The sequence below is a fragment of the Streptomyces sp. NPDC001315 genome (genome assembly GCF_042896175.1).
Taxonomy (GTDB): Bacteria; Actinomycetota; Actinomycetes; order Streptomycetales; family Streptomycetaceae; genus Streptomyces.
In genome coordinates this window covers 1-52719 of sequence record NZ_JBIAWZ010000034.1, presented here as the reverse complement: position 1 = coordinate 52719, position 52719 = coordinate 1, and the positions used below count along the sequence as shown (strand labels likewise).

General features: G+C 69.1%; 44 protein-coding genes and 4 pseudogenes. 21 read left to right on the top strand and 27 right to left on the bottom strand.

Annotated features, from left to right (window positions below; all coding sequences use genetic code 11):
* Positions 1 to 128: 128 nt before the first annotated feature.
* Positions 129 to 341 (bottom strand): DUF4287 domain-containing protein, encoded by a 213-nt coding sequence (locus tag ACFY16_RS41320; RefSeq protein WP_390652385.1) that lies wholly within the window; start codon positions 339 to 341, stop codon positions 129 to 131.
* A gap of 70 nt (positions 342 to 411) precedes the next feature.
* Complete coding sequence (locus tag ACFY16_RS41315) at positions 412 to 1083, bottom strand: DUF998 domain-containing protein (RefSeq protein ID WP_390652384.1); 672 nt, start codon at positions 1081 to 1083, stop codon at positions 412 to 414.
* 122 nt (positions 1084 to 1205) lie between these two features.
* Between ACFY16_RS41315 and ACFY16_RS41310 the strand changes: the two genes are divergently transcribed.
* A complete protein-coding gene (locus ACFY16_RS41310) occupies positions 1206 to 1829 on the top strand; it encodes a TetR/AcrR family transcriptional regulator (RefSeq protein ID WP_390652383.1) in 624 nt (207 codons plus the stop codon).
* 172 nt (positions 1830 to 2001) lie between these two features.
* Positions 2002 to 2331, top strand: a complete 330-nt coding sequence (locus ACFY16_RS41305) for a Tn3 family transposase (protein ID WP_390652382.1) — start codon at positions 2002 to 2004, stop codon at positions 2329 to 2331.
* On the opposite strand, the gene ACFY16_RS41300 is transcribed toward ACFY16_RS41305, so the two are convergent.
* Complete coding sequence (locus tag ACFY16_RS41300) at positions 2326 to 2937, bottom strand: GNAT family N-acetyltransferase (RefSeq protein ID WP_390652381.1); 612 nt, start codon at positions 2935 to 2937, stop codon at positions 2326 to 2328. The two genes, ACFY16_RS41305 and ACFY16_RS41300, sit on opposite strands and share 6 nt — an antisense overlap.
* Before the next feature lie 257 nt (positions 2938 to 3194).
* Between ACFY16_RS41300 and ACFY16_RS41295 the strand changes: the two genes are divergently transcribed.
* On the top strand, positions 3195 to 3674 hold the full coding sequence (locus tag ACFY16_RS41295; protein WP_390652380.1) for a recombinase family protein: 480 nt from the start codon (positions 3195 to 3197) through the stop codon (positions 3672 to 3674).
* Positions 3675 to 3683: 9 nt separating this feature from the next.
* The gene (locus ACFY16_RS41290) at positions 3684 to 4247 is read left to right on the top strand and encodes a DinB family protein (protein WP_390652379.1); all 564 of its coding nucleotides are present in this window, start codon (positions 3684 to 3686) and stop codon (positions 4245 to 4247) included.
* Between the two features lie 967 nt (positions 4248 to 5214).
* Here ACFY16_RS41290 and ACFY16_RS41285 read toward each other — a convergent pair.
* The 4 genes from ACFY16_RS41285 to ACFY16_RS41270 form a co-directional block, all read right to left on the bottom strand.
* Positions 5215 to 5538 (bottom strand): DUF6228 family protein, encoded by a 324-nt coding sequence (locus ACFY16_RS41285; RefSeq protein ID WP_390652386.1) that lies wholly within the window; start codon positions 5536 to 5538, stop codon positions 5215 to 5217.
* A 39-nt stretch (positions 5539 to 5577) separates the two neighbouring features.
* Complete coding sequence (locus ACFY16_RS41280) at positions 5578 to 6345, bottom strand: transposase (protein WP_390652378.1); 768 nt, start codon at positions 6343 to 6345, stop codon at positions 5578 to 5580.
* A gap of 75 nt (positions 6346 to 6420) precedes the next feature.
* Entirely contained in the window at positions 6421 to 6837 is a 417-nt protein-coding gene (locus tag ACFY16_RS41275; protein ID WP_390652377.1) for a hypothetical protein, read from the bottom strand.
* Positions 6838 to 7073: 236 nt separating this feature from the next.
* Positions 7074 to 7469, bottom strand: a complete 396-nt coding sequence (locus ACFY16_RS41270) for a VOC family protein (protein ID WP_390652376.1) — start codon at positions 7467 to 7469, stop codon at positions 7074 to 7076.
* Between the two features lie 181 nt (positions 7470 to 7650).
* Here ACFY16_RS41270 and ACFY16_RS41265 point away from each other — a divergent pair, with 181 nt between their 5' ends.
* Entirely contained in the window at positions 7651 to 7956 is a 306-nt protein-coding gene (locus ACFY16_RS41265; protein WP_390652375.1) for a hypothetical protein, read from the top strand.
* Positions 7957 to 8486: 530 nt separating this feature from the next.
* On the opposite strand, the gene ACFY16_RS41260 is transcribed toward ACFY16_RS41265, so the two are convergent.
* Together ACFY16_RS41260 and ACFY16_RS41255 are read right to left on the bottom strand one after the other, a co-directional pair.
* Entirely contained in the window at positions 8487 to 8687 is a 201-nt protein-coding gene (locus ACFY16_RS41260) for a hypothetical protein (RefSeq protein WP_390652374.1), read from the bottom strand.
* A 224-nt stretch (positions 8688 to 8911) separates the two neighbouring features.
* Positions 8912 to 9439: a hypothetical protein gene (locus tag ACFY16_RS41255; RefSeq protein ID WP_390652373.1), complete on the bottom strand. Its 528-nt coding sequence runs from the start codon at positions 9437 to 9439 to the stop codon at positions 8912 to 8914.
* 360 nt (positions 9440 to 9799) lie between these two features.
* On the opposite strand from ACFY16_RS41255, the gene fxsT reads away from it, so the two are divergent.
* Positions 9800 to 12280: an FxSxx-COOH system tetratricopeptide repeat protein gene (gene fxsT / locus ACFY16_RS41250; protein WP_390652372.1), complete on the top strand. Its 2481-nt coding sequence runs from the start codon at positions 9800 to 9802 to the stop codon at positions 12278 to 12280.
* A gap of 537 nt (positions 12281 to 12817) precedes the next feature.
* Here fxsT and ACFY16_RS41245 read toward each other — a convergent pair.
* The 10 genes from ACFY16_RS41245 to ACFY16_RS41200 form a co-directional block, all read right to left on the bottom strand.
* Positions 12818 to 14125 (bottom strand): NtaA/DmoA family FMN-dependent monooxygenase, encoded by a 1308-nt coding sequence (locus ACFY16_RS41245; protein ID WP_390652371.1) that lies wholly within the window; start codon positions 14123 to 14125, stop codon positions 12818 to 12820.
* Entirely contained in the window at positions 14125 to 14526 is a 402-nt protein-coding gene (locus tag ACFY16_RS41240; protein ID WP_390652370.1) for a rhodanese-like domain-containing protein, read from the bottom strand. The genes ACFY16_RS41245 and ACFY16_RS41240 overlap by 1 nt, the downstream gene beginning before the upstream one ends.
* 219 nt (positions 14527 to 14745) lie before the next feature.
* Positions 14746 to 15720: an aldo/keto reductase gene (locus ACFY16_RS41235; protein WP_390652369.1), complete on the bottom strand. Its 975-nt coding sequence runs from the start codon at positions 15718 to 15720 to the stop codon at positions 14746 to 14748.
* 81 nt (positions 15721 to 15801) lie between these two features.
* Complete coding sequence (locus ACFY16_RS41230) at positions 15802 to 16653, bottom strand: sulfurtransferase (protein ID WP_390652368.1); 852 nt, start codon at positions 16651 to 16653, stop codon at positions 15802 to 15804.
* Entirely contained in the window at positions 16650 to 18653 is a 2004-nt protein-coding gene (locus tag ACFY16_RS41225) for an FAD/NAD(P)-binding protein (RefSeq protein WP_390652367.1), read from the bottom strand. The genes ACFY16_RS41230 and ACFY16_RS41225 overlap by 4 nt, the downstream gene beginning before the upstream one ends.
* The gene (locus tag ACFY16_RS41220; protein ID WP_390652366.1) at positions 18646 to 19989 is read right to left on the bottom strand and encodes an NtaA/DmoA family FMN-dependent monooxygenase; all 1344 of its coding nucleotides are present in this window, start codon (positions 19987 to 19989) and stop codon (positions 18646 to 18648) included. The genes ACFY16_RS41225 and ACFY16_RS41220 overlap by 8 nt, the downstream gene beginning before the upstream one ends.
* Before the next feature lie 22 nt (positions 19990 to 20011).
* Positions 20012 to 21427 (bottom strand): aminotransferase class I/II-fold pyridoxal phosphate-dependent enzyme, encoded by a 1416-nt coding sequence (locus tag ACFY16_RS41215; RefSeq protein WP_390652365.1) that lies wholly within the window; start codon positions 21425 to 21427, stop codon positions 20012 to 20014.
* Positions 21428 to 21591: 164 nt separating this feature from the next.
* The gene (locus tag ACFY16_RS41210; RefSeq protein WP_390652364.1) at positions 21592 to 22671 is read right to left on the bottom strand and encodes an ABC transporter substrate-binding protein; all 1080 of its coding nucleotides are present in this window, start codon (positions 22669 to 22671) and stop codon (positions 21592 to 21594) included.
* A 40-nt stretch (positions 22672 to 22711) separates the two neighbouring features.
* Positions 22712 to 23503, bottom strand: coding sequence for an ABC transporter ATP-binding protein (locus tag ACFY16_RS41205; RefSeq protein WP_390652363.1), 792 nt, complete (start codon positions 23501 to 23503; stop codon positions 22712 to 22714).
* Entirely contained in the window at positions 23500 to 24579 is a 1080-nt protein-coding gene (locus ACFY16_RS41200; protein ID WP_390652362.1) for a FecCD family ABC transporter permease, read from the bottom strand. Before ACFY16_RS41200 ends, ACFY16_RS41205 begins: the two co-directional genes overlap by 4 nt.
* A gap of 192 nt (positions 24580 to 24771) precedes the next feature.
* Here ACFY16_RS41200 and ACFY16_RS41195 point away from each other — a divergent pair, with 192 nt between their 5' ends.
* Positions 24772 to 24894, top strand: coding sequence for a hypothetical protein (locus tag ACFY16_RS41195; RefSeq protein ID WP_390652361.1), 123 nt, complete (start codon positions 24772 to 24774; stop codon positions 24892 to 24894).
* Positions 24895 to 25272: 378 nt separating this feature from the next.
* Here ACFY16_RS41195 and ACFY16_RS41190 read toward each other — a convergent pair.
* From ACFY16_RS41190 to ACFY16_RS41165, 6 genes and pseudogenes are all read right to left on the bottom strand, one after another.
* Positions 25273 to 25455 (bottom strand): annotated as a pseudogene (locus ACFY16_RS41190) (transposase); the annotation flags it as partial.
* A gap of 109 nt (positions 25456 to 25564) precedes the next feature.
* A complete protein-coding gene (locus tag ACFY16_RS41185; protein ID WP_390652360.1) occupies positions 25565 to 28411 on the bottom strand; it encodes a family 78 glycoside hydrolase catalytic domain in 2847 nt (948 codons plus the stop codon).
* A gap of 72 nt (positions 28412 to 28483) precedes the next feature.
* The gene (locus tag ACFY16_RS41180; protein WP_390652359.1) at positions 28484 to 30361 is read right to left on the bottom strand and encodes a TolB family protein; all 1878 of its coding nucleotides are present in this window, start codon (positions 30359 to 30361) and stop codon (positions 28484 to 28486) included.
* Between the two features lie 52 nt (positions 30362 to 30413).
* Positions 30414 to 31214, bottom strand: a complete 801-nt coding sequence (locus ACFY16_RS41175) for a carbohydrate ABC transporter permease (protein WP_390652358.1) — start codon at positions 31212 to 31214, stop codon at positions 30414 to 30416.
* Between the two features lie 98 nt (positions 31215 to 31312).
* Entirely contained in the window at positions 31313 to 32218 is a 906-nt protein-coding gene (locus ACFY16_RS41170) for a carbohydrate ABC transporter permease (RefSeq protein WP_390652357.1), read from the bottom strand.
* Positions 32218 to 33555, bottom strand: coding sequence for an ABC transporter substrate-binding protein (locus ACFY16_RS41165; RefSeq protein WP_390652356.1), 1338 nt, complete (start codon positions 33553 to 33555; stop codon positions 32218 to 32220). Before ACFY16_RS41165 ends, ACFY16_RS41170 begins: the two co-directional genes overlap by 1 nt.
* A gap of 296 nt (positions 33556 to 33851) precedes the next feature.
* On the opposite strand from ACFY16_RS41165, the gene ACFY16_RS41160 reads away from it, so the two are divergent.
* From ACFY16_RS41160 to ACFY16_RS41130, 7 genes and pseudogenes are all read left to right on the top strand, one after another.
* A complete protein-coding gene (locus ACFY16_RS41160; protein ID WP_390652355.1) occupies positions 33852 to 34880 on the top strand; it encodes a LacI family DNA-binding transcriptional regulator in 1029 nt (342 codons plus the stop codon).
* Between the two features lie 308 nt (positions 34881 to 35188).
* Complete coding sequence (locus ACFY16_RS41155) at positions 35189 to 36604, top strand: glycoside hydrolase family 5 protein (RefSeq protein ID WP_390652354.1); 1416 nt, start codon at positions 35189 to 35191, stop codon at positions 36602 to 36604.
* A gap of 87 nt (positions 36605 to 36691) precedes the next feature.
* Positions 36692 to 38758 carry a beta-galactosidase gene (locus ACFY16_RS41150; protein WP_390652353.1) on the top strand — a complete coding sequence of 689 codons (2067 nt, stop codon included), beginning with the start codon at positions 36692 to 36694 and terminating at the stop codon, positions 38756 to 38758.
* Between the two features lie 66 nt (positions 38759 to 38824).
* Positions 38825 to 40597, top strand: coding sequence for a family 43 glycosylhydrolase (locus ACFY16_RS41145; RefSeq protein WP_390652352.1), 1773 nt, complete (start codon positions 38825 to 38827; stop codon positions 40595 to 40597).
* Positions 40598 to 40617: 20 nt separating this feature from the next.
* Positions 40618 to 41337, top strand: a pseudogene (locus ACFY16_RS41140) (enoyl-CoA hydratase-related protein).
* Between the two features lie 562 nt (positions 41338 to 41899).
* Positions 41900 to 41950 (top strand): annotated as a pseudogene (locus ACFY16_RS41135) (hypothetical protein); the annotation flags it as partial.
* A 233-nt stretch (positions 41951 to 42183) separates the two neighbouring features.
* Positions 42184 to 42579: pseudogene (locus ACFY16_RS41130) on the top strand (LysR family substrate-binding domain-containing protein); the annotation flags it as partial.
* A 152-nt stretch (positions 42580 to 42731) separates the two neighbouring features.
* Here the strand turns inward: ACFY16_RS41130 and ACFY16_RS41125 are convergent.
* Positions 42732 to 43388 carry a TetR/AcrR family transcriptional regulator gene (locus ACFY16_RS41125; protein WP_390652351.1) on the bottom strand — a complete coding sequence of 219 codons (657 nt, stop codon included), beginning with the start codon at positions 43386 to 43388 and terminating at the stop codon, positions 42732 to 42734.
* A 102-nt stretch (positions 43389 to 43490) separates the two neighbouring features.
* Here ACFY16_RS41125 and ACFY16_RS41120 point away from each other — a divergent pair, with 102 nt between their 5' ends.
* The 3 genes from ACFY16_RS41120 to ACFY16_RS41110 are packed head-to-tail and all read left to right on the top strand — an operon-like array spanning position 43491 to position 47127.
* The gene (locus tag ACFY16_RS41120) at positions 43491 to 45158 is read left to right on the top strand and encodes a bifunctional 3-(3-hydroxy-phenyl)propionate/3-hydroxycinnamic acid hydroxylase (RefSeq protein WP_390652350.1); all 1668 of its coding nucleotides are present in this window, start codon (positions 43491 to 43493) and stop codon (positions 45156 to 45158) included.
* An 11-nt stretch (positions 45159 to 45169) separates the two neighbouring features.
* Positions 45170 to 46225: a maleylacetate reductase gene (locus ACFY16_RS41115; RefSeq protein ID WP_390652349.1), complete on the top strand. Its 1056-nt coding sequence runs from the start codon at positions 45170 to 45172 to the stop codon at positions 46223 to 46225.
* On the top strand, positions 46222 to 47127 hold the full coding sequence (locus tag ACFY16_RS41110; protein WP_390652348.1) for a dioxygenase: 906 nt from the start codon (positions 46222 to 46224) through the stop codon (positions 47125 to 47127). The genes ACFY16_RS41115 and ACFY16_RS41110 overlap by 4 nt, the downstream gene beginning before the upstream one ends.
* A 283-nt stretch (positions 47128 to 47410) precedes the next feature.
* Here ACFY16_RS41110 and ACFY16_RS41105 read toward each other — a convergent pair whose 3' ends face one another.
* Positions 47411 to 48112 (bottom strand): NAD(P)-dependent oxidoreductase, encoded by a 702-nt coding sequence (locus tag ACFY16_RS41105; protein WP_390652347.1) that lies wholly within the window; start codon positions 48110 to 48112, stop codon positions 47411 to 47413.
* 108 nt (positions 48113 to 48220) lie between these two features.
* On the opposite strand from ACFY16_RS41105, the gene ACFY16_RS41100 reads away from it, so the two are divergent.
* From ACFY16_RS41100 to ACFY16_RS41085, 4 genes are all read left to right on the top strand, one after another.
* A complete protein-coding gene (locus tag ACFY16_RS41100; RefSeq protein ID WP_390652346.1) occupies positions 48221 to 48931 on the top strand; it encodes a TetR/AcrR family transcriptional regulator in 711 nt (236 codons plus the stop codon).
* A 201-nt stretch (positions 48932 to 49132) separates the two neighbouring features.
* The gene (locus ACFY16_RS41095; protein WP_390652345.1) at positions 49133 to 49768 is read left to right on the top strand and encodes an NAD(P)H-dependent oxidoreductase subunit E; all 636 of its coding nucleotides are present in this window, start codon (positions 49133 to 49135) and stop codon (positions 49766 to 49768) included.
* A 275-nt stretch (positions 49769 to 50043) separates the two neighbouring features.
* Complete coding sequence (locus ACFY16_RS41090) at positions 50044 to 50352, top strand: trypco2 family protein (RefSeq protein WP_390652344.1); 309 nt, start codon at positions 50044 to 50046, stop codon at positions 50350 to 50352.
* A 7-nt stretch (positions 50353 to 50359) separates the two neighbouring features.
* Positions 50360 to 52645 (top strand): trypsin-like peptidase domain-containing protein, encoded by a 2286-nt coding sequence (locus tag ACFY16_RS41085; protein ID WP_390652343.1) that lies wholly within the window; start codon positions 50360 to 50362, stop codon positions 52643 to 52645.
* Positions 52646 to 52719 lie beyond the last annotated feature (74 nt).

The window sequence follows — 52719 nt, the reverse complement described above, 5'->3', positions numbered from 1 at the left end:
TTCCCCCACCCCCCCCCCCCCCCTCTTTTTGTTTTTACGCGGCGGTCTTGGTTTCCCCCCAACCCCCCCCCCCGGGGGGGGGGGGGGGGGGTGGGGGGGGGCCCCCCCCCCCCCCCCCCCACCCCGGGTCAGTCACTGCCGCGTTCGGCGAGGGTGTGGGCGACAAGGGCGTTGGCGTGCCCGTGACCGAGGCCGTGCTCGGACTTGAGCCATGCGACGAGTTCCATGTGCTTGGTCAGCGGCGAGGTGCGGATCAGGTCCTTCCACTCCTCGATCGGACGGCCGTACTTCTTCTCGATCGACGGGAAGTAGCTGGCGGGGCCTTTCACCGGTGCTGTCATGGCGCGGCATCCTGTCTGTCTGAGTGCGGTGGTCTCGGGTTGTTGTTGTGAGATCGGGAGCCGGAGCCAGCTACCGCCGTGCGGTCGGGGCGGGGCGGGTCAGCTGGGCGATGGCTGCGGTGAGCGCGAGCAGTCCGAGACCAGCTCCAGCGGTGAAGGCCACGACCGTGGTGGCGGAGGCGGCGAACCCGGCGAAAACCCCCAGCGGCAGGAGGCGGTAGGCCAGGGCCCAGCCGCGCCGGCCCTGGGTGGCGAAGTGTCGCGCCAGCACGAAGAACGCGGCGCACAGTGCGAGGTAGCCCACCGTGCCGCTGAGCATGTGGACCGTTCCGTGCCCACTCAGCGTGGTCGGACCGTCCGGCGTACCGGCCGGGAAACCCGCACCGGGGTCCGCCGTGAACACCCCGGCGAGCAGGAAGGACGCGCCGAACGCGCCGACCAGGCGAGGCGCCCAGGTGCCGCCGGCGGTGTGGCCGATCGCGCGCCGCAGTCCCACCGCGCCGGCGGTGACCAGCGTGCCGGTGAGCAGGAAGCTGGCGACCTGGAGCCAGCCCAGCGAGCCGAGGCTGAGCTGGCTGATGGCGTTTCGGGTGAAGTCGAAGCCGGTGCGGGTGAGGCCCTCGATCACCCCCACCCCCAGGAACAGCGGGCCGGCCACCGCCCCGCAGGTGAGCAGCGCGCGGGTGGCGAGCGGAGTCGAAGCAGCGCGGCCGGTGAACGGCACGCGGATCGCCTGAGTCATGCGAAATCCCCCTAAGCCGAGGCACATCTCGGAACTGGACGGTTCAGTACTCCGGAACTGGACGGTACAGTACTCACATAGGAACTGGACTGTCCAGTACTGTTGGCTGCGAAGGAGGAGGCATGGAAGTGAACGAACTCGGCGGCCGCTCGGCCCGCAAGCACCACGCGATCATGGAGGCCGCGACAGCGGTGTTCATGGCGAAGGGCTACGCAGGCACGAGCATGGACGACATCGCCAAGCTGGCGGCCGTGTCCAAGCAGACGGTGTACAAGCACTTCGCCGACAAGGAGAAGCTGTTCGCCGAGATCGTCCTGGCCACCACCGACCGGATCGAGGGCATGATCGACCTGGTGGCCGGCATCCCCGCCGACGCGGACTCACTGGAGGAGAACCTGCTCCGGCTGGCCCGCCAGTTCCTGACCACCCTCACCCAGCCCCAGGTACTCCAGCTTCGGCGCCTCATCATCGCCAACGCCGACACCTTCCCCGACCTGGGCGCCGCCTGGTACGAGCAAGGCTTCGAGCGGGTCCTGGCCACCCTGGCCGACACCTTCCAACGCCTGGCCGACCGGGGCCTGCTCCGGATCGACGACCCGCTCCTTGCCGCCAACCACTTCTCCGGCCTCCTGCTATGGATCCCGGTGAACAAGGCCATGTTCCACGGCGGCCCGCAGCACACTCAGCCCGAACTCGACCACTACGCCGACGCGGGCGTCCGGGCCTTCCTCGCCGCATACCGCTGACCCCGGCCGCCGAACCGGATTACCCCCGGCGACGTGCACCTGTCCAGGGCGGCGGCCGGGAGGCCGGTACTGTCCGAGCTCGTCAACATTTCGATTCTCAGCGAGGTCCGGCTGCCGCCCAAACCCGTGAACAGGTGCTGCTCGATGCGCTCGCGCAGGCGCAGCTGGCCGGATGATGCCGGAACTACACCAGCACTACCGCGAGAGCATGGAGGACCAGCTCGGCACCCTCGGCCTGGCCCTCAACGCCGTGGTGCTGTTCAACAGCCTCTACACCGACGCCGCTGTCAAACAGCTCGCCGCCGACGGCTTCCCCGTCACCGACGAACTCCTCGCACGGCTCTCCCCGCTCCAGTACGACCACATCAACTTCCTCGGCCACTACGCCTTCACCGGCCGACCGCGCCGGGCCTGCGGCAGCTGCGCGACCCAAACGCCCCGGACGAGGGCGATGGCGAATAGCCTCGGGACGAAAGCGGTCCCCCTTGGTCACCTCCTATGACTGCGACGGACCGTCTTGCTCACGGGACTTGAGCCACTCTCGCGCGAGGAGTCCGTAGACGACGTCGTCGTCGCGTGATCCGTTGGGGAAGATCACTGCTTCGCGCAGCAAGCCCTCCTCGGTGAATCCCAGGCGGCGGGCTACGTTGCGACTGCGCGCATTGTCGGTGCCGGTCCGCAGTTCGACACGGTCCAGGCCGATGTGGCCGAACGCCTGGTCCAGGACCGCCGTGGCGGCTCTGGTGACCAGCCCCCGGCCTTCGAACGCAGCGTCGATCCAATAGCCGATCTCGCCAGCCTTCATGGCCATGTCGCAGTTCAAGCTGACCACCCCGACCAGTTGCCAGTCCCGGCCCGCCCGCACTGCGATATCGAGGGGCAACTTCGTTCCCTTAAGCCATGCATGGCCTTGGCGCTCCAGGCGTGAGCGCGTCTCGTCGAGCGTTGTCGGGTTCTCGGCATCAAACTCCGGGTCCCACTGCGCGAGGCGCTCGTAGTTGGCCATCAGCAGGGCCTGGTGAGCCTCCGCGATCGCGACCGTACGCGGTATCAGCGCCGCGTCGTGGCCGATCGGGCACGTGAACATGGCAGGGGTAACCGTCGACACTCGTTCTCCCGGGCTGGTGGCGATGATGCACAAGCCTCGGTGGCCGTCTCGGGGCGGTCAACTGGTTTTCGACGCAGCATGGTTACCCGCCTACGGCCTGTCGTCAAACGTTCGTTTGACGACAGGCGTCAAACGCATCCAATGAACCCGGACATTCCAGGACGTGGGGACGGCGCGAATCCAATCAGATCCGATGGTGATTGAGGACAGGGTTTGACGACAGACAGGGTCCATTCCTCCGCACGGAAGGGGCCTCGGTGGCGAACCTGGTCTACAAGCGTGTGTCGTCCGACCAGCAGTCGACCGCCCGGCAGAACCTCGTCCTGGACGAAGCCGGCATCGAGAACCCCGTGGTCTTCGAGGAGGATCCGGGTACCTCCAGCCGCCTCCACCCCCTGCAGCGCCCGAAGTTCGGCGAGCTGCTGATGTACGCGCGGCCGGATGACACCGTGCACATCTCCGAGATGTTCCGCCTCGTGCGCGGCACTCAGCCGAGTGATCACGGACGGGAGTCGGCGATCTTGATCATCCGTCATGTCATCGGTCGAGACAGTTACATTGGGGTCATTGAAGCCAACCCAGCCAGCCGGGTTGTTAATTTCAAGCAACCACTCGCGGCGGCACGGCCCGAAGGGCACATCAGCCCCCAGCGTCATCTTCCGGTGCGGTACGGTCTCGCGGCCCACGGCCAGCGACGGCGTCCGCGAGGGTCGCAGCCAGGTTCCCGTTGTATGTAGTGTGCGGAAATGACAAGAAGCGAGCGGCTCGGGGAGCAGTTGGACTGGCACTGGCGCACGAACCTGCGGCCGCGGCTGGACGGTCTTACCGATGAGGAGTACTTCTGGGAGCCGGTGCGCGGCTGCTGGAGCATCCGCCCACGTGGCACATCGGCCGCACCGATGTCGGAAGGTTCGGGGGATTGGACGATGGACTCCGCGTCCCCTGGCCCGGTGCCGGCGCCGGTGACCACGATTGCCTGGCGGCTGGCACACATCATCGTCTCGTGCCTGGGCTATCGGGTCGGATGGTACTTCGGCGGCCAGGACGTCGACTCCGAGACATTCGCCTACGCGGGGACCGCTGACGAGGCGCTGAAACAGCTCGATGAGATGTACGGGAGATGGAACGAGGGGGTCCGCGCGCTCTCGGACGCTGACCTGGAGAATCCGCCCGTGGTGGGTCCCGAGCGGTTTCCCATGGAGAACAGGGTCCTGCACGTCAATAGGGAACTGATCCATCACGGTGCTGAGATTTCCCTGCTGCGCGACCTCTACCGCTGGCAGGACGGAGCCATACCGCACCGAATATGAGTTTTCGGTAACCGGCGATCGATCTTCGGCAGCTCACGTGGATTCTGTGACGCTCCGTGGCTGCTGCCGACGAGAGGCCTCACGATCTTTAACCGCCTTTCTACCAGCATGTTCGAAGAAGCTTCGCCATCTTCGAACATGCTGGTCGGGGGCTCTGGCGTGATCGGTTTGCGGGGTGCTCGTGCTGGTCGTGGGCGGCAGTCTGGCGTGTAGATCGTCTGGCAGGGATGGTTATGCGGATTCCCGCCCGTCGGCTCGGGTTGCGTCCCTACGCTCCGGCGCATGACGGATCCCGAGGTGCTGGAGCGGCTCGCGACGCGCGAAGCTGGACGGACTCGAAGATCAGCTGGTCGAACAGTTGGCGGAGGTGCGGTCCGAGCGGGACCAACTCGCCGTGGCCGAGCGGGTGCTGCTGCGGATGGCCGAGCAGATCGCCGCTGAGCGGGATACTGCCTCCTCGCCGGTCGTGCACATGGCGGGGCGCGCGGTGCGGCTGGTCCCGGACCGTGCGCCGGGGTGGCCGAGTCCGCGCTGCCAGCGGAGCGCCGGTACGCTCGTACACGGGGCACCCCGTGGTGTGCCCCTCCTGCGCACTGAGCTTGGAGATCGACCTCTCCAACAAGCCCCCAGGCACTCGCCATCGGGACCCGAACGCGCGCTTTCGGGTTGTCGACCGTGAGGGACCCATACTCACCGGGGTCCGCCCAGCGGCCCCCGCGGGCCTGCCGCCGCCGGCGTCTCGGCTGCACGGTGTTGCCGTCAGGGCCGGACAGTCAGCGATCGCAGAGCATCTGACCCATCTGTTTGGCTGCACAACGTGTCCGGACTGTGCTTCAGACTTCTCGGTGCCGGACCAGGTCGCATCCTTCAGGCATCGCGGCACTCGCCGCAGGCCGCCCCGCGCAGCACACTCGATCCCACGCAACGTCCGTACCGGCCACCCCCGAGCCCTGACGCCTCGAACCCCTCAGGGTTCCTTCCACGCGCACGGAGAAGACCGCCAAGCAGCACGGTCGAAATCCAACGGCTGAAGAATGAACCAGTAGCGACGGTCATGCGAATTCACCGTGCGCATCTCGGTGGCGAGGTCGCTCACCTCTTCTTCAGGAGCATGATCGGTCCTCGCCTCGAAATGCCACTCGCCGTCGTACGGCGGGTCGCGTAGCCCCATGCCAAGCGGACCTGCAATCTGGCGTGCTCTGCTGAGAGCATCGGTTCGTGTTCCCAGAGAGCGCCAGGTCCGGGCACCGCTCCACCCGCGGAACTCTTGCGCTAAGGGCTGTCCCGCAATTGATCTTGTGCGCTCCTGGTAGCCGCGCGGCCGTTCCGATCAGCGCGCCTGGCGAAGGTTGTGCAGGTGGGCGACCCCCAGGATCGCGTAGTGGACGCCGTCGCCCTTGAGTCGGCAGTCGCGAAGGATCTTCCAGGTCTTCATGCGAGCGAAGACGTGCTCGACGCGGGCCCTGACCTGTTTGTGGGAGCGGTTGTGCTCATGCTTCCATCCGCGCAGTTCGCCGCCCGCGGGCCGGCGATGAGGGACCACCAGACCAGTGCCCTGGTAGCCGCCATCGGCGATGGTCGTGGTCCTGCCGACGGCTGCCCTCGCACCCGATTCTGCCCACGCCTTGCAGTCGTTGCGGTTGCCCGGCACTGGTCGTCCGACCGCGACGACCAGCCGTGTTTCAGCGTCGACGACCAGTTGGTGGTTGGTCGAGTACCTGGAGTTCTTGGACTGCTCGGCGATGCTGTGATCGCGGGTGGGCACCAACGTGCCGTCGACGATGAGCACGGTGCCGGCGTGGAAGCGCTGCCGCTGCTTGAGTGCCAGCAGCGGCCCGATGTGGTCGATGATCCGGTCGGCGGATGACTTGGAGATGCCGAACAGTGGGGCGAGGTGCCGCATCGTCAGGTTGGTCCGCCAGTACGCGGCGACCAGGAGCATCCGATCTTCCAGCGGCAGTGACCAGGGACGCCCTCGGCGAGTCCGATCGGCGCCTTCTCGGCGCAACAGCGTGACCAGCTTTCGAAAGTCGCGCGAGCGCATTCCAGTGAACGGTGGTATCCAGGACGGTTCCGCTGCCGTGATCACTCCAGCCACAGCGGGATCTTCTCAGGGCGGAGCACGCCCTGACCGCTCACATGGCCAGCGCGGCATGCCGCGTCGACGCGACGCTCAGGTCGTATCGCGCTTCGCCTCCGACGGAGAGGGCGGCTGCTCGTCGCGGCTCTCCGAGGTGAAGGCGTCGCGGCGAGCGAGGGTCACCGACAGAGGCAGACCCAGCCGCTCGGCTGCACGGCGCCGGACACGCACCTGAGCTCGGGTCCGGGGTCGGAAGGAGGGGAGCCGCGAGCAGCCGCAGCCAGGGCGGTGATCGTAGGTCAGCCCCTCCACGAGCACGGTCGCAACGACGGACCATGCCTTCGTGTCGCGTCGCCGGGGCGCGGCGAAGTCGTAGCCGGCGAAGACGAGCTGTTCACGACAGCCAGGACAGATGCGCTTCCGGATCGGCCAGGTGCTGCCTTTGAAGGAGAGCCGGCACGCGATGCACACGTAGTGCCGGAAGGCGCCGTTGAACGCGTGGTAGCACATGGTCCGACAGGGTACGCATCGTCCGCAGGCGGGCCCAACCGGATTCCTGGTGCCCGATGTGGCCAGTCGGCCGCCCGGTCAGTGTCGCTGTACCACACGAGGGGTGTGGACACGCGAATAGCGGGACAGCCCTTAGCTCGGACAGGAAGACGCCAGGGGCGCCACCGACCCAGTGAGGTCTTCTCAGCAACCTTACACTTGCGGTGTGTGACGGGGTGTGGGTGCCCGCTCGCGGCCTAGTTCTGCGGTGCCAGGGTGCGTAGGACATCGAACTCGTTGCCCTCGGGGTCTGCCATGACCACCCAGTTTCGGTCTGCGCCTTGGCCCACATCCGTCTTGGTGGCGCCGAGGCCGAGCAATCTGGTCACCTCGTCCTCGGTGCTGCCGTCGATCGGGCTGACGTCGAGGTGAAGCCGGTTCTTCACGGTCTTGCCCTCGGGCACCTGGATGAACAGCAGCGTGGGCGGCATCTGACGGGCCCGAACGTCCTCGACGGTCGGCACCCAGGAGCCGATCTCGACCTTGCCCTCGCTCCGGTCGATCACCTTGAAGTCCAGGACCTCGCACCAGAAGGCCGCGAGTCTCTCCGGATCGTGGCAGTCAACGGCCAACTCGGTGAACCTACTTGTCATGACTCTCCCATATAGTGCGGACGGGGCTCAGAGTAGTGGCCCGTGTCGCCCGTCCGACAGGTCCGGGATCTTCCTGACGAGGGACATCAGCTGAGCTTGACTCGCCATCAAATACGCGTCAAGCCCCTGGTAGGAACCGGTCTGCGAAGAACAGGTTCCAGGCACCGTGACGCTTCACGCGTTGACCGGTATCACCTACACCGGCGTGCTCGCAGTCGGCACGGCCACCGCCGAAACCCTCGCGAAGCTGCTGGCCGACCACCGTGGACGGCTTGGCACCCGCAAGACCACCCATGCTCTTGCCCCCTTCGAGCAGGGTGTGTCGGTCCTACGCCGGTTCCTGGACGGGACCCGGATGGCCCAGCTCACCCGCAACAACCACGTCTCCCTGCCCACGGCCTCCCGCTACCTGCACGAAGGGCAGAACGTGTTGGCCGAGCACGCGCCTGATCTGCCCACCGCCCTGGAACACGGCCGCACCACATGAACGGAGATCACGAGCCGTCACAAGATGTCACAGAGAAGGGTGCCTCGGCGCCCCCGCCACACACGATCACCCTGCCGTCCCTGAATCGCACCGCTCCCCCGGGCCCGTACTGGCTGCGGCCGTCCGCGAGTGACCGGCTTGTGCAACGGGACCCCTGTGGGAAGCCCTCGCGCAGTTGCGGCCCGAACCAGCCCCACACGCCGCGCTCGCTGTCCAGCTCGGATGCGCGGCCTCTTGAGACTTCGTGCCCGCCGACGTTGCCGGCCCCACCAGGCTTGGCGCGCAGGCCCAACTCCCCGCTGCCGGGACCGGATCCGGCCCGGCAGCGGGTGACCCACCTCGGAAAGAGCATCCATGGTGCAACGGCTTCTGCTCAGCGCCCTGGCTAGGGTGTCCGTCAGCGGCCCCGTGCTGTGCGTTCACTGTTCAGTACGCTCAAGGCCGAACGGCCCGATCTTCGCCAACCCGATGTGGAGCATCAAGGTCGGCCAGCCTGCAATCAAGATCGGTGACCCCTTGGACTAGATCATCTAATCTCCTGGCTGATCCCGTTCGGGCTGGCGCTGGGACGTGGAGCGTGTACCGGTCCACGCGCCGTACAAGCCGGAGAGAGCGACGCTCACCGTGGCCAGCGCGTTGGCAGAGACGCCGAGGGCCAGGAAGAGAGCGCCGGCACCGAGGACGGTAATGAAGACGGTCAGATCGAGCTTGCTGCGGGTGGGGCTGGGCATCACGGGCGCCTTCCAGAAGTACCGAACGGGTGGAAAGCCAGCGTGAGGGAATGGTCTGATTGTCCGTCTCTCGATGAGGCGTTGGTGCAGGTCATCGCGCGGAAGATTGAGGACAGTGCGGACACCTGCGGACGGGGGGACTGATGCAGCGCGACGGAACGACCGAAGCAGACGAACTCGCGCACTGGCTGCGTGGGATCACGAAGGGCTGGAGCGTCCGCGCGCTAGCCGAGCGGTTTCCTTACGAGCGCAATCAGTGGGCCGAGTTCCGCAAGGGCACCAAGTTGATCCCCCGTTACCTCCTTGAGGATCTCGTCGCAGCCTTGATCAAGGATCCACGCACTCGGCACTTGCAGCTGCTGAAGGGCACCGAGCTGTTGGAGGCCGCTGAGGCTGCGGCTCGTGCCCGATCTGTCGCTGCCGCTGAGAAGCCCACGGGCACAGCCCTCGAACTGCAGTTGAGGCTCGACGACGCGCGGAAGGGCGAGATCGCGGCGAAGGACGCGCTGCTCGGGACTACCCGCCTCGTCTACATGCTGCTGGAGATGGTCAGCTCCCTCCGCCAACGCTGCACGACGCTGGAACAGGAGCGTGACCGAGCCCGCGCCGCGAAGCAAGTCGCAGGAATTCAGGCCGTACAGGAAGAGCTGAACAACACCCAAGATCTGCTCGGCCAAGCGAACGACCGGCTGGACCAGGCAAGAAGAGAACGCCAGACAGCAGAAGAACTCCGCCTCCTGGCTGAACAGCAAGCGGCCGTATATCGCCGGGCTCTCGAGGACAAGAGCCGACCGGCCGCCTATACGCCCGGAGCGCGCCCCTCCGCCACCACCCCCACCGAGGGAGCCGCAGACGCCTGGTCACGAGTGAGTCGGACCCCCTTGTGGGAGTACGAAGCCCGCCTCGAAACGGCAGACGATGAACTGGCGGCGCACCAGTCACAGATGACAGCAGCACGCGAACAGATGGGGGTCGCAAGCGTCTCTGCCGGCCAAGAGGCCTCGCCCACGGTCGTGGTCGGGGAAGTCGTCCGCGATGTCCGCGCGGACACCGCGGACAGCCCACAGCACAGCAGGCCAGAGTCCTCCTCCCAGCCACGCGTCTGGGGTGGCGTGCCGCCGCGTAACGCCAACTTCACCGGCCGAGCCGACCTGTTGAAGTTGCTCCACGTTCATCTGCGGCAGGACACGGTCCTTCCCGTCGTGATCCACGGAATGGGCGGCGTCGGGAAGTCCCAGCTGGCCATCGAGTACGTCTACCGGTATCAGAGCGACTACGACGTCGTCTGGTGGATCCCCGCCGAGCAGCCCGCCCTGATCGACCAGGCCATGGTGGAACTGGCCCAGCGGCTGGGCCTCACGACCTCGATGAAGGCCGTCGGCACGGACGTGCGCGCGGTCCAGGAGGCACTAGGCCGACGGCATCCACGCGGCCGCTGGCTGCTGATCTTCGACAACGCCGACGGCCCGGATCGGATTCGCCCCTATTTTCCATTCCAGGGTGGCGCGATCATCGTCACATCTCGCGACAGGGAGTGGATCCGGGTCGCCACTCCCGTGGAAGTGGGTCCCTTCACGCGCGAGGAGAGCACAGACCTACTGCTCCACTCCGGACCGCCTCTTCACACGGCCGAGGCCGACGCCTTGGCCGAGGCCCTCGGCGACCTACCGCTGGCCATGAAGCAGGCAGCCAGCTGGCTGGGCGAAACCGGCGTGCCCGTCTCCGAGTATCTGCGTCTGCTCGAGAACAAGCGCACAACACTGCGCGAAGCGAACCCGCCGCACTACCCCTGGCCCGTCGCCGCCGCGTGGAACGTGACACTCGAACACCTGAGCCACCGCAGCCCGGCCGCGCTCAGGCTGCTGCAACTGTGCTCGTACTTCGCCGCGGACCCGATCCCCCGGTCGCTCCTCTCCGGTCTCGGAAACAATCACATCGACGACGATCTGGACCCGGCGCTTCAAGACCCTCTTCGTCTGGCACGCGCCCTCAGGGAGGTGAACCGCTACTCGCTCGCCCGCATCGATCACCCTACGAACACCATCCAGATGCACCCCGTGGTGCAGCTTGTCCTCAGGGACAATATGAGCCCCGACGGACAGTCCCGTATGCGTCAGGGCGCCCATGCCCAGTTGGCGGCCGCCGATCCCAACGCCCCTGGTGACCCGGCGGCATGGCCCCAGTACACGGCGCTCTACGGCCACGTCATCGCTTCCGAAGCGGTCAAATCCGACCAGTTCCGGGTGCGTCAGCTGGTGCTGAACCTCGCCGAGTACCTCTACCACTGGGGCGACCACGACCGGTCCCTGCAGTTCTCCGAACAAGCCTGGGAGACGTGGCTGGCGCTCGGCGAGGAGGACCAGCAGACGCTGCTCATGGGCCGGTGGCTGGGATTCACCTACTGGGCGGCGGGCAGGTTCGGCGACGCGTCGAGGCTAGCTGCCCGCCTACGGGAGATCTGCCAGGGCACCGCCCCGAATGAAGGCGACGACACCCATGAGGTCATGCTCGGAGTACGCCAGCTGGAGGCCGCCCTGTGCCGTGCGGAGGGCAGCTTCGCGGCCAGCGCCGACCTGGACCGGATCACCTACGAGCAGACCTGCACCAACTTCGGCGAGGACTCCCCGACCACACTCGCCCAGGCCCACAACGTCGCAGTGAGTCTCCGGCTGACCGGTGAGTTTCGACGAGCACTGGAACTCGACCGGGCGACACTGAACATGAAGGGACACCTGTTCGGCGAGGACGATCCGCGGCACCTGATCACCAAGTGCGATCTCGCACTCGACGCTCGTGAGACGGGCCACTACGCCGACGCGCGTGAGACGCACGAGTCGGCCTACATGACGTACCAAAACACCCTCGGCCGCGATCACCCTGTCACCATCGAGGCCATGCGCCAGCTCAGTGAGTCCTGCCGCAAGGAAGGCGACCACGCGCGCTCCCTCGAACTGGCCACCGACGCACACGCCCACTTCACCCGCCGCTACCGGCAGGACCATCCCCGCACGCCGGCCGCCGAGCTGACGCTCTCCCTTGCGCTGCGCCACAGCGGTGACCTGGAGGCCGCCCGAACCCGCGGTTCAAAGGCCTGCGAACGCTACCGGCAGGTCTACGACGGACGGCACCCGCACGTGATGGCCGCGGACGTCGACCTCGCCGTCACGCTGAGGCTGCTCGGCATGGTCAAGGAGGCGCACCGCCTGGACGAGGCGGCGCTCACGATTCTCCGCGAGACCCTCGGCCAGAGCCATCCCTTCAGCCTTGTCTGCGCCATCAATCTCGCCAGCGACCTGGCCGCGCTCGGCCGGACCCGGGAGGCGCGGCACCATGGGAAAGCCACGCTGGATCTGTGCCAGGCCACCTTCGGCGAAGACCACCCGACCACAAAGGCCTGCGCCGGCAACCTGGCCCTGGACCTCCTCACCACGGGCGGCAAAACCGAGGGGACGACCTGGGACGAATTGCGCGATGCGACCTGGCTGGCCAAGGTTCGGGACACTCGTCTCCCCCACGCCCCGCTCACCCCACCCCACCTCCAGTCCAGGAAAAGCACACGGGCCAACTGCGACATCGATCCGCTGCCGCTGTAGTCGAGTTGGCGCATGAATGCTGGTCAGGCCCACGCCGTACGCCCCACCGCGTTGAGCCCTCACCAGCCCATGGACGTGAGGGTGCCGCGGCCGCTTTCGCCTGGTGCCGCGCGCGAAGCGAGCTGAACCACGGACTGTATGGCCCCACACGAGCCCGTCGAACAATGAGCCCACGTGTATGGCACAAGAGCGACGTCAACGCCGCGCAGATCGAGCAGGCGTCGGGGCCACGCCGCGGACGAGGTTCAGTGGCTCATGAGGACCGCGCGCACAGCGTGCTCCTGAGTTTCCCGACCGCACGGGTGGCTTACACCTCCCTGACGGCGCGGTCCGTCACTCGGCGGTTGGTCGTATCGGGGATGACGTCGGCGCAGACCTGGCCGTGCTGGGTGAAGTCGTGGGCCTGCTCCACCCCGGCGGCCACCGCCCCCACCTACCAGGCCGTCAACTCGCCAACCGATGCCCCACGGATCCGACAAGAGAGCCCTTTTTGTGCGGTGGTTTGTTCGGAGCTTTGCACGGTGATCCCGGCGGCCCTCAGGCGATGCCGAGGTGGTGTCTGAGGGCGGGCCCCTCGTAGTCCTCCCGGAAGAGCCCCGCGCGGCGGAGCGCCGGCACCACGCCTTGGGTCAGCAGTTCCAGTCCCTCGGGCAGGTGACTGTGGGACAGTACGAAGCCGTCCGCGGCCCGCTCCCGGAAGAGCGTGGCCAGCTCGTCGGCCACTTTCTCGGGGGTGCCGGTGAACCCGAGGTGGAGGCTGTTCTGGCGGTGTTTGATCGCCAGTTGGCGGACGGTCTGCCGGTGGTGGGTGCGCAGCCAGGCTGCCCCACGCTGGTACCGCTCGTCCCGGAGTGCCTCGGCCTCTTCGAGGAGGGTGACGGGGATGGGTTGGTCCAGGGGCAGTTCGGCCAGGCGCAGGTGGGGGCTGAGCACTGTCTGGAGGTACGCGATCGCCTTGTCGACATCGATGCCTGCGACCCACTCCCGCTCCAGCGCCAGCGCCTCGGCCTCGGTGGCACCGAGGACGACATGGGTGCCGAGCAGGACCTTCAGTGACTCCGGATCGCGGCCCTTGCGCCGGGCCCGGTCCTTCATGTCGGCGTAGAACGCCTGGGCGCCGCGGACGTCGTCGGCGGCGGCGAAGATGACGTCCGCGTAGCCGGCGGCGAAGTCACGGCCTTCCTCGGAGCGTCCGGCCTGGACCAGCACCGGCCGGCCCTGCGGAGGGCGGTGGATGTTCAACGGCCCGTCGACGCTGAAGTGTTCGCCGCGATGACGGATCGGGCGGATCCTCGCCTCGTCGGCGAAGACGCCGGCCTCGCGGTCGAGGACCAGCGCGTCGGGCTCCCAGCTCTCCCAGAGCCCGACGGTGACGTCGACGAACTCCCGTGCGCGGGCGTAGCGCGCGGCCTTGGGCGGCAGCGGCTGGTCCCCGTAGTTCTCCTCACCGACCGTGGAGGTCACCATGTTCCACCCAGCCCTGCCACCGCTGAGGTGATCGAGGGTCGCGAACTGGCGGGCCAGGGTGTAGGGCGCGTTGAACGTGGTCGACGCGGTGCCGATGAGGCCGATGTGCTCGGTTCGCGCCGCCAGCGCCGAGAGCACGACCATGGGTTCCAGATAGTGGGGCGGGCCGCTCGCCCGCACCCGAGAGGGGTCGAGGCGCATGTTGTCGGCGCGGAAGAGCGCGTCGAACTTCGCGTCCTCGGCGGCCCGGGCGACCTCCGACAGCAGGGAGAGCGAAAAAGCCTCCTCGATGCGGCTGTTCTTCCGCCGCCAGAGCTGTCCGGCGGGCCGCCCGACGGACAGCGCGAGATGGATCCGGCGTGGCCGTTCCGCGGCCATCACCGGGACTCGTCGGGCAGCACCGGATCGATGATCGGCAGGGCCTCGGCGTGCCAGCGCGCAAAACCGCCCCTGACATGGGTGACATTGCGGTAGCCATAGGCGTTCAGCTTCTCGACGACGGGATCGGAGCCGAATTCGGAATTGCAGAAGACCACGATCTCGGCGCTTTCCGGAAGGCCGGAAAGTTGCGGAAGCAGGCTTGCCGAATCGGGGTCGAGCAGTTCGTTGGCGTGTACCTTGTCCACCTTCACCGCGCCCTCGATGTCACCCTTCGGGGCGTCCGGACGGTTCCGGCGCACATCAATGAAGAGAGCCCCTGACCGGCGCTTCTCCTCGGCCTCGTCGGGCTCGATCAACTGGTCGGCGTGGTGGATGACTCGGGTCTCCGGATTGGCCATGGCCGTGTTCTCTCCTCGATAATTTGCGATCCGGCGGAATGGGCGCCCCGTTAATGGTTCTCCATTTTCCGGGGCACCCGCCGTACCGCCTTGAACTTTATTTCCTCGGTGTCGCCGACGCAACTCCGCGGCGAATACCAAGCGCTTGAATCATAATTTCGCGGTGCATTAAATTAATGATTCGCGTGACCGCGGCGGGGGCTCGGAGGCCGCCCGCGCTCAGAAGCCGACCGGCAGCCGCGGGGTGTACGGGCGCTCCAGGCGCGCGATCTCGTCCTCGTCGAGCTTGACGTCGATCGCCCCCAGCAGCTCTTCGAGCTGTTCGACCCTGCTCACGCCGACGATCGGCGCGCTGACCGCGGGCTTGTGGAGGTTCCAGGCCAGCGCCACCTGCGCCCGGGTGAGGCCGCGTTCGGCCGCGATCGCACCCACCTCCTCCACGACCGCGCGATCCGCTTCCGTCGCCTGGTTGTAGAAGGTGGACCCCGGCTCGTCCGTCCGCAGCCGGTGGGTGACCGTGCCCCACTCGCGTGCCAGCCGGCCGCGGGCCAGCGGGCTCCACGGGATCACCCCGACGCCCTCCTCAAGGCAGAACGGGTGCATCTCGCGTTCCTCCTCGCGCATCAGCAGGCTGTACTGATCCTGCATCGAGACGAAGCGGGTCCAGCCGTGGAGGTCCGCCACGTACTGCGCGCGGACGAACTCGCGGGCGTGCATCGAGGAGGCCCCGATGTACCGGACCTTCCCGGAACGCACCAGGTCGTCGAGGGTCTGGAGGGTCTCCTCCAGTGGCACGGAACGGTCCAGGCGGTGGATCTGGTACAGATCGATGTAGTCCGTGCCCAGGCGCCGCAGGCTCGCGTCCACCTGGCTCAGGATGGCGCCGCGGGACAGGCCGCCGCCCTTCGGCCCGGGGTGCATGCGGCGGTTCACCTTGGTCGCCAGGAGGACCTGCTCGCGGACCCCGAACTCGCTGATGAGGGCGCCGAGGATCTCCTCGCTGGTGCCGTCGGAGTACCCGTTCGCGGTGTCGAAACAGGTGATCCCGGCGTCCAGCGCCGCGCGGACGATCGGCCGCGCCTCGTCCATGCCGATGGACCACGGTGTTCCACGGTCCGGGTCGCCGAAGCTCATCCCCCCGATGATCAGTCGCGAGGTGACCAGTCCGGATTTTCCAAGCCGGGTGTATTCCACCGGATTCTCTCCTTGTCGTTCGCTGTCCCACCGGCGAGCCGTCCGTCCCGGCGGGGAGGTGATGCGCGGGGCGGACGGCCGTCAGCCGGGATCGTCACCGCTCGCCACTGGGCGGGCCGGGTCCGCGCTCCACTCCGACCACGACCCCGGGTACAGCCGGGCCCGGACGCCGAAGGTGCTCAGGGCGAGGACGCCGAGGGTGGCGGCGACACCGCCGCCGCAGTACACACCGACCGCGGTCCCGTCGCCGGTGCCGGTGCCGGTGCCGGTGCCGAGCGTGGCGTACCGCTCGCGCAGCTCGTCACGTCCCCGCAGCCTGCCGTCCGCGCCCAGCTGCGCGGCGCTGGGCAGGCTCAGCGCGCCGGGGATGTGACCGCCGCCGCTCTCCCCCGTGTAGGCGCCGGCCGGGCGGGCGTCGAGCAGCCTGCCGGACCGTGCCAGCCGCGCCGCCTGATCGGCGTCGAGCGTCGGCATCGAGCCCGTCCGGACCCTGAACCCTCCGTCGCGCCGGGCGGGTTCCCCGCCGCCGAGCGGGCCCCTCGCGGCGACCCACGCGGCCACGCCGCCGTCCAGGTAGCGGACGTCGGGCACACCGGCCCAGCTGAGGACCCACCAGGCCCGCGAGGCCAGTTGGGGCTCCGCCCGGGTGTGAACGACTACGAGCGAGTCGCCGTCGATTCCCCAGCGCCGCACCTGCTGCTGGATCGCCTCCGGGGACGGCAGCGGGTGGCTGCCCGACCCCGGGTACCGCGGACCGGCGAGCTGTGTGGGCAGGTCGACGTAGTGGGCGCCGGGCAGCCGCTCCGACGGGGCGGAGGCATACGCCGGATCACGCCCGACCTCCAGCAGGACGAGGTCGCGGCCGCCGCCCTCCAGTTCCCGCAGCAGGTCCTCGGCCGAGATCACGGCGCTCCGGTTCCCGGCATCCGTCATCGCCCACCCCACAGTCCGGCCAGCACGGCGCGGGCCGTGCGGTCCGTCTCGCGCAGCGCCGGGGCGTCGACGCCTGGCGCCGGAGCGTTCAGCGAGGTCACCCGGGTATCGCGCATCAGCACGCCGAGCGCGTACAGCTGCGGCGCGGGACCGCCCCGCGTCGCCGCGTCGCCGGGCCCGCTCAGGCGTCCGGTCAGCGGTTCGGCCCGGGGGGCGGCGGTGGGCACCGGCCCGTGCGCCGACGGCAGGTGGAAGACGTCCGCGAGCCCTCGGCGGCGCAGTGCCCGCAGCAGCGGATCCGTCCCGGCGTGGAGGTTCGGTGCCGGTACGCGGGCCTCGATCACCAGGTCCGCCCGGACGCCCGAACCGCGCACGCCCGGGGAACTCCACTCCATGTGCCCGGTGACATCGGGCCGGCCGTCCGGGGCCGCGCGCGGGCCGAGGAAGGTGACCACGCCGGCGTCGTGAAGCGCCAGGAGTTGCCGCAGGCGCAGGGGCGGCGGACCGTTGTTGAGGCGGAAGGCGCGGTCGACGAAGTCCGCGTAGCTCCCGAAGTGGCTTTCGGCGGTGAGCCCGCCGTCCTCGACCGCCGCGACCAACAGTCCGCGAGCCTTGCCGAAGGAACGATGCGCCACCTTCAGGCTGCTCCCGACCCCCTTGGCGGTCTCGTCCAGGTCGGTGAGCAGTCGGCCGCGGACCGCGTCCCCGAACGCCGCCGGGCTCTCCCACAACCGCCCCGCGAGCGCCGCGTCGGCGTCCAGGTCGAGCCGGTGCCCCGGGTCCAAGACCGCGTTGGCGACCAGTTCCCGCCACTCGGCGCCGTCCGGCGGGAGTACGGCGAGTGCGTCCAGCAGCCGCGGCAGCGGGACGGCGAGCGCGTCCGGGTGCGTCCTCGCCAGATGGGTGTAGTAGTCCCAGAGGGTGTCGCGGGCGATGGCCGGGCCCAGGCCGTCGAAGCATCCCGGGCGCGCCTGGCGCGCCAGCGCCTCGCGGAGGAAGCGGTGCCGGCTGTCCCCGTCCGGCACCGCCGTGCCAGGGCGGCTCCAGTACGGAACGCCGTGGCGGGAGGTGGCGTGGAGGACGGGTTCGGTGCCCGAGGGTTCGTAGCGCAGCCCGTACGGGGTGGCGTCGTCGGGCACGAAGCGTCCGCCGCGGCCGGTGGTGAGCAGGGTGACGACGTCGAAGAAGCTCAGCCCCAGGCCCTCCACCACGACGTCCGCGCCCGGCTTGGCCTCGGTCAGGTCCTGGTCGCTCGCGTTGTCGGCGCGCAGTCGCCGAACCGCCCGCGCCGGCGGGCGAGCGGGTTCGCGACCCCGGGCGGGGGTGGACCAGCCGGTGCACAGCACGACGGCGTCGGCCGGCAACGGCGCGCCGCCGCCCGCCAGGGTGACGCGGTAGCGTGACCCGGCCCGCTCGATGTCGGTGACCCGGCCCTGCCGCCGGTCGTGTCGCACCCCCTCCGGGAGCGAACCGACGACCGTCTCGTGGCACCACCGCAGGTAGTGGCCGAGCAACACCCGCGGGGTGAAGGAGTCCGGTGTGGCGGCGCTGAGCCAAGCCGACAGCTGGGGCCGCCGGGCCAGATCGGCGGCCAGTTCCCCGCTGAGCACGGTGCTTGCGGGGCCGCTGTCACCGGCCGTCTCCGTCTCCGTCCTGGTCAGGACGGTCGCGACCTGGCGCTGCCACTCCCACAGGCTCGGTCCCGCCGTCTTCGGCCCTTCGGAGCCGACCGATGGGTCGGGCCAGACGGTGAAGGCGGACGCCGGAGTGTTCATCAGCAGGTCGGCGCACTGGTCGGTGCGCCAGATGCGGCCCGGCCCGGGCCGGTGTTCGTCGACGGAGACGATCCGCAGCCGCCCGCCGGGCGGCCGGAACTCCCCGGCGTTGGCCGCGAGCCGCTCCAGGACCGACGTCCCCCGGAACCCGCTGCCGACCACCACGACGACCCGCTCGGCCGGCTCCGCGTCCGGCGCCTCGACGGGCTCCATGACCTCAGGCATGAGCGGTGACCTCGGCCCGTCGCGCGGGGCGGCCGAGCCCGTAGTGCCGGCGCAGGGTGGTGCCCTCGTAGTCCGGCGCACGCAGGCCCCGCCGCCGCAGTTCGGGGACCAGGTGCTCGACCAGCGCGTGGGTGCCCTGGTGGAGCAGGTCCGGCTGGAGGTTGACGCCGTCCAGCGCCCCGGCCCGGAACCATGCCTCCAGTTCGTCGGCCACCGTGGCGGCGTCGCCGACCAGCAGGTTGTCCGCGCCGAGCCCCCCGCCCAGGCCCTGGGCGAACTCCATTACGGTCGCGGGGCGTTCGCGCTCCACGAAGCGGTGCACCGCCAGCAGGTGGGAACGGTAGGAGTCGGAGCTCTCCACCGGGGGCACCGGCGGAAGCGGGGCGTCGAGCGGCAGGTGGTTCAGGTCGTAGCCGCTGAACAGGGCCACCTGCCCGAGGACATGGCGGGGATCGGCCAGCCGGTTCAGCTCGGCTTCAAGCGCCCGCGCCTCGCCCGTCGTGGCGGCCACCTGCACTCGGAAGCCCGCGAAGACCCGCACCGACTCCGGGTCACGTCCCTCGGCGGCGGCGCGGTCGCGCAGGTCCGCGCGGAACGCGATGCCCTCGTCGACCGTACTGACCACCGTGTAGACGGAGTCGGCATGACGGGCGGCCAGCGCACGGCCGGCGTCCGAGGAGCCGGCCTGCACGATCACCGGCCAACCCTGCGGCGGGCGCGGGGAGTTAAGCGGTCCGGCGATCCGGAAGTGGTCGCCTGCGTGATCTACCGGGTGGATCTTCTCCGGGTCCACGTACCAGCCCCGGCCGCGGTCCTGGACGATCGCGTCGTCCTCCCAGCTGTCCCAGAGCTTCTTGACGGCCGTCACGAACTCGTCGGCCCGACGGTAGCGGTCGCCGTGCCGGGGCAGTTCGTCCTGGCCGAAATTGCGGGCGGCCGCCGGGATGGCGCTGGTGACCACGTTCCAGCCGAACCGGCCCCGACTGATCCGGTCCAGCGAGGCGGTCTGGCGGGCGACGACGAAGGGATCGGAGTAGGTGGTCGAGACGCTGCCGATCAGGCCGATCCTGCTGGTGCCCACCGCCAGCGCGGACAGCAGGGTCAGAGGCTCGAACGCCGGTGCCACGGCGGCGGGTTCCCGGGAGAAGGCGAGCTTGTCGGCGAGGAAGAGGGCGTCGAACCCGCCGCGCTCGGCGGTGCGGGCGACGTCCAGGAGCGCGTCGATGTCGTTGATCTCGGCCAGGTCGACGGAGGGGTGGAGCCACGCCGCAGGGTGCGAGCCGGCTGGCTTGATGTTCAGGTTCAGGCCGAGCGTCGCTCGCGACGGTCCGGTCACGGTGGTCTCCTTGGGGGCGTGTCTAGGCATAGAGGTCGCGCATCTGGCCGTGCATCGCGCGCCCGACGGCGTCGGCGATCCGGTCGATGGCCTCGCTGTCGTCCGGCAGCCGGAGGGTGGCGATGCGGAGGTAGCCACCCGGCGGCGGTTCCACGAAGCTGCGGCTGCCGGCGCCGACCGAGTAGCCGGCGGTGGCGAGGTCGATGAGGGTGTCGACCTCGCTGTTCACCTCGACCCAGAGGAACTGGGCGTTCGGGCCGGAGTGGGTGGTGATCCCGCGCCGGGTCAGCGCCTCGGCCAGCGCCGCCTTGCGCTTGGCGTACACGCTCCGGGCCCGCTTGAGGGTGCGAGCGGTGGTCGGGCTCTCGATGAGGTGGGCGAGCGCGTCCTGGAGGATGCGGCTGTTGACGGCCAGCCCGTAGCTGCGGTTGTCGCGGATCCGCTCCACCGCCTCGCGCGGACCGCCGATCACCGATGTCCGCAGGTCGGAGCCGTAGGAGCGACAGTACGAGCGCACCCGCACGGCCTGGCCCGGCAGGACGGTGCCGAACGTCGGGCCCGCCTCGTTGGCGAGCGGGCCCACCGCGTCGTCCTCGACCACGGTGACGTCGTCGAAACCGGCGATGACGTCGGCGAGTTCCCGGATCCGTGCGGCAGTGGCGGGCGGGGTCATGGCGTACGGGCCGGTCGGCTGGAACAGGTAGACCCGGGCGCCCCGCTCCAGGGCCGAGGCCAGCGCGGCCGGGTCTGCCCCGTGGGCGTCGGCGGGCACCTGGAACACCTCCAGGCCCAGCCGGCGGATGTGATCGAGCAGACCCGGATTGATCGGGACGTCGATCGCGAGCTTGCCGCCCGGCGCGGCCAGGGTGCCGACGCAGAGCAGCGCGGCCTCCGCGCCGCTGCCGCCCGCGATGAACGCCTCGGCGGAAAACGGCCAATCCCGCTGGGCGACCGTCTGCAGCCGGTCGGTGATGTACTGCCGGACGTTCGAGTGGAGGCCCGGGCTGTTCAGACCGGCAGCCAGGGCGTCGGCCAGGTCCGGCAACAGCTCGGGGTCGGAGGAGGCGTGGGCGAGTTCAGCCGGGCCCGTCGCCGGGGCGTCGGTGCCGGCCGGTTCGGCGGCGGCGACCGGGCGGACGGCGAGCGGATCGGCCACCACGGTGCCGCCCCTCCGGCGTGTCTCGACCAGGCCCTTGCCCCGCAGTACGGCCAGCGCGTCGTGGATGTTGCGGAAGCTCACCCCGGACCGCTCGCTGAGCGTGCGGATCGTGGGCAGCCGCGTGCCCGGCTGGATCACTCCCTCGCGGATCTTGCGTTCGAGCAGCGGTACGACGGACTCGGCGGAACCGGCCGCGGCGATCTGATGGACCAGCCAGTCGTCGTCCAGCCGCTCGGCGTCAGCGGCGTACGGGGTCTCATTCGCGTGATTGTTGTCCATCGTATCGTTCGCCCGCGCGCTCCTCGCGCCGGTCGGTCGGTGCGCCGGTCGGGCGCCATGTCCGGCCGGACCGGCGGGCGATGCCCCTCTCTTCGACTCCTCGTGGCGTGGCAGAGGGCGCGTCCGGGCCCGGAGCGACACGGGGCCGGTCCGGACGCGCCAGGTCACTGCGCCGGCACCTGATACACGTAGCCCTGCGACGTGAACTTCGTGGCGCCGATGAAGTCCTTCGACCACTCCGCCACCACGGACAGCGGGTCCACGTTCCGGTAGCGGTCAGGGTAGGCGAACGTCGCGAAGAAGAGTGGCGAGATCTGGTTGCCTGCCAGGTCGAACGCCCACGGGTTGTAGAGGAAGAGCTTGCCGTTCTTGACAGCCTTCAGGTTCTTCCAGCCCGGCCGGGCGAGCAGCTTGGCGGCGATCGCCTTGTACTCGGCGCCGGACCGGCCGCCGTAGACGTTGTCGGTCTCCACCACGATGATGTCCGGATCCGCGGCCAGCACCGCGGCCGGGTCCGAGTCGATGGTGTTGCCGGGGCTGTCGGCGAAGATGCTCTTGATGTTGGCGTCGGCGAAGGCCAGCGTCTTGCCGCCCTCCTTGCCGCTGGTCTGGCCCGCCTTGTCCTCGTAGTACACGGTGGCCTGGGTCTTCTCCTGGCCGGCCCGGGCCGTCAGCGCGCTGACCTTGTCGGTGAAGGACAGCACCTTGGCGGCCTCCTTGTCGCGTCCCAGCACCTTGCCGAGCAGCTTCACATTGGTCTTCCAGTCCTGCGAAACCCAGGAGCTGACGACCAGGACCTTGACGCCCGACGACTTCAGCGAGGACTCCGCGGCCTGCCACGGCTGGTTGCCGTACAGCACCACGGCCTGCGCGCCGCTGGCGATGATGCGTTCGTAGTTGAGCGCGTCGGAACTCGCGCCGATGGACAGGCTCGACGAGAAGCCGGCGAAGTTCTCCTGGTTGATGGTCTTCTCGTCGATGCCGACGATCTGGTCGCGGGCGCCGAGGGCGAGCGCGAGGTCGACGTTGAAACCGCCGACGATGGCAACCTTGCCGACCGGGCCGTCAGGAAACTCGACGGTGCGCTTGGCGGAGTCCGTGACGGTGACGGGGGACGCGCCTGATCCCGATCCGTCAGAGCCCGCCTGCGCGTTCCCGCCGCACGCGGTCGCGAGCAGGGCGGTGACGGTCACCAGGGCCGTGGCGGCGACCATGCGCAGCCGGCGAGTGGATGGGTGGAACACTTCTCTCCTCAGGGGTGGTGCACGACGGTGACGCGGGACGTCAGGACGCGGCGGGGACGGGCAGCGGTTCGATGACGGGATGGACCTGGACGGCACCGTCACGTTCGAAGAGGTCGACCTCCAGGCCGTAGACGCGCTCCAGCACCTGGCTGTCGTAGACGTCGTTGGGCCTGCCGAACGCGACGATCCGGCCGCCCTGGAGGATCGCGACCTTGTCGCAGAAGCGGGCCGCCAGGTTGAGGTCGTGGATGGCGATCAGCGAGACCAGGTTCCGCTGACGCGTCAGATCCCGTACGTGGCGCAGGGTTTCGACCTGATAGCGCAGGTCGAGGGCGCTGGTGGGTTCGTCCAGGAGCAGGATCTCCGGCTCCTGGGCGATGGCGCGGGCGATCAGGACGCGCTGCGCCTGGCCGCCGCTCAGGGCGCCCACCGACCGCTCGGCCAGTTCGGTGAGGCCCATGTGGTCGATCGCGGCGTCGACGATCTCCCAGTCCCGGCGGCGCGGACGCATCCCGAAGTACGGCGTCCGGCCGAGCAGCACGGACTCGCGCACCGAGAGCTGGAAGGTCGGCTCCCCCGACTGCGGCACATAGGCGACCACCTTGGCGTGCTCGCTCATCCGCAGCCGGCTGAGATGCTGGTCCTTGTAGGTGATCGAGCCGGCGCGCGGCTTGTTCACCCGGGCGATGAGCTTGGTCAGCGTCGACTTGCCGGAGCCGTTGGGGCCGAGCAGGCCGACGAACTCGCCCTGCTCTATGGCCAGGTTGACGTCGTGGAGGACCGCGCGGTCGCGGGAGTAGGAGAAGGCCACGCCTTCGACGGTCAGCGTCATGACTGGGCCAGCGTCCCCTTCGAGAGTACGAGGTTGATGAAGAGCGGCGCGCCGATGAGCGCGACGACGATCCCGACCGGGATCACCACCGGGGAGAGCACCGCCCGGCCGACCACGTCCGCGGAGAGGATGAGCAGGCCCCCGGCGATGGCCCCGAACGGCAGCAGGTAGCGGTGGTCCGAACCCACCACCAGGCGCGCGATGTGCGGGCCGACCAGCCCCACGAAGCCGATGACGCCGGTGAAGGACACGACCACCGCGGTCAGCACGACCACCACGACGATCAGGGCCAGCCGGGTCCGGCGTACGTTGACGCCCAGGCTCGACGCCGCGTCGTCGCCCGCGAAGGCGATGGCGTTGAGCGCCTTGGCACGGGCGAAGAGATAGGGCAGCGTGACCACCAGCAGGACCGCGACGACCAGCACCTGGTGCCAGGTGGCGTCGTTCACCGAGCCGAAGGTCCAGTGGACGATCTCGGCCAGGGTGTTCTCGTCGGCGAAGAACTGGGTGGCCGAGGTGAGCGCCTCGAAGAGCTGGAAGAAGGCCATGCCGACCAGCAGCAGGGTGACGGCCTTCATCCGCTTCAGCGAGGCCACTCCCAGCACCATCAGCGAGACGGCCAGGCTGAACACCAGGGCGCTGAGGATCGTCACGACCGAGGACGGCGTGTGGCCGGCCTTGTTGGACAGCACGATGGCCAGCGCCGCTCCGAAGGACGCCGCCGGCGAGAGTCCCAGGGTGTAGGGGCTCACCAGCGGGTTGCGCAGCAGCCCCTGCATCACGATCCCGGACACCGACAGGGCGGCACCGGCCAGGAACGCCAACAGGGCGCGCGGCAGGCGCAGTTCGGTGACGATCACTTCGGTGGGGCGGAAGCTCTCGGTCGACGGGGCGCCGAAGAGATGAATGGCGATCACATGGAAGACGTCGCCCAGGCCGATGCCCGCCGTACCGATGACAACCGACAGCGCGATCGACAGCAGCGACACCGCCAGGCCTACGCCGATGATCACCGGCCGGGATGGCCGGCGCCACAGCGGTATGGCCTGGAAGGTTCGCGCAAGTGCGTTGCTCATAACACTCCGTGTCACAGGCGGACGCTTCACGCCCGCTGTCAGTCGGCGCGCGCGTCGGCGATGAGGTGGTGGATCACATGGCCGTTCTCGAATATGATTCGGATTGATTCCCGGCAGCAGAATGAACGGCCGCGGAAGGATTGACCGGGAATACATTGATTCGATGGGGCCGGGCACAGGAATGTGTGCCTCATGCAGGGAGAGCCGTGCGCTGGGCGCACCGGGCAGGGGGACGACCCGGTCGCCGGACCGAAGCGGCTTCAGTCGGTCAACAGCTACAACAACAGCGACAAGGGCGACAACAGCGGCGGCTGAGCCGCACCGTACACGCGCACAGGCGGCCGGTCTGCGGCAGTACGGCGGAGGGGACGGACCGCGCCATTGCCGCTGCGGAGTGCACGGTCACGGTCCACCTCCAAAATCTGATCACGGTTTGCGGTGAATCTTTTTCACTGATCCACCATCTGCGATGCATCATATGGTCGCCCCACGGAGCAATCAATGTTCGGCCGGGCGATCTGTCGTTTTTGTGCGCGGAGTTGACGCGCCGTTCATACTCGGCCCGGCGGCACATGAAGTCGCCGTCCCCCGACAGCACGAACACCCTCACCCAGTTCTCACCAGCGCATGCCGAGCTCATCTAGGCCGGCGCGTCGCTGCGCACCCACCTTGATCTTTGTCCTCGCTGCTTTTTCAAGCGGACGTGTTCGGTGAGGGTTTCGGCTCGTTTGACTGTCTTCCCGGGTTCGTGGCCTGGGCTGGCCTGCGGTTTTTCGAGCCTGGTGGGCGTCCGGGTCCGGGCCGGGAGGGTTGGGGCACACCTGCGGGACGGGCGGTCTTCACGCGGAGGTGGCGGAACCCCCTGCGGACCCGGGCCGCGCCTCACCGATCAAGACTTGGAGGGCATCGTGTGCCCCGCGCCTGGGCCTGAACCCGAACGAGCACGGGAGCATGTCGGCCTCGAAGACCGGCTCGAGCACGATCTTCAGCGCGGCCTGCACGATCCGGTCACGGACGGAAGGGATCGACAGCGGTCTCTGCTCCGCGGTCGTGCCGGGTTTCGGAAAGGGGTTCTTCGGTGCTCAGTCATCGGAACGGCGCGATGGGGTGGCTTCCGCCTGCTACCTGCTGCCTGCTGCCTGCTGCCTGCTGCCTGCTGCCTGCTGCTGTGCGACCGGCCGGGCCCCACGGCCAGTTCCTCGCCGTCAGGGAAGACGATGGTGGCGGTGGACGTGGGCGGGACATCGACAGTGATTTCCAACTGCCCGGCCTTGGTGTGCCATTCGACCCTGATGGTGCCGCCCGGGCTGTCGAAGGTGCCGCGCGCCCAGCCGACCGACGGGTGGGGTGCCGGCGCGACGACGAACCGCTCCCAGGCCACGGAACCCTCGGCCTGTCGCAATCCGAGGGTGTGGGTGTGCAGGAAGTTGATGACAGCGCCCTTGCTGTAGTGGTTGAGCGACTCGTGTGCGTCGCCGTTGTCGTCGATGCCGTCCCAGTCCTCCCAGATCGTGGTGGCACCGCGGTCGAGCATGCCGAGCCAGGACGGCGAGGTGCGCTGGAGAAGGACCTCGTAGGCGAGGTCGGCGTGGCCGGTGTCGGCCAGGACGGGGAGCAGGTCGGCGGTGGAGAGGAACCCGGTGCCCAGGTGTGTTCCGGCCTCGCGGATCAGGTCGGCCAGCCGCGCGGCGGCCGCGTTGCGCAGCTTCTCGGGTGCCAGGCCGTTGGCGAGCGCGCGGACATAACTCGCCTGGGTGTCGACGGTGGTACGGCCTGTTTCGTCGAGGAACTCCGTGCGCCAGGCGTCCTTGATGCGTTCCGCGAGTCGGCTGTAGCGGGCGGCCTCGTCGTGGTGCCCCAGGAGGCCGGCGACCGCGGCGAGCGTGGCAGTGGAGCGGAACAGGAACGCGGTGCCCACCTCGCCCTTGTCGGTCTTCATCCAGGCTTCCGGCTCCCCCGGAGCGGCTTCGATGACCGAGCCGTCCTCTGCGCGGGGCTTGGGTTCGCACCACTCGCCCCAATGGAAGGAGCCGTCCCAGATGAACTCCTCGTGGGGCAGAGGCTCGGCCGAGCGGGCCACCCGGGAGGGGTGCCGGGCCGTGCGGGCAACGGCGTGGGCCCACTCGACCCAGCGGACCATCGCCTCCCAGTTCTCGATGAGGACCTGGCGGTCGCCGTACGTCTCGTACAGGAGCCACGGTACGAGAACGATGGCGTCACCCCAGCCTGCCGAGCCCGTCATGCTGTCCAGGCGCTGGTCGGTGCGCAGCTTGATGCGCCGGCCGTCGGGCGAGAAGTTGGCGATGCGCCCGTCGTCGAGTTGGTCGTCGCAGACCGAGCGCAGCCACTTGCGGCTGAAGCCGTGGATGTCGTAGAGGCGCGTGGCGGTGGGTGCGAAGACCTGGTAGTCGCCGGTCCAGCCGATACGTTCACGGGTGGGGCAGTCGGTGGGCACGTCGACGGCGTTGCCCCTGAAGCTCCACCGCGCCACGTCGTACAGGCGGTTGAGGTCTTCGTTGCCGCAGGCGAAGGTGCCGATGGGGCGCAGGTCCGTGTGGACCACCCGCATGGTGAGGCTCGACGTGTCCAGTGGGGCGTCGCCGCGTTCCAGGAGGCGGGCGTAGCGAAATCCGTGCACCGTGTGGCGGGGCTCGAAGGTCTCGCCGGCGGTACCGGAGGAAATGACCTCGTCGTGCTGGACGAAGACGGTCACCGGGTCGCCGGGGCGCTGGCAGTCGAGGTGGGTGGTGGTCAGATCCCCGGTCAGGGGGTCGAGGTGCTCGCCGTAGTCGATCACGGTGCGGGTCCCGGCCGGGCCGAGGTCGGTGAGGATGATCCAGCCGGAGGCGTTCTGGCCGAAGTCGGCGATCCAGGCGCCGTCCTGCAGCCGGGTGAGCGAGATGCAGGGCAGGTCCTCGATGCGGCGTACGGGCGGGGCCGGGGACCAGCCGATCGGGGGTGCGGTCACCGCGTCGACGAGGACGGGACGCTGCTCGCGGCCCGCGGCGGCCGGGGCCCGGAAGTCGGTGACCTGGCCGTCCATCAGGTCGGCGCGGGTGACGGGTCCTGTGGAGGAGGTCCAGTGCTCGTCGGTGCGGACGATCTGGCGCGTCCCGTCGGCGTGCTCAAGATGCAGCTCCAGGCGGGCGGCCAGGAGTTCGCCCCAGGCGGCCGGTTTACGGAAGGCGCCGACCTGGCCGCGGTACCAGCCGTCGGAGAGCACGATCTCGAGGGTGTTGGTGCCGGGTCGGACGGACGAGGTGACGTCGGCCGCCTGGGCGTACAGGGTCTTGTCGTACGAGGTTGAGCCGGGTGCGAGTTCGGTGGTGCCGGCGCGTTCGCCGTTCACGAAGGCCTCGTACACCCCGAGAGCTGTGGAGTACAGACGCGCTCGAACCACCTCGGATGTGCTGAACGAGGCGCGCAGTGTGCGCGTCGGCCGTGTGCCGGGCGCGAGGAGCGTGGTCTGAGGGTCGTCGGCCGGGGTGATCCAGGACGCGGTCCAGTCGGCGTCGAGCAGTCCGGCCTCGAAAGCGTGCCAGACGCTCCACGTAGAGGCCGCGCTGATGGTGCGGGGGCGTACGCGCCAGCGCACCCGTTCCCCGCTGCGCAGCGGGCTCAGTGGCCAGTCGATGAGCAGGTGGCCGACGGTCAGGGCGCTTCGCACCGGCTGTCCGTCGATGTGGATCTGCAGTTCGTAAGCGTCGTCCGGCCCCGCGGCGGTCCGGGGAGGCTTCCAGGAGAGGCGGGGGCGGCTGCCGGACACCGGAAACCGGTCGCCGCCACAATCGATCGCCAGCTCGTAGGGGGTGTCAGGGGCCTTGTGAGTCATCCGGTCTGTTTCCTCCGGTGTCCGGATCTGGATCCGCCTGGATCAGCTGGGATCCAGGCGGATCCGCTGGGATCAGTGGCCGTTGGCCGGCTGCGTGTAGGTGGTTCCGTCGATGGTCGTGGTGAGCGTGCCGACCGCCTGGAAGTCGTTTCTGAGCATCACGGACGGGCCGAGTGTGAAACCGTCGGGGCCGGTTCGCTTGGTACCGGTGTGCCGGCCGGAGAGGGTCAGGTCCTCGGTCCAGGTGAGGCAGGCGAGAGCCGAGGCGGTACCCGGCGTGCAGCCGAGGGCCGTGTTGGACGCGCGCTCCACCTTCTCGGTGCCGTCGATGATGTTCGTGCCGTCGTCGCTGTAGTTGTCGTAGTCGACGGCGACGCTGAGGGGCTGGGTGCCGGCGCTGTTGTTGGTGATCTGTACGGTGGCCGAGCCCTGGGTCTTACCGCGCAGGGTGTACGTGCCGGTGGGGATCGCCTTCGCCGTCGGCAGCGTCGTGTCCGGGTCGTAGGGCATGCCCCAGGTCCTGTCGGAGACCTGCGCGGGAGTTACGGGCGCGGTGGGCTTGAAGTCCGGGAAGCGGGCGATCATCAGCCGGCTGTTGCGGCCGCCGGGTTCGGTCGAGTCGGCGCAGCGGTGGGGTGTCGGGTTGGCGCCGCAGGCGAGGTTCTCGGTGTAGACGACGGCGGTGCTGTCGGCGAGCCAAGCCGGGTCGGCGGCGGCGTTCCAGTTCCGGTCGGATCCGGCGTTGATCTGGAAGCCGTCACCGGTCTTGGGGTCGACGAGCCAGGGCGAGAAGTAGCGGCGGTTGCCCTCGTTGCGGATCCCGGCGACGTACGCGGCGGTGCCGCCGTGGGCGGTGAGCGCCGGGATTCCCGGCATCCCGGAGATGAAGTCGAGTCGGTCCGAGCCCCTGACCTCTTCGGCGAGCAGCCACTTGCCGTCGGGGGACGCCGCCATCGGGTCGGTGTACTGGGCGTTCCGGGTCACCGGCCGGGAGGCGCCGGTGGCCAGGTCGGTGACCCAGGCGTCCATGCTGTCGGAGTTCACGCTCTGGATGCCGAGGGTCGCCCGCCCGTCGGCGGTGAAGCCGCGCGGTTCGCCGACCATGCCGGCGTTGTTGAACCGCAGTTGGTTGCCCTTCTCGACGACCAGGGGCTGGTACGCGGCCGAGGAGTTGGCGAGGACCGAGACGCCGGTGAGCTCGTATCGGCTGTTCTCCTTGTCGTAGGCGATCCGGCCGACGTACGGGATCTCCGAGAGGGCCCTGTAGTCGAGGACATCCCACACCAGGTGCACGCCGTCGGGGCTCAGTCGCCATTCCCGGCCGTTGTTGATGCCGTTGCTGTCGGGCTCGAAGAGCGGTTTGTCGTTCCAGTAGATGGGGGTGATTCGGGTGTTGGCGGCGGTGCAGCGCGGGTCGGTGACCGTGTACTCGGCGCCGTCGGCACCGCACGACAGGATGCCGTTGCCCACCAGGACGCGCTTGCGGTCGGGCAGTTCGTTCGCGGGCGGGTAGGTGAACTGGCTGGTCTCGATCTCGAAGCCGTAGGACACCCCGCAGGTGAGGCACTTCCATGCCTCGCCGTTCGGGAAGGTGGCGCCATCGGTGCGGACCACCAGGACCTGCGGGCCGGTGTAGATGCTCGCGGGGCCTGAGGCCGGGGCCCCGGCGTAGGTGATGCCCAGGAACACGTACCTGGCGTTCCTGGCGGGGCCGGGAGTTCCGATGCCGCCCCAGTCGGCCGATACGCACCCGGTGGGGTGGGTGCACACGCCGTCCTCGGGGACGGTCGGTGGCACCGGCAACTCGCTGATGGTGACCCGGGGTTGACTCGCGCTTGACGTGTCCGCGGCCGTGGACACGTCGGCTGCGGCCTGGACCTGGGCGCTGGAGAGGGACGCTGCGAGCGCCAGCATGGCGGCCGCGGAGCCTCTCACGAGGGTGGAACGCATACTTCTTCGAGCTCTTATGGACACTGCAGCTTCCTCACTGGTCGTTGCCGGGTCACTTGAGCGCGCCCGCCGAGAGCCCGCTGATGATGTGGCGCTGCGCGATCGCGTAGAAGATGACGATCGGGAGCACCGCGATGAGCGAGGCGGCAAGCAGGATCTGCTGTTGCGGGGAGTCCGCGGAGACGAAGTTGGTGAGTCCGCGTTGTACGGGCATCAGGGAACTGTCGTTGAACAGGACCAGGCCCATGAGGTACTCGTTCCAGACCTGCATGGCCTGGATGACGGCCACCGCGACCAGACCCGGCTTGGCGAGGGGGAGGATGATCCGCCAGAAGGTGCCGAGCAGGGAGGCGCCGTCGATGGCGGCGGCCTCCTCCAGTTCCTTGGGCTGACTGGCGAAGAACCCGCGCATGATCAGGATGGAGATCGGCAGGCCGCCCACGATGAGGACGAGGATGTAGCCGATGCGGGTGTTGGCGAGCCCGAGCGTGATCAGCAGCTTGTACTGGGCGATGAACGAGGCCGGCAGCGGGATGATCATGATGACGAGGATCGCCCCCACGATCGCGCTCCGGCCGGGGAACTCGATGCGGGCCAGTGCGTATCCGGCCAGGCTAGCGATGATCAGGATCCCGATGACTGCGGCCGTGGTGTAGAGGAGGCTGTTGGGCAGGTACTGGCTGAACCCGCCCTCGTTCCACGCGACGGAGAAGTTGCCCCATTCGAAGGGGTGGGGAATGGGGTCGCTTCCCTTGTACAGCTGCTTGGCGCTCTGCAGGGATCCGCTCAGCACCCAGAGCACCGGCACCAGAGCCTCGAGCGCTCCGGCGATCAGCAGGGCGTACAGGGCCATCCGCGGCAGACGGTTGCGGCGGCGGCTTGGGCTCGGTGGCGGTTTCGACACCGACGGCGTATCGGATCGCTGTGCCGGTTCGAGAAGCGTGTTCATCGTCAACGTCCCTTCTCCGTCCGGGAGTCCGTGCTTCCGCCGAGCCTGCGGGAGACCCACAGCTGGACGCAGGCCAGGGCGACCAGGCACAGCCCGAAGATGACGGACATCGCGGCCGCGCGGCCGTACTCGCTGTACTGGAAGGCCTGTTGGTAGATGTGCAGGGTGGGGACCTCGGTGTGACCGGCGGGGCCGCCGTTGGTCAGCACCTGGACCGTGCCGAAGATCTGCAGACCGCTGAGCAGGGTCAGCACGCTGACGATGCCGGTGACGTGTGACATGCCGGGCCAGGTGACGTAGCGGAACTGAGCCCATCCGCGGGCTCCGTCCAGGGAAGAGGCCTCGTACAGTTCCTTGGGCACGTCCTGCCGGCCGGCCAGGAAGAGGATGAAACCGAATCCCCAGTGGTACCAGACGAACACGGCGGCGACAGCGATCACGGCCGTCTTGGGATCCGCCAGCCAGTTGTGCTGAAGACCGTCGAGTCCGACCGTCTTGAACATCTGGTTGACGATCCCGATGTTCGGGTCGAGGAACCACGAGAACATCACACCCACAACGACCGTGGAGAACACTCCGGGCAGGTAGTACACGGTCCGGAAGAACGCGGACCCGCGACGGGCCCGGTGCACGGCCAGCGCCATCACCATCGACACCGCGTTGGCGACGACCAGACCGACCACGCCGTAGACGACGGCGTTCTTCATCGAGCCCCAGAACTGGGTGTCGTGCAGCACGTAGCGGTAGTTGGCGAGCCCGATGTACGGCGTGTCCAGGCTCACCCCGTCCCAGGACTGGAAGCTCAGCAGGATGCCCTGAACGAACGGGACCACCGTGAACACGGCGATCATGGCCAGCGCCGGCGCCAGGAAGAGCCAGGCCGCCAGCACGCGACTGCGGCGCCTCACTACGCGCTCTTCTGCGCCGCGTCGAGGTCACCGAGAACCTGGTCGACCGTGCGTTCCTTGAGGACGAGGGCCTGAGTGCCCTTCTGCAGGGCGGTGTTGACCTGCTCCAGAATCTGATTCTGGACGAGCTGGATGTCGGAGACCTTCGCGGCGATGCCCGCCAGCTGCTCGGGGATGTTCTTGTCGGACACGGCGCGCGCGGAGGGGATCAGCGGGACTCCCTCGGCCCAGGCCCGCTGCTGGTCCGCGGCGGTCAGCCACTTGAGGAACTTCAGCGCCTGGGCCGCGTTCTTACTGCGGGGGTTGACCGCAGCACCCTTGGCTGCGCCGCCGACCAGGCGCGACGTCTGTGTGCCGTCATCGGCCGCGGGGAGCGGGAAGGAGCGGAAGTCCGTGAAGTCCGGGGCGGTCGCACGCGCCACGCCGACGGCCGAGGTGCCGTCGAAGATGGCCGCCACGCCCTGGGTGTTGAAGAACGCCTTCTCCACGGTGGGGTTGTCCGTGTTGCCACTCGGCAGCGAGCCGGTGGCGATCACGCCGGCGTCCCGCAGGTCGACCACGAGTTGCAGGGTCTTGCGCCAGCCCTCGCTCTTCCAGCTGTTCTTGCCCACGAAGGTGGCGTTCAGTTCCTCGTCGGTCATGTAGTTGGACGCGTAGGACTGGACCACCTGGTTGGAGAGGCTGGTCGCGAACCAGAAGGTGCCCTTCCCGGACTTCTTGATCTTCCGCATCTGATCGATGAACTCACTCATGGAGGCGGGCGCCTTGTCCGGGTCAAGGCCGGCGGCCTTGTACATCGCGGCGTTGACGAAGATGCCCAGGGCCGGGGTCTCCCAGTGGGCGCTGTAGATGCCTGGCTTCACGCCCTGCGGGTTGTCCGCCCCGAACGTCGTCGTCTTGAGCGTGGCGGGCCGGAAGGTGTCGCCCCAGCTGCCCTTCATCCGGTCGGTCAGGTCCATGGCCCAGCCGGCCTTGTAGTAGGGGGCCATGGAGTGGCCGTCGACCACCGAGTACATGTCTGGCATGTTGCGGGACTGGGAGCTCGACTGGAGCTTGGTCAGGAAGTCGGCGGGGCCGACGTCATCGATCCTGATCTTCACGCCGTTCTGCTTCGAGTACTGCTCGGCCAGCTTCTTCAGCGTCGCGGCCTGGCCGCGGGACTGGTTCATGAACACGATCTCCGAGCCGCCGCCCGAGCTGCCCGAGTCGCCGGAACCGCAGGCCGCCAGCGAGGTGGCAGCCAGGGTGGTACCGACCGCTCCCAGGAGGAAGCCGCGTCGGGAAGGTCCCGTGGAAGTGGTCGAACCCATCGGGCCCGCCGTGTGGAATCGCGTCATCGTGTTCCCTTTGAGTGAGTGGCGAAGACGTCGCGCGAGGAGCCTCCGGCCACAGAGGACCGAAAAGAGTGACCATCTGCACTCGAAATAAGTTTCTGCTGGTCGCGCTGGCGGTGAACGCTAGGGCCGCGACGCACCTTCGTCAATCCTTACCGCACGGTGAATTTTCCTGCGTGCAACCAGTCTTGATCCAGACGTGCAACCAGTCTTGATCCAAAGGTGTTTCGAAAAAAATCTCGGTGCTACGGTGCTGCGCAGTGCGGGCCACTGACCCGCCCCCTGCCCTTGGGAGAGCCATGGCATCCGAGCCTCAACGTGTCACCCTCGCGAAGGTCGCCGAGTCCGCCGGCGTCTCGGTGGCCACCGTCTCCAAGGTCATCAACGGCCGCCCGGACGTGGCCCAGCAGACGCGCGACAAGGTCCTGGACCTCCTGCGCCACTACAACTACGGCGGTAGCCGGGACGATCTGCGCTCGCACCCCACCGTGGAGCTGCTCTTCGGTTTCGAGCGGCTGAGCATCTACCACACCGAGATCATTCAGAGCGTGGTGGACGCCGGGGCGCGTGAGGGCATCGCCGTGGTGGTGAGCAGGCGCGGAGGCTATGACCCGACGGCCAATCCCGTGGCCTGGGCCCGCGGTCTGGCCGCCGCGGGACGGCGTGCCGTCATCGCGGTCACGGCGAACAGTTTGTCGGCGCCGGTCCGCGACGCCCTGAGCCGCTACCAAATGCCGCTGGTGCTGCTCGACCCGGAATCACTGCCCGACGACTCGATCGTCAGTGTCGGTGCGACCAACTTCACCGGCGGCCACGCCGCGGCCGCGCATCTGCTCTCCCTCGGCCACCGCCGAATCGCCTTTCTCGGCGGCACGGAGCACGCCTGGTCCAACCAGGCCCGGCTGCATGGCTTCCGCAGTGCGATGGAGGCGGCCGGCGCACCGGTGCTGCCCGAACTGATCCGTCACGCCGGTACGTTCCACGCCGCCGAAGGCACCGAGCACGGGACGGAACTGCTGGCCGTGGACCCCGCGCCCACCGCGGTGTTCGCCTCCTCCGACGAACTGGCCGCCGGGGTCATCGAGGCCGCCCGGCGGCGCGGCCTGCGCGTACCGGAGGACCTCAGCATCGTCGGCTTCGACAACACCCGGCTGGCCGAGGTGACTTCCCCGCCCCTGACCACCATCCACGGGCCCGTCGAGGAGATGGCGGCCGTGGCCCTGCGCACCGCGCTGCAACTGGCCGCCGACGAGAAGATCGACTCCCACCACGTCGAGCTGGCAACGCAGTTGGTCGTACGGGAGTCCACCCGGCCGCCGCGCGACTGACCCGGGCGGCCGCCCTTGGGCGCGCCGCCACCGGCCGCCGGGCTCCTCCGCCCTGGTCCCGCCCCTCCTGCAACGAGGGGCCCAATTGCCTTGCCCTGGTCCTGTTCCGCACCGCCTCCTGGTCCTGTTCCGAACCGCCTCCTGGGGCTGGGCGCCTGGCGCTCACGGCTCGTCGTTGCCGCCGACGACGCGGCGCCCACAGCCTGCGAAGCCCCCCGCAGACCCTTCCCAACGGCCCGGCCGTCCCCGAACCCCTCTGCCCCGCCACCGCTCCATGCCCGCCACCACACCGCGAAGGATCCCCCGTGTTGACCACGACACCATCCGCGCCCCGCTCCCACGGCACGATCCCGAACCCACTGCTGAAGACCTCCGGCACCGGTCTGATCACCCATGACGGCACCCCGGTCCGGCTCCGCGGCGCCGGGCTCGGCGGCTGGATGAACATGGAGAACTTCATCACCGGCTATCCGGGCAACGAGGACGCCATGCGTTCAGCGGTACGGAACGTCCTCGGCGAGCGCCGCTACGAGCTGTTCTTCGACCGGCTGCTGACCGTCTTCTTCGACGCGGCCGACGCCGCACTTCTCGCATCCAAGGGCCTCAACTGCCTGCGTCTGCCCGTGAATTACCGCCACTTCGAGGACGACGCCCGCCCGTTCGAGTTCCGCGAGGAGGGCTTCACCCACCTCGACCGCGTGGTGGAACTGTGCGCTCGACACGGCATCTACACCATCATCGACCTGCACTCCCTGCCCGGCTACCAGAACCACCAGTGGCACTCGGACAACCCCACCCACCTTCCGTCCTTCTGGACCCACCCGCACTTCCAGGACCGGGTGGTCCACCTGTGGGAAGTCATCGCGGACCGCTACAAGGACAACCCGTGGGTGGCCGGCTACAACCCGATCAACGAGCCCGCCGACGAGTCCGGGCAGGTGCTGCCCGCCTTCTACGACCGCCTCGCGGGCGCGATCCGCGCGGTCGATCCGCACCACATCCTCTTCCTCGACGGCAACCACTACTCCACCGAGTTCGACATCTTCGGCGACCCCATCGACAACGCCGTCTACACCTGCCACGACTACGCGCGCGCCGGTTTCGCCCGCAGCACCGGCTACCCCGGTCACACCGACGGCGTCTGGATCGACAAGGACCAGGTCGAGGAGTCCTTCCTGCGCCGCACCGCGTACATGCGCAAGACCGGCACCCCCATCTGGGTCGGCGAGTTCGGTCCCGTCTACACCGGCAACCCGGCCCGGGACGAAAGTTGCTCCCAGCTGCTCGCCGATCAGCTGGAGATCTACCGGCGCCACGAGGCGAACTGGACCATCTGGACGTACAAGGACGTCGGCCTGCAGGGGCTTGTCCATCTCGCCCCGGACAGCGCCTACGACCGGCAGTTCGGCGCGTTCATGGCGAAGAAGCACCGCCTGGGCGCAGAGGCCTGGGGCTCCCCCGAAGGCGCCGCCCGCGAACTGATCAAGCCGCTCGAACAACTCATCGCCGACGAATTCCCCGGCTTCTCCGCGCAGCCGTTCAGCACCCGCCAGTGGCTCGACGTCCTCATCCGGCACATCATGCTGGGCCAGCCACTGGTCCAGGAGTACGCCGAGCTCTTCCGCGGCCTCGGCGACGACGACGTACTCACCCTCGCCGAATCCTTCGCACTGGACCAGTGCGTACAACGCGACCGGCACCTGGACCTGCTCGCGAACGGATGACGGATCGCCCCGGCCCCGAAGCCCGCAGCGCACAGGGCCGGGGCACACCAGCCATCACCACCGCACCACCCGATGCGAAGGAAAGCCATGTCCCAGCTGCCCCAGCGCGTGCTGTTCGGCGCCGCTTACTACCACGAGTACCAGCCCTACGAACGCCTCAAGGACGACCTCGACCTCATGGCCGAGGCCCACTTCAACGTCATCCGCCTCGGCGAGTCGGTGTGGTCGACCTGGGAACCCGACAACGGCCACTTCGACCTCGACTGGCTGCAGCCGGTCCTGGACGGTGCGCACGAGCGCGGCATGGCCGTGATCCTCGGTACCCCGACCTACGCGATACCCCCGTGGCTCGCCCGCCAGTACCCGGAGATCGCCGGCGAACGCGGCACCGGGCAGCGCATCGGCTGGGGCTCCCGGCAGGAGGTGGATTACACCCACCCGGCGTTCCGCTTCCATGCCGAGCGCGTCATCCGCAAGGTCGTCGCCCGGTACGCCGAGCACCCCGCCGTCATCGGGTTCCAGGTCGACAACGAGCCCGGCCTGGAGCTGTTCCACAACCACGGCGTCTTCCAGCGCTTCGTCGACCACCTGCGCCACACCTACGGCGACGTGGACACCCTCAACCGCGAGTGGGGCCTGACCTATTGGTCGCACCGCCTGTCGACCTGGGCCGACCTGTGGACGCCCGACGGCAACAGCCAGCCACAGTACGACCTGGCCTGGCGCCGCTTCCAGGCCGCTCTCACCACTGAGTTCATCGAGTGGCAGGCAGACATCGTCCGCGCGTACGCGAGCCCCGACCAGTTCGTCACCACGTGCATCGCCTACGACCGCCCCGCGATCGAGGACGACGCGCTCACCCGTACCCTCGACGTCACCGCCGGCAACCCCTACTACCCGATGCAGGACTCCCTCGCCCTGCCGAACCCGCACCCCACGCGCCAGGCCGCGGCCGCGAACGAGGGAACCTGGGCGCTCTACCGCATCGCCGACCGCATCTACGCCTCCCGACAGGAACCCTTCCTGGTCACCGAGACCAACGCCCAGAGCATCGGCCCCTCGTGGCGCAACCAGTCCGCCTACGACGGACAGTGGCGGCAGGCAGCCTGGGCATTGGTCGCACGGGGCGCCTCGATGATCGAGTACTGGCACTGGCACACCCTGCACTTCGGCACCGAGACCTACGTGGGTGGCATCCTGCCCCACAGCGGCCGCCCGGGTCGGATTTACCACGAACTCGCAGCTCTTGGAGCCGAGTTGGAGACGGCGGGCGATCTGGTCGCCGCCCTCACGCCGGACGCGGACGTCGCCTTCCTGTACTCGCTGCCCAGCAAGTGGGCGCTGGAGGCCCAGCCCGCACTTGCCACGCCGGACGGTTCTGCGGACGCGCGCTCCCACGCCACCGTCTTCGACGCCTTCTACCGCGGCGCGTTCGACGCGGGCCTGCAGGCACGCCTGGTCCACCCCGGCCAACTGGAGACGGTGGACCTTCCGCCGCTCCTCGTCGCCCCGGCGTTCTATGCCGCGGACGACGCGACGCTGGACCGGCTGCTCGCCTACGCGGAGTCCGGCAGGCACCTGGTGATCGGCCCGCGCACCGGCTATGCGGACCACGAAGCCCGGGCCCGGACCGACGTCCAGCCGGCCCGCCTCGCGGGGCCCGCCGGAGTCTCCTACGACGAATACACCAACCTGGATACGGCGGTTGAGGTCCAGGGCAGCACCGAACTCCCGCTGTCTGCCCAGGCGCAAGCCCTGTACTGGGCAGATGCCCTCGTCCCGGACGGCGCCGACGTACTCGCCACCTACAACGATCCGCACCTCGGCCGCTGGCCCGCAGCCACGACCCGCCCGTACGGCACCGGCCGCATCACCTACATCGGCACGGTGCCCAACCCGGCCTTCGGCGAGGCACTGTTCAACTGGGCTGCTCCCCAGGGTGCTTGGGGCCGCCCCCACCCGAGTGTCACGGCGACGTCGGCCACCGCCCGTGACGGCCGCCGCGTCCGCTTCCTGCACAACTGGTCATGGAACCCGGTGTCCGTCACGCTGCCCGCCGCCGCGAAAGACGCCCTCACCCCCACCGTGTACGAGGCCGGCGGGTCGGTCGAACTCGGCCCGTGGGACGTGAAAGTGCTCACAGAACGCGGCTGACCCGGCTCTCACCCTCCGCTCCACCTCACCCACCATCCACTCTTACTCACGGTAGGAGCCGTATCGATGCGCTCTTCCCACCGCGTACTCTGCAATCCCCTCGACCTCCCGTACCGCTACCAGGACATACGCACCACCGACGGCACGAGCACCGGCGTACGTCGCTCTGTCCACCGGGAGGCAGCGGACCCCTCCGTCGTACTGTTCCGGGGCCGCTTCTACATGTTCGTCTCTATGTCGGCGGGCTTCTGGCACTCGCAGGACCTGCTGCGATGGGAGTACCGTCCGACCGCCAAGCTTCCCGTCCTCGACTACGCGCCAGACGTCCGGGAGGTCGACGGCGCGCTGTACATCAGCGCGTCGAGGAAGACCGACAACTGCCCCTTCTTCCGCAGCGTCGACCCGCTGGCCGACGACTTCGTCGAGGTCACACCGGGCACCTTCCCCTTCTGGGACCCGAACCTGTTCCAGGACGACGACGGCGACGTCTACCTCTACTGGGGCTGCGACAACGAAACGCCCCTCTATGGGGTGCGACTGTCCAGCACCTTCGAGCAGATCGGCGAACCGACGCCGCTGATTCTGTCCGATGTCGCGACGCACGGCTGGGAACAGGTCGGGGAGGACTACATCACGACCCTGACGCACCCCGAGCAGGAGGGAGTCCTCTCCCGGCTCCAGGGCCGGCCCTACATCGAGGGCGCGTGGATGACCAAGCACGACGGCACGTACTACCTGCAGTACGCGGCGCCCGCCACGCAGCTCAACACCTACGCCGACGGCTACTACACGTCCTCGTCCCCGCTGGGCCCGTTCACGTACTCGCTCGACAGCCCCTTCTCGTCGAAGCCGGGCGGCTTCATCACCGGGGCAGGCCACGGCAGCACGTTCCAGGACCATCACGGCAACTGGTGGCACACGGCGACCATGCGTATCTCGGTGAACGACGACTTCGAGCGGCGCGTCGGGATCTTCCCCGCGGGCTTCGACAAGGACGGGGTCCTGTTCTGCAACCAGAACTACGCCGACTACCCCTTCGTCGTCCCGGACGGACCGTTCGACCCATGGACGCCCCCGGCCTGGATGCTGCTGTCCTACAAGGCCGAGACCACCGCCTCGTCCTCCCTCCCCGGCCACGCCCCCGCGTCGGCGGCCGACGAGGACATCCGTACGTGGTGGGCGGCCGGAAAGCGCGAACAGGGCGAGTCACTGACCCTCGACCTCGGCGCGACCAAAACGGTGCACGCGATCCAGGTCAACCTGGCGGATCACCGGCTGGGCGACAGCGCCACCGAGGTCCCCGAGGGAACGGACTGGAACCGACACATCTGGCGCGGTGTCTACCCCACCCATGCGCCGGCCGAGACCGCGGTGGAGGTCTCGCAGGACGGACAACAGTGGACCGTCGTGCACGACACCCGGGGAACGAACACCGATGCCCCGCACGCGTTCATCGTGCCCGATGAGCCGGCACCCGCCCGGTACGTCCGGGTCACCGGCGGCCGCATGCCCTTCGACGGCGTCTTCGCGCTCAGCGGCGTACGCGTTTTCGGCACGAGTGACAGCGCGACACCGGCGTCGGTTCACGCCCGGGCCCGCCGTATCGACGGCCGCCGCGCCAAAATCGAGTGGGAGGCCGCCACCGGGGCCACGGGCTACACCATCCGGTACGGCCGCCATCCACAGAAGCTGTACCACAGCTGGCAGGTGCACGAGCAGACCAGTCTCGACCTGCGCTCCCTCAACGCCGACGCCGACTACTGGGTCGCGGTGGACGCGTTCGGGGAAGGCGGCATCACGCCCGGGGAGATCGTGCCCGTGAAGGGGTATGTCAATTAACGGCTGGTCTTGGTTGTTGAGTGGTCAGTTGTTGCTCGGAGTCAGACGGCCCTCGAAGGTCAAGATCCGTGAGAACCGGAAGCCGCAAGGGGCGAAGAGTCTCACTGCGGAGCGGGCTGCATACTTCCAGCTCATGCAACAGGGCTACAGCGACAACGAAGCTTGCGGAAGCCCAGCTCGGCATCATGGCCGCGGCGGGCGCCTGCTGGCGGCTCCAGGAGCTCGTCGGCGAACCTCTCGCCAAGGAGGTCCTTCTTGCCGGCCGCTCGATCGACGCGGACCGCGCCGTGACCACCGGCCTCGCAAACGAGATCGTGGACGCGCCGAAGCTGCTGGACGCGGCCCATGCCTGGGGCGACCGCACCCTCCGCGCCGCTCCCCTGGCGATCCGGCTCACCAAGGTCGCGCTGCACGCCCCGCGCGAGGCCCACCCGGCGATCGACAACATCGCCCAGGAGCTGTACACCCTCGCCGCCCGGCAGCCCTCCTACCGGGAACTCACCCACGAGTGAATGGCCCGCAGCCGCACCCACCTGGAAAAGCACTTCGGCCCGGACACCGCCCGTCAACTCGACGCCCTCATCGAGGGCCTGACTCTCCACCGCGCCCTCGCCCAGGAACCCCACGACCGCGCCCTGACCTTGGAAGCCGTCACACGCATCACCGCGACCAGCAGCCGGGCACCTGACCGCCCGTGCGGCACAGACCTGACCGATGTGCCGCACGGGCCACCAACTTGAGGGATGCGCCTGCGACGCCCCGAGGTCACCACCGCTCCGGCAGACGCTGCTGATCGCTAGGTGCAGCGACCCCTGCAGCGTCTGGAACAGACGGCTCTCGTGCGCCCGGGCTCGGGTGGCGCCGCCTTCGACCGGGGCGGGACCCCGGCGGACACCGGCCAACACGTCGCTTGCACGCAGTGTTCACCCGAGCACGCCTCGAGAGCCGGCGGACTCAGGCCCAGAAGTCTCGGCGCAGGTGACGGTCCAGGAAGTTCGATGAGACCGGTCGTCAGCACACCGCGGTGCTCGGCCTTCGGGTCGCCGACGCGGCTGGTGCGCACGGTGGTGGCCAGAGCAGGGATGCGCTCCAGGGCGTCGGTATTGAAGAAGCCATGTCCGGCTCCGTGGACGCGTACCAGGGTGGTGTCGGCTCCGACGGAGACGAGGGCGTCGAACTGTCGAAGCCGGGGGCGTCACTGTAAGCAGTCGGTGCGCGTCCCGCGTCCCATGGAATTCCGCCAACGTCCGCTACTTCCTCGCGCTCGCGGAGGAGTGCCACTTCGGGCGCGCCGCTGCCCGCCTGCACGCCGCCCAGCCCGCCTTGTCCCAGCAGATCAAGCAACTGGAACGGGAGCTGGCCATCGAGCTGTTCCACCGGTCCACCCGGCACGTCGAACTCGCCGAGGCCGGCACCTCACCGGGTACGCCCGCACGCTCGTCCCGAGGCCGACGCGCACGCGTCCACATGACGGAGTTCGCCAGCGGCCACGCGGGCCGGGTCTCCGTCGGCTTCATCAGCACCGCTCCTACGACGTACTCCCGCGCGTCGCCCGCACTGTGCGGGCCCAGCTACCCCACAACACCATGGAGCTGCACGGCGAGCTGCTCACTCCGCAGCTTGTGGACGGCCCGCTCACCGCGATCTACGACCTGGCCGTCTTCCGCTCCGGCGGGACCGCCGAGGGTATGCGCGTCACGCCGCTGCACCCCGAGCCACTGGTGGCCGTGCTGCCGGCCCGCCATCCCCTGGCCGACGAACGGAAGATCTCACTGGCCTCGCTGGCCAGCGAGTCGTTCGTCATCCACCCCTCACAGCCGCGGTCCTCCATGTACGACCACGTCCTGCCAGCCTGTGCCCGGGCCGGTTTCCAACCCTCGTCCCTCGCCGAGGTCGGCGAGACCACCACCCTCGTCGTCCTGGCGGCCGCCGGACACGGTGTGGCGCTGGTGCCGCAGTCGGTGCAGAGTCTGCGGCTCGACGGCGTGACCTGCTCGCCGAGACGGAACCCATCGACCTCGTCCTGGGCCGCCAAATACACCGCAACTCACCCGCCACACAGCAGGTCGCCTCGGTCATCGAGGAGTACGTGCGCAACTGAGGCGGGGAGAGAGCCGGAAGAGGCACCGGCCGCCTATGTCATCGACTCCATCGGAAGAGGAGGCAGGGGCCGGGTCGCGACCTCGTGGGCCTCGGCCAGGGGGAGGCCGACCATGGAAAGCATCGTGGCCGCGAAGGCGACGTCGAGGTCGTCGGTGCGGTTCTGGGAGACCGCCAGGTGGATGGTCGAGAGCAGGGAGCCGAAAGTGGAGGCGACCGCGAGGTCGAGGTCCACGACGGTGAATCTGCCCGACTCGGCTCCGCGCCGCAGGTCGCGCCGGCAGCGCGGGCCCAGGACCTCCTGGAGCTGGGGGTGCGCGATGCCGAGGCGGACCATGAACCAACCCCACAGGGGGAGCGAGGTCGCCTGCTGGACGAGGTGCCGCAGCGACGAGGCGTAGACCTCGGCCGGATCGTCCATGTCCGCCGTCATGCGGTCGAGTGCGTCACCGACGGTGTCGATGGAGTCGCGGATGATGTGGGTGACGATCTCGTCGCGGGACGAGAAGTAGTTGTAGAACGTGCCGGCGCCCAGGTCGGCGGCCTCGGTGATGTCCGTGATGCCGACGCCTTCGACTCCCCGCTGGGCCATGAGGGTCCGGGCCGCGTCGATGAGCCGCCGACGGGTCGCCTCACGGCGACGGTCCTGGCGGCGGCGCGGGGCGGGCCCCGCGGAGTTCTGCGTGGTCATCGCCGCAACTCTAGCCTCCACCGCGCCCCGGATGCACCGGCCGGGGGGCCACGGAAGAAAAAACTGAAAGGGTCTTCATTTCTGAAAGGATCTCCACTTAACATGTGGCTCGGCCGAGATGCCGTGAACCAAGGAGCGACGATGGCGACGAGCCTTACGAACCTGACTGTGCCGACAGGCGGGACCGACACCGACGTTGTGATCGTCGGCGGCGGGCCTGTCGGGACCCTGCTGGCGATCCTCCTGGGACGCCGGGGCCACCGTGCGACGATCGTCGAACGCTGGGCGACTCCGTACGAGCAGCCGCGCGCGGTCACCTACGATCACGAGATCGCCCGCATCCTCGAGACGATAGGCATCGACTCCGAGTCCGACCCTGCCGTCGAGCACCACGAGGACCTCTACTACTGGAAGAACGCGGCAGGCGAGACCCTTCTCGAGGTCGACTGGTGCTCCATGACCGAGTATGGATGGCGCACCCGGTACTGGTTCTACCAGCCCGAACTCGAGGCCCGGCTGCGTCATCTCGCCGACACCGTGCCCTGCGTGGAGACGCACCGGGGATGGGAGGCTGAGGAACTCCTGCAGGACGCCGACGGCGTCACTCTCAAGGGCACCCGTACCCTGCCCGACGGGACCACCGTCGCCGAGCAGGTTCGTGCCCGCTACATCGTCGGCGCCGACGGTGCCAACAGCTTCGTCCGCAAGGCGCTCGGGCTGCCCTGCGAGGACCGCGGCTACTTCTTCGACTGGCTGATCCTCGACACCATTCCCACCGTCGAACGCACCTGGAGCCCGGCCCACTGGCAGCTCTGCGACCCCGCCCGCCCGACCACCATCGTCCCTGGCGGCCCCGGCCGGCGACGCTGGGAGTTCATGGTGCTGCCTGGGGAGGACCCCAAGGAGCTTGCCTCCCCCACCTCGGCCTGGCAGCTGCTCGAACCGTGGGACGTCACCCCTGACAACGCGGAGCTCGAGCGCTCCGCCGTCTACCGCTTCCAGGCCCGCTGCGTCGAGCGCTGGCGTGAGGGCCGCGGCCTGATCGCCGGTGATGCCGCTCACCTCATGCCGCCGTTCGCCGGTGAGGGCATGTGCGCCGGCCTGCGCGACGCCCTCGCTCTCGGCTGGCGCCTCGACCTCATCCTCGGAGGCAAGGCCGACGACGCGCTCCTCGACTCCTACGGCGCGGAGCGCCGCGTCCATGTCCAGCACTACATCGACTTCTCCATGGAACTCGGCAAGGTCATCTGCATCGCCGACCCTGACAAGGCCGCCGACCGTGACCGGCGCATGACCGCCGAACTGGCCGCCTCCGACGGCACCCCCGTCGACACCGACATCGCCGTCCTCGGCCCTGGCCTGTGGCACGAAAGCTCCCCGAACGCCGGGGCCCTCGCCGTCCAGGGCACCGTCGAAGCCGACGGCCGCACCGGCCGGTTCGAGAACGTCGTCGGCCGCGGTTGGGTCCTCCTCGGCCGGGCTGAATCCCCGGCCGACGCCCTCACCCCGGAGCAGGCAGCCGCGCTCGCCGTGATCGACGCGCGGCTCGTCCACATCGGAGGCCCCGGCAGCGGCGCCCCGGTCATCGACACCGAAGGAACCTACGGAGCCTGGTTCGACCGACTCGGTGTCGAATTCGCCGTCATTCGGCCCGACTTCTACGTTGCCGCCACTGCGGCCGATGCCGGCCGGCTGCGCGACCGCGTCGACGCCGTCCTGCGGGGCCTGCACCTCACCACCACCGCCCAGCGGCTCTCCGTCCCGGCCTGAAGAGGAACACCATGAGCAACTTCGACCACGTCACCCTCGGTCAACGCGTCGTCCTGCGCAGCCACGGAGCGGCCCAGGCCCTCGCCGAAGAGGTCGAGCGCCGGTCTGCCGGCCGCCTCCTCGTCATCGCGGGCCGCAGCGAAGCCGACCTCGCCCGTTCCGTCTGCAGCGGACTGCCCGTGGCCGCCTGGTTCGAGGACGTCGTCCAGCACGTACCCGTGGCCGCCGCCGACAGGGCACGCGCCGTCGCCGCCGACAACGACGTCGACCTCGTCGTCTCCATCGGCGGCGGCTCCACCACCGGCTTCGCCAAGGCCGTCGCCCTCACCACCGGCCTGCCCGTCGTCGCCGTGCCGACGACCTACGCCGGCTCCGAGGCCACCAACGTCTGGGGCCTTACCGACGACCGCACCAAGACCACCGGCACCGACGACCGCGTCCTGCCCCGCACCGTCATCTACGACGCGGCCCTCACCATCACCCTGCCCGTCGCACTGTCCGTCGCCTCCGGCCTCAACGGCCTTGCCCACTGCGTCGACTCCTTGTGGGCTCCCCGTGCGGACCCCATCAACCGGGCCCTCGCCACCGAGGGCGCCACTGCCCTGGCCGAGGCACTGGTCGGCATCGTCGACGACCCCACCGACCTGGCGGCTCGGGAACGAGCCCTCTATGGCTGCTACTTGGCCGCGGTAGCCTTCGCCTCCGCCGGCTCGGGCCTGCACCACAAGATCTGCCATGTTCTCGGCGGCCGCTTCGACCTCCCGCACGCCGAAACCCATGCCACCGTGCTGCCCCATGTCCTCGCCCTCAACGCCCCCCATGCCCCCGAGGCCGAGCGGCGGCTGGCCCGCGTCTTCAAGGCACCGACCGCGGTCCAGGGCCTCGACCAGCTCCGCAAACGAGTCGACGCCCCCCGAGCCCTGCGCGACTACGGCTTCCGCGAAGAGGACATCCCCTCGGCCGCCGAGGCAATCCTCCCGGCCGTCCCCTCCGCCAACCCCACCCCCGTAGACAAGAACAACCTCACGGCACTGCTCCACGCCGCATGGGAAGGAACCGCCCTGTGACTACCGGAACATCCACGGAGATCACCGCCGAGCAGACTGCCCGCGAGCAGGCCCTGGTCGACGAGGTTGCCGCCAGCTTCGAGAAGGCTGCCAACCCGCGCCTCAAGCAACTGCTCCAGTCGCTCGTCCGTCACCTGCACGCCTACGTCCGCGACGTCCGCCTCACACAGGACGAGTGGGAGACCGCGATCCGGTTCCTCACCGACGCCGGCCACATCACCGACGACAAGCGCCAGGAATTCATCCTTCTCTCCGACGTCCTCGGCATCTCCATGCAGACCATCGCCGTGAGCAACGAGGCCGTCGCTGACGCCACCGAAGCAACCGTCTTCGGCCCCTTCTTCGTCGAGGACGCCCCACACATCGAACAGTGCGGCGACATCGGCGGCGGCGCGCCCGGCACCCCCTGCTGGGTCGAAGGCACGGTCCGCGACACCATGGGCACACCGCTCCCCGGCGCGCGCATCGAGGTATGGGAAGCCGACGACGAGGGACTCTACGACGTCCAGCACAGTGACGGACGTGTCTACGGCCGGGCCCACCTCTACTCCGACGACCAGGGCCGGTTCCGGTTCTGGGCCCTGCAGCCGACCCCGTACCCCATCCCGCACGACGGACCGGTCGGAGCCCTGCTTGCCGCGGTGGGCCGCAGTCCGATGCGCGCCGCCCACCTGCACTTCATGGTCACCCACCCAGAACATCGCACACTGGTGACGCACCTCTTCGTCGACGGCGACCCACAGCTGGAGACCGGCGACTCCGTCTTCGGCGTCAAGGAATCCCTCGTCAAGCGATTCGAGCCGCAAAAGGCCGGCACGCCGACACCCGACGGGCGTGCCCTCGAAGGGCCCTGGTCGCATACGAAGTTCGACATCGTCCTTGCTCCGGAGCGTCATTCGTGAGTCCCTGCCTTCATACCGCCTGGACTCCCCTCGGAGGGACTCGCCGGCCCACGGACAGTACACACGCCCATCGGTGAGCCATGCCGAACACCGCGTGCGGGAGGAATCCACACGGACGGAAGGGGCGGGGACCGGCTGGGCGGCGTCAGCAACCCCACCGGTCCCCACCCTCATTGAGGTGATCTTGAGCCGGACGGGGAATGTGGCGCGCCTCTGCAGCAGGAAGCGCAGAGGCGCGCGGGCTTTCCGTGCGGGGTGTGCGGGTTGGTGTCCGCGGGCCAGGTCAGTAGCCGACAGTGAAACGGCGCTGGACGAACCGCGGTAGTTCCGCCTCGTCCACGAGGGCGATGGCTGCGTCCTCTGCTGAGATCCGGCTGTGTCCGTCGGCGTCGAGGACCGGCTGATCGGCGCCGACACGGAACCGTCCCGTTCGTTCGCCCGGCGCGATGTCCTCCGCCGGGCTGAAATAGGTCCACAGCCGGTTCGAGGTGCGCAGGACGTTCAGGGCGTCCCGGTGGCCGCGTACTGCGGCGGCGTACTCTCGCGGCAAGCCGATCGCGTCGAGGGCCTCGTGCAGGAGGTCGTCGGAGTCGGCCCGTGTGATACCGGGCGCGATCTCCAGGCTGCCGGCGCCGCCGATGACGATGAGGCGGGTGCGGGGGTGACTCTCCAGCGCCTTGAGGAGTGCCCGCGCGGCGGTCGCGTAGACCGTGGGATCGGCGATCGATTGCGCCACGGTGTCGGCCATGTCCTGGGCGGCGTTTCCCGGCTGGAATCCGCTGACCAGTACGTCGAGGCCGGGTATGGCGGCGGCGACCGACTCGGCGTCGAGGACGTCGATGCTGCTCCAGGTGACGTGCTCGCGATCCTCGTCGATCTGCGTGGCGTCGCGGCTGAAGGCGGTGACGTGGTGGCCGCGGTGGAGGGCTTCGATGACGACGCGGCTGCCGATCATGCCCGTGGCCCCGATGACTCCGATGTGCATGGCTGTCCCTTGATAGGTTGCGCCGCTTAACTGCACGGCGCATAAAAACTATACGGCGTGCAGTAACTGAGCAAGGCTCATTCACGTGACGCTGTAGAGTCGCTTGCTATGGGAAGCAGCATGGGGCGCCGCGAACGACTGCGCCTGGAGACGACAGCCGAGATCAAGAAGGTCGCCCTGGAACTGATGGCCACGGGCGGACCCGACGCCATCACGCTCAGGGCTATCGCGCGCGAGATGGGCATGACGGCGAACGCCATCTACGGCTACTTCGCCACCCGAGACGATCTTGTGACCACGCTGATCAACGACGTCTACACCTCGCTGGCCGAGACCGTGGATGCCGCATGGAGCGACTCCCTCGAGCGTGATCCGGCCGCCCGGATCCAGGCGTGGGCATGCGCCTTCAGGGACTGGGCGCTGGCCAACCCTGAGGGGTTCCGTCTCATCTACGGTGATCCTGTTCCCGGATATCGCCCGCCTGAGGGCGGCGCCGCCCCGGACGCCGCGCACCGTGTCTGCACCGGCATCACCGCCCTCGCGGATGCCGCCTGGCCACAGGCCGAACACCACTACGCCGACAGCGACTTCGACTGGTTCGACTTCGACCCGGGCCTACTGGACAAGGTCCGCCCGGCATTCCCTCATCTGCCCCCGGCTGCCGTGGCCCTCGCGCTGCGCATTTGGAGTCATCTGCACGGCCTGGTGTCGCTGGAGGTCTACGGCCATCTGCAGGCCCAGGCTCTCAGCCCGGAAAAACTCTTCCGCGAAGAACTGGCCCAACTCGTCCGCTCGCTGGACCTCGTACCAAAGAAGTAGCGGCAGGACGCCAGGCGTAGGTGAGGGAATGTGTCCACGTCGGCCGGTTCCACGGCTGTACACAGACGCCGGTGCCGGTTTGCGGCCTCGTCCTACCGCCTCCACGATGAAGGCATGGTTCCCGTCGGCCCTGCCGAACGTTTCGACGCGTTCCGGGCCCTGGCCGACCGGCGTGGACGGCGTGGACGGCGTGGAGACAGGGTGATCGAGTCGTTGGCCGAGGCAAGGGCGGGAGCGGCGGACGGCCCCGAGGTCTGGGCACCGGCTGTCGCCGCCCGTCTCGGACTGCCCGCCGCCGCCGCGCTCGGACCGGCCAGCTACTACGCGGACCTCGCCGCCCCGCACCGCGACCGTCATGTCCGGGTGTGCACCGCGACGGCGTGCTCCGCAGCGCAAGCCGGACGGCACCTCGCCGATGTGGAGCACGAGCTGGGCGTCACCCCCGTCACGATCTCGGCGCCCGACGGCGTATCGGTGCAGGCCGTCCGCTGTCTGGGCTACTGCTATACAGGACCCGCTGCGCTCAACGGCGAAACGCCCTGCACAGGTCCGGCCCTCGTCGATCAGCTCGCCGGGCGGCAGCTACCGCGGACACCGGAGATCCCGGCGGCCGACAACACCGGCGACCCGGCTCTGCTGGGCGGTGTGGTGTCCGGTGAGCCCGCGTGGCAGGTGTGGCCGAGGCCGGTGACGGCGCGCACTCCGGACGAGGTTCACCGGGAGGTGGCGGCATCCGGGCTGCGGGGGCGGGGCGGATTTTCGGGTGGCCGCGAAGTGGGAGGCGGCCAGCCGCGCACCCGGCACCGTGGTGGTTGCCAACGGCGACGAGGACCGTAACCCAGACCACTGACACCACCCCTCCAACAGGACTCCCCCGCAGATTCGCCGGACCCGCGTCGTCGCCGACGCCCACCCTGGCCTGCTGCGCCGGCAGGAACCCCGACGAGGCCTTGGGCGATGTGGGAAATCGAGCGCAAGTACAACGTGTCCTGGCGGATGGCCAGCGTCGGCCCGCCAACCGCCCCTATTTGGACGGAGGTTCTGGCGGTTCCCACTGGTCAGTGCCGACCGGGGAAGTAGCATAGGTGCGTGGGCTCGGAGTCAGGGGGAACATGCTTGAACTCACTGAGATGATCCGGGAGTTGCGCCGGGAACTGATCGAGGCGACGGCCGATGGCTCCGGTCAGCCGGTCCGCTTCGAGCTCGGCCCCGTGGAGATCGAGGCGACAGTGGCCGTGTCCCGCGAGGCGGGCGGCAGCGGCAAGGTGCGGTTCTGGGTCGTCGAGGCCGGCGCCGACGGAAAGTACGGGCAGGCGGCCACGCAGCGGATCACCCTCACCCTCCATCCGAAGACCATAAGTGCCGACGGGACAACACAAACGGCGCTGATCGGCGGCAACAGGGTCCCCGGAGAGCGGTGACTGCAGCATGCCTCCTCCCGTACCGCCCGGCCTGCGCGTCGAGTACGCGGCCGAGGTCATCGTGGAGCTGGCGGACGGCGAGGGCCGACGTGGATCCGGCTATCTCATCGCGCCCCGGAAGGTTCTGACCGCACGCCACGTGGTGAGGAACGCGACGGCCGTGCGGGTGCGCTTCAACGCGGACCGGCCGGGCCGGACGGAGTCCACGGCCACCGTGATCTGGCAGCACGCCGAGAATGACATCGCAGTACTGGCCGTGCCCGAGGCGCCCCCCGCCATTCCCACCGAGTTCGGCAAAGTCGGTGAGCGCGACGCCGTCATCCACGCCGGCGCCGTTGGCTTCCCCGCCTTCAAGATGCGCACCGCGCCCGACGGCTCCCGCTACCGGGACGCGGAGCACGTCCACGCCACCTGCGCGGTGCTGTCCAACCGCCGCGAAGGCACCCTCGACCTGTCGGTCCCCCCGCCCGCGCCCCAAGCGGACGGCTCCCCTTGGGCCGCGATGTCGGGAGCCGCCGTATTCAGCAGGGGACGCATCGTCGGAGTGGTCGCCGAACACCACCTGTCCGACGGCCCGGGGCGGCTCGCGGCGAGCCGGGTGGACCGCTGGTCGGAGCGGCTGAGCGAGAGCGAACTCGCCGCACTGGAGATCGTGCTCGGTGTCGGACTGCGGCCCGCTGACCTCGAGGACGTCGTACCTCCGCATCATCGTGAAGCGACACTCACCGCGTTCACGGCGTACCTGCAGGACCTCGCGCCGACCGAACTCCTGGACCGGCAAGACGAGCTGGAGCGGTTGGTCCGCTTCTGCGCGGGCCCCCATCCGTACCAGTGGATCCAGGGCACGCCATGGGCCGGCAAGACCGCCCTGACCTCGTGGCTCGCACTGCATCCGCCGCACGGAATCGTGCCCGTGTGGTTCTTCGTTTCCAACCGACTCGCGGGCAATGCGGACAGTCCCGCCTACGTCGAAGCCCTCATCCAGCAGTGCGCCGCGCTGGCCGGCCGGGACGCCATCGGCACCACCGCTCAGACGGCCCGGGCGGGAGAGCTCCGGCTGCTCCTGGCGGAAGCGGCGAAACGCGTGGCGGCACAGGGCAGCACGCTCCTGCTCATCGTCGACGGGCTCGACGAGGACAGGTCGACCGGGCAGAGCATCGCCTCCCTGCTGCCGAGCAGTCCCCCGGACCACTTACGGGTCCTGGTGACCAGCCGCCCCCATCCCGGCCTGCCCGGGGACATCGCCCCCGACCACCCGTTGCCGAGCTGCCCGGTGCTGCGGCTCGAACCGTCGACCGCCGCCCGCAACATCCAGCACGAGGCCACCCTGGAGATGGACGAGGCGCTGCGGAACGACGAGTTGACCCGCGACCTCATCGGGCTTGTCGCAGCCGCGCGCGGCAACCTGACGGTCCGAGACCTCCAGGAACTCACCGAACGCCGACGGTTCGAAGTCAAGCAACGGATCGACGGCCCCCTCAGACGCATCCTGCACCCGACCGGGAGCCCCACCGAGACCCTGGCCACCCCGCCGGAGCAGGGCGGCTCACCCGCCGCCCGGAGCGAGCGAGGGTACGGGTTCACCCACGACACCCTGCTCGTGGCCGCCCACGACAAGCTGCAAGACGAGATCCCCGAGTACGAGGCGCGAATCAAGGCTTGGGCCGACAACTACACGGCGCAAGGATGGCCCGAGGGCACCCCCGATTACCTGCTGTCCGGCTATGCCCATCAAGTCGCCTCCCTGGGCGACACCGAGAGCGCGGTGCAACTGGCCACCGACGCAAGGCGCATCGACCGCATCCGCGAGAACATCGGCATCGGCCCGGTGCTCGCAGAGAACACCTCCGTCGAGTCGGCCACCGACAGCGAGGAGCACCTGACCGCACTGGCCCGCGCGCGGGAGCGGGCCGTGGAACTCGCGGTCCACGGCCTCGACGAGACCTCGCCCGCGCGCATCCTGAACGATCCGCGCGTCGAGCGCGTCTCGGGCGACCACACGGCCGGCATCTACCGCAGGGTCGACGACCGGGACGCGACCGACGGGCCGGTCCCCGAGACGTACTCCTGGTCGAACCTGGCTCTGGGCAACGCGGCACGGACCCTGTGGCTGCTGTTGCTGCCCTTCGTCGCGGTCAACCTCGCCCACTGGGCCAAGCCCGGCGGCAACCAGCGGCCCACGGCCCGGCGCGCGTACGACGTCCTCGTCCGCCTCCTCGGCCTTAGCCTGACCGTGCTACCGGCCGCCGTCGTCTGCGAAGTGGTCCTGGACCTAGGGCCTGTTCTGAGTTGAGATCACGGATCGGTCATTCCCGCTTCGGGAGGGTGCTGGATGCGGTAGACCGGTTGCGTGACTCGTGGTGATCT

Bases quoted from the DNA above. Each gene is read 5' to 3' on its own strand.
- ACFY16_RS41290 (WP_390652379.1), top strand. From the start codon at position 3,684: ATGACAAGAAGCGAGCGGCTCGGGGAGCAGTTGGACTGGCACTGGCGC.
- ACFY16_RS41275 (WP_390652377.1), bottom strand. From the start codon at position 6,837: ATGTGCTACCACGCGTTCAACGGCGCCTTCCGGCACTACGTGTGCATC.
- ACFY16_RS41185 (WP_390652360.1), bottom strand. From the start codon at position 28,411: ATGACTCACAAGGCCCCTGACACCCCCTACGAGCTGGCGATCGATTGT.
- ACFY16_RS41090 (WP_390652344.1), top strand. From the start codon at position 50,044: ATGCTTGAACTCACTGAGATGATCCGGGAGTTGCGCCGGGAACTGATC.
- ACFY16_RS41180 (WP_390652359.1), bottom strand. From the start codon at position 30,361: ATGCGTTCCACCCTCGTGAGAGGCTCCGCGGCCGCCATGCTGGCGCTC.
- ACFY16_RS41195 (WP_390652361.1), top strand. From the start codon at position 24,772: ATGCAGGGAGAGCCGTGCGCTGGGCGCACCGGGCAGGGGGACGACCCG.
- ACFY16_RS41085 (WP_390652343.1), top strand. From the start codon at position 50,360: ATGCCTCCTCCCGTACCGCCCGGCCTGCGCGTCGAGTACGCGGCCGAG.
- ACFY16_RS41245 (WP_390652371.1), bottom strand. From the start codon at position 14,125: ATGGCCGCGGAACGGCCACGCCGGATCCATCTCGCGCTGTCCGTCGGG.
- ACFY16_RS41305 (WP_390652382.1), top strand. From the start codon at position 2,002: ATGATGCCGGAACTACACCAGCACTACCGCGAGAGCATGGAGGACCAG.
- ACFY16_RS41115 (WP_390652349.1), top strand. From the start codon at position 45,170: ATGAGCAACTTCGACCACGTCACCCTCGGTCAACGCGTCGTCCTGCGC.
- ACFY16_RS41240 (WP_390652370.1), bottom strand. From the start codon at position 14,526: ATGGCCAATCCGGAGACCCGAGTCATCCACCACGCCGACCAGTTGATC.
- ACFY16_RS41225 (WP_390652367.1), bottom strand. From the start codon at position 18,653: ATGCCTGAGGTCATGGAGCCCGTCGAGGCGCCGGACGCGGAGCCGGCC.
- ACFY16_RS41145 (WP_390652352.1), top strand. From the start codon at position 38,825: ATGCGCTCTTCCCACCGCGTACTCTGCAATCCCCTCGACCTCCCGTAC.
- ACFY16_RS41270 (WP_390652376.1), bottom strand. From the start codon at position 7,469: ATGACAAGTAGGTTCACCGAGTTGGCCGTTGACTGCCACGATCCGGAG.
- ACFY16_RS41215 (WP_390652365.1), bottom strand. From the start codon at position 21,427: ATGGACAACAATCACGCGAATGAGACCCCGTACGCCGCTGACGCCGAG.
- ACFY16_RS41175 (WP_390652358.1), bottom strand. From the start codon at position 31,214: ATGGCCCTGTACGCCCTGCTGATCGCCGGAGCGCTCGAGGCTCTGGTG.
- ACFY16_RS41315 (WP_390652384.1), bottom strand. From the start codon at position 1,083: ATGACTCAGGCGATCCGCGTGCCGTTCACCGGCCGCGCTGCTTCGACT.
- ACFY16_RS41205 (WP_390652363.1), bottom strand. From the start codon at position 23,503: ATGACGCTGACCGTCGAAGGCGTGGCCTTCTCCTACTCCCGCGACCGC.
- ACFY16_RS41160 (WP_390652355.1), top strand. From the start codon at position 33,852: ATGGCATCCGAGCCTCAACGTGTCACCCTCGCGAAGGTCGCCGAGTCC.
- ACFY16_RS41120 (WP_390652350.1), top strand. From the start codon at position 43,491: ATGTGGCTCGGCCGAGATGCCGTGAACCAAGGAGCGACGATGGCGACG.
- ACFY16_RS41200 (WP_390652362.1), bottom strand. From the start codon at position 24,579: ATGAGCAACGCACTTGCGCGAACCTTCCAGGCCATACCGCTGTGGCGC.
- ACFY16_RS41320 (WP_390652385.1), bottom strand. From the start codon at position 341: ATGACAGCACCGGTGAAAGGCCCCGCCAGCTACTTCCCGTCGATCGAG.
- ACFY16_RS41105 (WP_390652347.1), bottom strand. From the start codon at position 48,112: ATGCACATCGGAGTCATCGGGGCCACGGGCATGATCGGCAGCCGCGTC.
- ACFY16_RS41100 (WP_390652346.1), top strand. From the start codon at position 48,221: ATGGGAAGCAGCATGGGGCGCCGCGAACGACTGCGCCTGGAGACGACA.
- ACFY16_RS41165 (WP_390652356.1), bottom strand. From the start codon at position 33,555: ATGACGCGATTCCACACGGCGGGCCCGATGGGTTCGACCACTTCCACG.
- ACFY16_RS41310 (WP_390652383.1), top strand. From the start codon at position 1,206: ATGGAAGTGAACGAACTCGGCGGCCGCTCGGCCCGCAAGCACCACGCG.
- ACFY16_RS41230 (WP_390652368.1), bottom strand. From the start codon at position 16,653: ATGACGGATGCCGGGAACCGGAGCGCCGTGATCTCGGCCGAGGACCTG.
- ACFY16_RS41260 (WP_390652374.1), bottom strand. From the start codon at position 8,687: ATGCCCAGCCCCACCCGCAGCAAGCTCGATCTGACCGTCTTCATTACC.
- ACFY16_RS41150 (WP_390652353.1), top strand. From the start codon at position 36,692: ATGTCCCAGCTGCCCCAGCGCGTGCTGTTCGGCGCCGCTTACTACCAC.
- ACFY16_RS41125 (WP_390652351.1), bottom strand. From the start codon at position 43,388: ATGACCACGCAGAACTCCGCGGGGCCCGCCCCGCGCCGCCGCCAGGAC.